This is a genomic window from Gordonia lacunae (genome assembly GCF_002149015.1).
GTDB lineage: Bacteria > Actinomycetota > Actinomycetes > Mycobacteriales > Mycobacteriaceae > Gordonia > Gordonia lacunae.
Map to the genome: position 1 here is coordinate 1 of NZ_NGFO01000028.1, position 57,671 is coordinate 57,671.

The 57,671-nt window shown below is 68.7% G+C and carries 52 protein-coding genes (1 of these 52 running past the window's edge); 29 read left to right on the top strand and 23 right to left on the bottom strand.

Annotated features, from left to right (window positions below; genetic code table 11):
* Positions 1-90 precede the first annotated feature (90 nt).
* The 6 genes from mimD to CA982_RS20370 form a co-directional block, all read right to left on the bottom strand.
* Positions 91-429: a propane 2-monooxygenase effector subunit MimD gene (gene mimD, locus CA982_RS20345; protein WP_172622110.1), complete on the bottom strand. Its 339-nt coding sequence runs from the start codon at positions 427-429 to the stop codon at positions 91-93.
* A gap of 2 nt (positions 430-431) precedes the next feature.
* Positions 432-1,550 (bottom strand): aromatic/alkene monooxygenase hydroxylase subunit beta, encoded by a 1,119-nt coding sequence (locus tag CA982_RS20350; protein ID WP_086537063.1) that lies wholly within the window; start codon positions 1,548-1,550, stop codon positions 432-434.
* Positions 1,551-1,598: 48 nt separating this feature from the next.
* On the bottom strand, positions 1,599-2,639 hold the full coding sequence (locus CA982_RS20355; RefSeq protein ID WP_086537064.1) for a 2Fe-2S iron-sulfur cluster-binding protein: 1,041 nt from the start codon (positions 2,637-2,639) through the stop codon (positions 1,599-1,601).
* A 360-nt stretch (positions 2,640-2,999) separates the two neighbouring features.
* Entirely contained in the window at positions 3,000-4,637 is a 1,638-nt protein-coding gene (locus tag CA982_RS20360) for an aromatic/alkene/methane monooxygenase hydroxylase/oxygenase subunit alpha (protein WP_086537065.1), read from the bottom strand.
* Between the two features lie 161 nt (positions 4,638-4,798).
* Entirely contained in the window at positions 4,799-6,010 is a 1,212-nt protein-coding gene (locus CA982_RS20365) for a helix-turn-helix transcriptional regulator (protein ID WP_086537066.1), read from the bottom strand.
* A gap of 32 nt (positions 6,011-6,042) precedes the next feature.
* Positions 6,043-7,425: an FAD-binding oxidoreductase gene (locus CA982_RS20370; protein WP_086537111.1), complete on the bottom strand. Its 1,383-nt coding sequence runs from the start codon at positions 7,423-7,425 to the stop codon at positions 6,043-6,045.
* Positions 7,426-8,038: 613 nt separating this feature from the next.
* On the opposite strand from CA982_RS20370, the gene CA982_RS20375 reads away from it, so the two are divergent.
* Positions 8,039-9,280, top strand: a complete 1,242-nt coding sequence (locus CA982_RS20375; protein ID WP_086537067.1) for an HNH endonuclease — start codon at positions 8,039-8,041, stop codon at positions 9,278-9,280.
* 437 nt (positions 9,281-9,717) lie between these two features.
* Here CA982_RS20375 and acmB read toward each other — a convergent pair whose 3' ends face one another.
* Positions 9,718-10,923: a methyl acetate hydrolase AcmB gene (gene acmB / locus CA982_RS20380; protein WP_086537068.1), complete on the bottom strand. Its 1,206-nt coding sequence runs from the start codon at positions 10,921-10,923 to the stop codon at positions 9,718-9,720.
* A gap of 14 nt (positions 10,924-10,937) precedes the next feature.
* Positions 10,938-12,134: a pyridoxal phosphate-dependent aminotransferase gene (locus tag CA982_RS20385; protein WP_086537069.1), complete on the bottom strand. Its 1,197-nt coding sequence runs from the start codon at positions 12,132-12,134 to the stop codon at positions 10,938-10,940.
* 83 nt (positions 12,135-12,217) lie between these two features.
* Here CA982_RS20385 and CA982_RS20390 point away from each other — a divergent pair, with 83 nt between their 5' ends.
* The gene (locus CA982_RS20390; protein WP_086537112.1) at positions 12,218-12,691 is read left to right on the top strand and encodes an NUDIX hydrolase; all 474 of its coding nucleotides are present in this window, start codon (positions 12,218-12,220) and stop codon (positions 12,689-12,691) included.
* 101 nt (positions 12,692-12,792) lie between these two features.
* Positions 12,793-12,990, top strand: coding sequence for a hypothetical protein (locus CA982_RS20395; RefSeq protein ID WP_086537070.1), 198 nt, complete (start codon positions 12,793-12,795; stop codon positions 12,988-12,990).
* A 16-nt stretch (positions 12,991-13,006) separates the two neighbouring features.
* Here the strand turns inward: CA982_RS20395 and CA982_RS20400 are convergent, their stop codons facing one another.
* From CA982_RS20400 to CA982_RS20415, 4 genes are all read right to left on the bottom strand, one after another.
* Entirely contained in the window at positions 13,007-14,356 is a 1,350-nt protein-coding gene (locus CA982_RS20400; RefSeq protein ID WP_086537071.1) for a hypothetical protein, read from the bottom strand.
* Positions 14,331-14,591: a hypothetical protein gene (locus CA982_RS20405; RefSeq protein ID WP_086537072.1), complete on the bottom strand. Its 261-nt coding sequence runs from the start codon at positions 14,589-14,591 to the stop codon at positions 14,331-14,333. The genes CA982_RS20400 and CA982_RS20405 overlap by 26 nt, the downstream gene beginning before the upstream one ends.
* Entirely contained in the window at positions 14,588-16,423 is a 1,836-nt protein-coding gene (locus tag CA982_RS20410; protein ID WP_086537073.1) for a hypothetical protein, read from the bottom strand. The genes CA982_RS20405 and CA982_RS20410 overlap by 4 nt, the downstream gene beginning before the upstream one ends.
* Before the next feature lie 279 nt (positions 16,424-16,702).
* Entirely contained in the window at positions 16,703-17,344 is a 642-nt protein-coding gene (locus CA982_RS20415) for a hypothetical protein (RefSeq protein WP_086537074.1), read from the bottom strand.
* Positions 17,345-17,719: 375 nt separating this feature from the next.
* On the opposite strand from CA982_RS20415, the gene CA982_RS20425 reads away from it, so the two are divergent.
* The 6 genes from CA982_RS20425 (at position 17,720) to malQ (ending at position 24,047) form a co-directional block, all read left to right on the top strand.
* Complete coding sequence (locus CA982_RS20425; protein WP_086537076.1) at positions 17,720-18,613, top strand: ParA family protein; 894 nt, start codon at positions 17,720-17,722, stop codon at positions 18,611-18,613.
* 83 nt (positions 18,614-18,696) lie between these two features.
* Positions 18,697-19,140, top strand: coding sequence for a lipoprotein LpqH (locus tag CA982_RS20430; protein WP_086537077.1), 444 nt, complete (start codon positions 18,697-18,699; stop codon positions 19,138-19,140).
* A gap of 180 nt (positions 19,141-19,320) precedes the next feature.
* Complete coding sequence (locus CA982_RS20435) at positions 19,321-19,596, top strand: GlsB/YeaQ/YmgE family stress response membrane protein (RefSeq protein WP_004023462.1); 276 nt, start codon at positions 19,321-19,323, stop codon at positions 19,594-19,596.
* Between the two features lie 162 nt (positions 19,597-19,758).
* The gene (locus tag CA982_RS20440) at positions 19,759-20,412 is read left to right on the top strand and encodes an SDR family oxidoreductase (RefSeq protein ID WP_167383386.1); all 654 of its coding nucleotides are present in this window, start codon (positions 19,759-19,761) and stop codon (positions 20,410-20,412) included.
* Positions 20,393-21,835: an FAD-binding oxidoreductase gene (locus tag CA982_RS20445; protein ID WP_086537079.1), complete on the top strand. Its 1,443-nt coding sequence runs from the start codon at positions 20,393-20,395 to the stop codon at positions 21,833-21,835. Before CA982_RS20440 ends, CA982_RS20445 begins: the two co-directional genes overlap by 20 nt.
* Positions 21,836-21,914: 79 nt before the next feature.
* Positions 21,915-24,047, top strand: coding sequence for a 4-alpha-glucanotransferase (gene malQ, locus CA982_RS20450; protein WP_086537080.1), 2,133 nt, complete (start codon positions 21,915-21,917; stop codon positions 24,045-24,047).
* On the opposite strand, the gene CA982_RS20455 is transcribed toward malQ, so the two are convergent.
* On the bottom strand, positions 24,019-25,236 hold the full coding sequence (locus CA982_RS20455; protein ID WP_086537081.1) for an MFS transporter: 1,218 nt from the start codon (positions 25,234-25,236) through the stop codon (positions 24,019-24,021). The genes malQ and CA982_RS20455 overlap by 29 nt on opposite strands.
* 119 nt (positions 25,237-25,355) lie before the next feature.
* Here CA982_RS20455 and CA982_RS20460 point away from each other — a divergent pair, with 119 nt between their 5' ends.
* Positions 25,356-26,837 carry a flavin-containing monooxygenase gene (locus CA982_RS20460; RefSeq protein ID WP_086537082.1) on the top strand — a complete coding sequence of 494 codons (1,482 nt, stop codon included), beginning with the start codon at positions 25,356-25,358 and terminating at the stop codon, positions 26,835-26,837.
* A gap of 42 nt (positions 26,838-26,879) precedes the next feature.
* On the opposite strand, the gene CA982_RS20465 is transcribed toward CA982_RS20460, so the two are convergent.
* Both CA982_RS20465 and ybaK read right to left on the bottom strand, forming a co-directional pair.
* Positions 26,880-27,650 carry an SOS response-associated peptidase gene (locus CA982_RS20465; RefSeq protein ID WP_086537113.1) on the bottom strand — a complete coding sequence of 257 codons (771 nt, stop codon included), beginning with the start codon at positions 27,648-27,650 and terminating at the stop codon, positions 26,880-26,882.
* A gap of 49 nt (positions 27,651-27,699) precedes the next feature.
* The gene (gene ybaK / locus CA982_RS20470; RefSeq protein WP_086537083.1) at positions 27,700-28,197 is read right to left on the bottom strand and encodes a Cys-tRNA(Pro) deacylase; all 498 of its coding nucleotides are present in this window, start codon (positions 28,195-28,197) and stop codon (positions 27,700-27,702) included.
* A 175-nt stretch (positions 28,198-28,372) separates the two neighbouring features.
* On the opposite strand from ybaK, the gene CA982_RS20475 reads away from it, so the two are divergent.
* Positions 28,373-29,179, top strand: coding sequence for a sigma-70 family RNA polymerase sigma factor (locus CA982_RS20475; RefSeq protein ID WP_086537114.1), 807 nt, complete (start codon positions 28,373-28,375; stop codon positions 29,177-29,179).
* On the top strand, positions 29,176-29,463 hold the full coding sequence (rsrA, locus tag CA982_RS20480) for a mycothiol system anti-sigma-R factor (protein ID WP_004023453.1): 288 nt from the start codon (positions 29,176-29,178) through the stop codon (positions 29,461-29,463). Before CA982_RS20475 ends, rsrA begins: the two co-directional genes overlap by 4 nt.
* 91 nt (positions 29,464-29,554) lie before the next feature.
* On the opposite strand, the gene CA982_RS27210 is transcribed toward rsrA, so the two are convergent.
* The gene (locus tag CA982_RS27210) at positions 29,555-29,629 is read right to left on the bottom strand and encodes a 50S ribosomal protein bL37 (RefSeq protein WP_369758845.1); all 75 of its coding nucleotides are present in this window, start codon (positions 29,627-29,629) and stop codon (positions 29,555-29,557) included.
* A gap of 222 nt (positions 29,630-29,851) precedes the next feature.
* Between CA982_RS27210 and CA982_RS20485 the strand changes: the two genes are divergently transcribed.
* Together CA982_RS20485 and CA982_RS20490 are read left to right on the top strand one after the other, a co-directional pair.
* Entirely contained in the window at positions 29,852-30,067 is a 216-nt protein-coding gene (locus CA982_RS20485; RefSeq protein WP_033206071.1) for a biotin/lipoyl-binding carrier protein, read from the top strand.
* A 42-nt stretch (positions 30,068-30,109) separates the two neighbouring features.
* Positions 30,110-31,615 (top strand): sensor histidine kinase, encoded by a 1,506-nt coding sequence (locus tag CA982_RS20490; RefSeq protein WP_086537084.1) that lies wholly within the window; start codon positions 30,110-30,112, stop codon positions 31,613-31,615.
* 122 nt (positions 31,616-31,737) lie between these two features.
* Here the strand turns inward: CA982_RS20490 and CA982_RS20495 are convergent, their stop codons facing one another.
* Positions 31,738-31,992 (bottom strand): WhiB family transcriptional regulator, encoded by a 255-nt coding sequence (locus tag CA982_RS20495; RefSeq protein WP_004023450.1) that lies wholly within the window; start codon positions 31,990-31,992, stop codon positions 31,738-31,740.
* 413 nt (positions 31,993-32,405) lie between these two features.
* Between CA982_RS20495 and CA982_RS20500 the strand changes: the two genes are divergently transcribed.
* Positions 32,406-33,686 (top strand): MFS transporter, encoded by a 1,281-nt coding sequence (locus tag CA982_RS20500; protein WP_086537085.1) that lies wholly within the window; start codon positions 32,406-32,408, stop codon positions 33,684-33,686.
* Here the strand turns inward: CA982_RS20500 and CA982_RS20505 are convergent.
* Positions 33,623-34,573 carry a diacylglycerol/lipid kinase family protein gene (locus CA982_RS20505; protein ID WP_208618043.1) on the bottom strand — a complete coding sequence of 317 codons (951 nt, stop codon included), beginning with the start codon at positions 34,571-34,573 and terminating at the stop codon, positions 33,623-33,625. The genes CA982_RS20500 and CA982_RS20505 overlap by 64 nt on opposite strands.
* Before the next feature lie 107 nt (positions 34,574-34,680).
* Between CA982_RS20505 and CA982_RS20510 the strand changes: the two genes are divergently transcribed.
* Both CA982_RS20510 and CA982_RS20515 read left to right on the top strand, forming a co-directional pair.
* Positions 34,681-35,112 carry a hypothetical protein gene (locus CA982_RS20510; RefSeq protein ID WP_086537087.1) on the top strand — a complete coding sequence of 144 codons (432 nt, stop codon included), beginning with the start codon at positions 34,681-34,683 and terminating at the stop codon, positions 35,110-35,112.
* A 130-nt stretch (positions 35,113-35,242) separates the two neighbouring features.
* Entirely contained in the window at positions 35,243-36,031 is a 789-nt protein-coding gene (locus CA982_RS20515; protein ID WP_086537088.1) for a ParA family protein, read from the top strand.
* 49 nt (positions 36,032-36,080) lie between these two features.
* On the opposite strand, the gene CA982_RS20520 is transcribed toward CA982_RS20515, so the two are convergent.
* A complete protein-coding gene (locus CA982_RS20520; protein WP_086537089.1) occupies positions 36,081-37,355 on the bottom strand; it encodes an Rv3212 family protein in 1,275 nt (424 codons plus the stop codon).
* A 10-nt stretch (positions 37,356-37,365) separates the two neighbouring features.
* Positions 37,366-39,003 carry a DEAD/DEAH box helicase gene (locus CA982_RS20525; protein ID WP_086537115.1) on the bottom strand — a complete coding sequence of 546 codons (1,638 nt, stop codon included), beginning with the start codon at positions 39,001-39,003 and terminating at the stop codon, positions 37,366-37,368.
* A 288-nt stretch (positions 39,004-39,291) separates the two neighbouring features.
* Here CA982_RS20525 and CA982_RS20530 point away from each other — a divergent pair, with 288 nt between their 5' ends.
* Positions 39,292-40,005 (top strand): ferritin-like fold-containing protein, encoded by a 714-nt coding sequence (locus tag CA982_RS20530; protein WP_086537090.1) that lies wholly within the window; start codon positions 39,292-39,294, stop codon positions 40,003-40,005.
* A gap of 124 nt (positions 40,006-40,129) precedes the next feature.
* Positions 40,130-40,360 (top strand): DUF3107 domain-containing protein, encoded by a 231-nt coding sequence (locus CA982_RS20535; protein ID WP_004023442.1) that lies wholly within the window; start codon positions 40,130-40,132, stop codon positions 40,358-40,360.
* Positions 40,361-40,447: 87 nt separating this feature from the next.
* Here the strand turns inward: CA982_RS20535 and fasR are convergent, their stop codons facing one another.
* Positions 40,448-41,215, bottom strand: coding sequence for an HTH-type transcriptional activator FasR (gene fasR, locus CA982_RS20540; protein WP_086537091.1), 768 nt, complete (start codon positions 41,213-41,215; stop codon positions 40,448-40,450).
* A gap of 66 nt (positions 41,216-41,281) precedes the next feature.
* Between fasR and CA982_RS20545 the strand changes: the two genes are divergently transcribed.
* The 8 genes from CA982_RS20545 to CA982_RS20580 all read left to right on the top strand — a co-directional run bounded on the left by CA982_RS20545 (position 41,282) and on the right by CA982_RS20580 (position 51,287).
* Positions 41,282-42,325, top strand: coding sequence for a DUF3152 domain-containing protein (locus CA982_RS20545; protein WP_086537092.1), 1,044 nt, complete (start codon positions 41,282-41,284; stop codon positions 42,323-42,325).
* A 59-nt stretch (positions 42,326-42,384) separates the two neighbouring features.
* Positions 42,385-43,593 (top strand): adenylyltransferase/sulfurtransferase MoeZ, encoded by a 1,209-nt coding sequence (gene moeZ, locus CA982_RS20550; RefSeq protein WP_010843933.1) that lies wholly within the window; start codon positions 42,385-42,387, stop codon positions 43,591-43,593.
* 85 nt (positions 43,594-43,678) lie between these two features.
* The gene (locus CA982_RS20555; protein WP_004023438.1) at positions 43,679-44,533 is read left to right on the top strand and encodes a TIGR02569 family protein; all 855 of its coding nucleotides are present in this window, start codon (positions 43,679-43,681) and stop codon (positions 44,531-44,533) included.
* A 237-nt stretch (positions 44,534-44,770) separates the two neighbouring features.
* Positions 44,771-46,276, top strand: coding sequence for a nitrate/nitrite transporter (locus CA982_RS20560; protein ID WP_086537093.1), 1,506 nt, complete (start codon positions 44,771-44,773; stop codon positions 46,274-46,276).
* Positions 46,277-46,313: 37 nt separating this feature from the next.
* On the top strand, positions 46,314-48,899 hold the full coding sequence (nirB, locus tag CA982_RS20565; protein WP_086537094.1) for a nitrite reductase large subunit NirB: 2,586 nt from the start codon (positions 46,314-46,316) through the stop codon (positions 48,897-48,899).
* Positions 48,896-49,336 (top strand): nitrite reductase small subunit NirD, encoded by a 441-nt coding sequence (locus CA982_RS20570; RefSeq protein ID WP_086537095.1) that lies wholly within the window; start codon positions 48,896-48,898, stop codon positions 49,334-49,336. Before nirB ends, CA982_RS20570 begins: the two co-directional genes overlap by 4 nt.
* Positions 49,337-49,341: 5 nt before the next feature.
* Positions 49,342-50,526 carry a uroporphyrinogen-III synthase gene (locus CA982_RS20575; RefSeq protein WP_208618046.1) on the top strand — a complete coding sequence of 395 codons (1,185 nt, stop codon included), beginning with the start codon at positions 49,342-49,344 and terminating at the stop codon, positions 50,524-50,526.
* 17 nt (positions 50,527-50,543) lie between these two features.
* On the top strand, positions 50,544-51,287 hold the full coding sequence (locus tag CA982_RS20580) for a sirohydrochlorin chelatase (protein ID WP_086537097.1): 744 nt from the start codon (positions 50,544-50,546) through the stop codon (positions 51,285-51,287).
* On the opposite strand, the gene CA982_RS20585 is transcribed toward CA982_RS20580, so the two are convergent.
* Positions 51,247-51,597, bottom strand: a complete 351-nt coding sequence (locus CA982_RS20585; RefSeq protein ID WP_086537098.1) for an MGMT family protein — start codon at positions 51,595-51,597, stop codon at positions 51,247-51,249. The genes CA982_RS20580 and CA982_RS20585 overlap by 41 nt on opposite strands.
* A 63-nt stretch (positions 51,598-51,660) precedes the next feature.
* Positions 51,661-52,437 carry an alpha/beta fold hydrolase gene (locus CA982_RS20590; protein WP_086537116.1) on the bottom strand — a complete coding sequence of 259 codons (777 nt, stop codon included), beginning with the start codon at positions 52,435-52,437 and terminating at the stop codon, positions 51,661-51,663.
* Positions 52,438-52,551: 114 nt separating this feature from the next.
* Between CA982_RS20590 and CA982_RS20595 the strand changes: the two genes are divergently transcribed.
* Together CA982_RS20595 and CA982_RS20600 are read left to right on the top strand one after the other, a co-directional pair.
* On the top strand, positions 52,552-56,016 hold the full coding sequence (locus CA982_RS20595) for an ATP-dependent helicase (RefSeq protein ID WP_086537099.1): 3,465 nt from the start codon (positions 52,552-52,554) through the stop codon (positions 56,014-56,016).
* Positions 56,009-57,671, top strand: the beginning of a protein-coding gene (locus CA982_RS20600; RefSeq protein WP_086537100.1) for an ATP-dependent helicase. Its footprint extends 1,727 nt past the window's final position; 1,663 of the gene's 3,390 nt are visible here — the first part of the coding sequence; its start codon is at positions 56,009-56,011; its stop codon lies beyond the right edge, outside the window. The genes CA982_RS20595 and CA982_RS20600 overlap by 8 nt, the downstream gene beginning before the upstream one ends.

Sequence of the window (57,671 nt, forward strand, 5' to 3'; positions counted from 1 at the left end):
GGTCGGCGGAGATGGGTTGGTATACGTCGTGACCGCCGGGAACGGTCCGCCGGCGGTCACGACGCAGGCGTGGTGTGAGCTTCGCGGAGTTCAGCTCTGGGCGGTGAGATCGAAACCGATGTACTCGGCGGCGTCCTCCGGGCTGGCGAACAGGAAGGTCCGATCGTCGAGGTGCACCATCCGCCCGTAGTGGGTCGAACTGATCTCCTCGAAGATCGATCCGTCGAAGTCCTGGCCGAGTGCGTCGGTCAGCTCGTCGTAGTCGAACTCGAGCCGGTTCACCCCGTCCACGCGGATCATCGACGGATACTCGGTGAGTTCGACCCCGTCCTTCGAGCCCATGACGTCGGCGACGACCCGGCCGATCGGGGTGTTCATCAGCGTCACGCCGCACATGTTGGAGAACTCGGTCTCCGCGCCGAATTGCATGGTCACTTGGTCAACTCCTCGGGGATGGCGACATCGATGGATGTCAGCAGGTCGGTGAACTTGGCGGTCGCCGCGTCCAGGCTGGTGGCGAAGGTGATCGACTTGTCGGCCGGCTGGGACCAGATCGGTTGCAGCGCACGGGCCGCCTCGAGACACCGGGGCACCCACACGGCGAGCCACTGGGCGAACAGCTCCTTGTTCTGGTCGCCGAATTCCTCGTCGCGCGTGAGGATTCGGAACAGGCTCCGCGTGTAGGCCAGGTCGCGGTCGTAGTCGTGCTCACCGGTGCCGACGATGGTGGGGGTGATGTAGTCGCCGTTGCGGGCGGCGACCTGCATGACCAGCTCCGACCGGAAGAGCGAGCCGACGAGCTGCTCGAAGACGATGTTGGTGGCGAAGAGGAGCTCGCACCAGTCGCCGACCGCCGTCAGCCGTTCGACGACCTCGCGGGTCGGCTGCCACTCCGGTGCCGCCTGCCACACATCCTTGTGTGCCTCGCCGTCGAATTCGCCTTCGGCCTCGGACAGGTCGAGGTTGAACAGTGCGAGATCCTGCGCGAAGCGCATCTTGTGTGCGGCGTTCACCGCCACGGCGGTGTTGATCATGTTGGTCGGTCCGGACCGCTGGATGGAGGTGAACACATGCAGCGCCAACCCGTTCTCGGCATGCATCCAGGCACCCAGGTTGCGCTCGATGAACTTGAGCCACGGGGAATTCCAGGAGTCGTATGCGCGTGCCCGCTTGGCGTTCTGCAGACACAGGTCGACCTGGTGGACGACCGCTGAGTTGTTCCGGTAGATCGTCTGGTCCCACTCCTCGTTCGGGTCGAGGAAGGCGTGCCAGTTGCTCGACTTCGCCGTCGTCCACTCCTGCGGGTAGCCGCCGGGACCGTTGCCGAAGCCGTAGATCCAGCCCTGACTCAGGTGCCGTTCGGGATCGGGCTGTACGTCGACGGTGACGTCCTCGTACATCGTCGCGCGCTTCTTGGCCGGCTGGTAGTAGCTGTACTTGCGGCTCTTGGAACTCGGGAAGTCCTTGGCGCCGGCCTCGGCGTCGGTGAACTCGATGGACGGGAAACTGCGTTCCCGCTGGTTGGGTTTGGGTGCGGTGGGTGCGGACATACTGCGCGCTCCTCGGGGTGTCGGCGGGCTGTCGAAGGTCTGGGTGGGCTAGTCGAATGCCGGGCTGGTGAAACTGTCGTAGAAGATCTGGTCACGGGGCACCGAATGTTGTTCGGCGAGAGCCAACGCCGCGTCGACCATGGGCGGTGGTCCGCAGAAGTACACCTCCGTTCGGGACAGGTCGGATTCGCATCCGTTGACGATGTCGGTGACGTTGCCCTCGGCCACCGAGACGCCTTCGGGAGCGTCGGCGGCGGACTCGGACAAGCATGCGGTGAAGCTGAAGTCGGTGATCTTCTCACCGAGAGAGGCGATCTCGTCGAGACAGAAGAGATCTGCCGCGGTGCGGGCGCCGTAGTAGAAGCGCACCGGACGTTGGATTCCGGCTTCGCTGATGTGCCGGAGGAGGGACAGCAGCGGTGCCATCCCGGCGCCGCCGCCGATGCAGACGAGCGGCAGCACGTGCCCGTTGCGGAGGGTGCACGACCCGTACGGGCCGTTGACCATGATCTCGGTGCCCGGTTCGAGTCCGTTCTCGAGCATGCCGGCGAACACTCCGCCCGGGTACTTCTTGATGAGGAACTCGAGTTTGTCGGGGGTGGATTGGGTGGTGGCGATCGAGAACGACCGCTTCTCCTGCGTTCCGGGGATCGAGAGGTCCACGTACTGGCCGGGTTTGAACTCGAAGGTCGCCGGCTCCACGACGTCCAGACGGAGGGACACGATGTCCTTGGTCATCGGCTCGACCGCCGCGACGCGGGTCCGGACGTCCTGGATCGGTGCGCCGCCGAGCAATTCGTCCTCGTCGAAGTTCAGCAACTCGATGTCGCAGTCGCTGTAGGCGTAGGTGCGGCAGAGCAGGACGTAACCCTCGGCCTCCTCGGCGTCGTTGCACGCGAAGGTCGAGTAGTCGTCCATCTGGACGTCGCCGTCGAGCATGTAGGACTTGCACGCCGAGCACCGGCCCTCCCGGCACCCGTGCATGAGATGGATGCCCTGCCGGAATGCTGCGTCGAGGATGGTCTCGTCCTCGCCCACCTCCATCTCGATGTCGACGGGGGCGAAGTTGATGCGATGTGTGTCGGCCACTGTTTCTCCAGTTCGGACTTCGGGTGCGGGGACCCTTCGTGACGCTCCGCTGCGCTCCGCTCCTCAGGGAGCAGGGGTGACGCTCCCTCCTGCTCCCTGAGGAGGCCGGAGCCTGCGGAGGCCGTCTCGAAGGGTTGTGGCGAGATGAGTCGCCGACCCTTCGTGGCTCGTCGCCAGCGCTCCTCGCACCTCAGGGAGCAGTACTCCTGCGGGACTTTCGGTTTAGGGAGCGGGCGATGGCTTGCGGGACATCTCCCGCTCCCTGAGGAGCGCTCGGAGCTTGCGGAGAGCGCGTTGTCTCCCGCTCCCTGAGGAGCGCTCGTAGCTTGCGGAGAGCGCGTCACGAAGGGTCGGCGCGACTCAGGCCGGGACGGCCCCGTTGGTGTTGGCGCGGTACGCCGCGATGTGGGCGTTCCGTTCCTCGTCGGACATCTCGTTGAGCAGCACGTTCGGGCTGTTGAAGATGTTGCCGCGGACATCGTCGAGCGTCCACATCTTCTTCGGGTCCAGATCGAGGTGCGGCTGCGGGATCAGCGTCTTGCCGTCATCGCGGACGTAACCCAGATCCTGGATGATGTCGGCGAGATCCTTGCCGTGATGCAGTGTCTCCCACTCGCGGAAACCGGTGAGACGACCCATGTTCGGGGTCTCTCGGCCCTCGTACTCGCCCCGGAACGCCACCGCATCGGTCCAGTAGCAGGTCTCCGAGCAGTACGTGCGCCATTGGTTGTCGACCTTCTCGGTGACCATGTCCTCGCGGATGAGGGCAGGCACCATGCAGGTCCAGCACCGGTGCGGGTACTCGTACCCGACCTCTTCGAAGGCGATGGGCTTGTTGCGGCCCGGGTAGGCGAGCCGGTTGTAGTTCTCCCACCACTTGCCGAACTTGTTGTACCAGCCGGGGTACTTGTGCTCGAACCACTCGAAGTCTTTGTCGGTCATGGCGTCGATGCGCCAGTAGTTGACCGGCCAGCCGGTGGCGAAGAAGCGGGCGACCTCGTGCACGTAGTGCTTGTTGGTGATCCGGTTCCACGCCTCCTCGACGAGGTCGTGCGGGATGGTGAGCCCGTACTTCTCCAGCGGCAGAAGGTAACTGCGGTAGTAGTCGTCGTAGATCCAGCGGCGCCACATCTCGGCGTAGCTCTCGCGGTCCTTGCGCCGGTCCTTGGTCCCGTACTCGATGAAGGTGCCGATGGCGGCATCGACGACGCAGTGGTTGTTCCACCATGCGTAGCGCAGGTCGCGCTCGAGCAGGGGACGGTTGCGCTCGTCGGCGAGTGCCATGAGCAGGATCGAGTAGCCGTTGGAGATGTGTCGCGACTCGTCGGACTGGACGGAGTGGAACACGGTCGGCAGCAGGTAGTCGCCGTTGGCGGCGGCCTCGTCGGGCATGGCGACGAAAAGCGTGTTGGTGAACGCTGTTTCGGCGACGACGGTCAGGTAGATGTTGGCCGCGGTGATGGCGTCGCCGGTGATGAAACCCTCGCCGAACTGGCGGCCGATGGTGCCGGCGTAGTTGTTGGCGAACGCCTTCTCGGTGATGTCGAAGCCGGCCGGGTCGATGTAGTTGTTCATGTACAGCTTCTTGAGGTTCATCTGGATCGTCGAGTGACGAACCTCGTCGATCATCTGCACGGCCAGGCCGTTGTGGATCTCGGGGTTGGGGACGGCGTCGATGGCCATCGGCATCGCGCGGGCCGCGGAGATCTCGGGGAACGGGATGATCGACAGGAACAGCTTCTGCCATTCCAGCCAGCGTTCCTGCACCTGGCGGAACATGTTGCCGCGGATGGCGCCGTCCATGGCGCCGTACACGCGGTTGTCCTTTTCTTCCTCCATCGGGAAGTACGACCGCATGATCTGCTTGAGCGGATCCTTCTTGGGGGCCTTCTCGAATGTGTAGTCGGTACCGAACCGGGTGGCCGGGGTAGCGAAGGTGGGCTCCCAGGACAACTCGGTGATCTTCGCATGGGCTTTTGTCAAGCTCTGCCTGCTCAAAGTGCGCCTCCTCGGTGGAGAGCCGGCGGACTGCCGGCCCGCATGGACTGGAGCGACTTCGATACAACCCTGTGACGTGGATTACAAACGTCTCACTGTGAGACGACGACGAACCCGCCGGGTGCAGTGCGCACCGGGCGGGTTCGGAGGGTGGGGGTCTGCTACAGCTCGCCGTCGGCGGCGGCGAACGATCCGGACGGCAACAGCGGGTCGTTGAGACGCTGGGCGTACTGATCGAAGTAGATCCGCGCGATCAGCTCGCGTCTACTGCGGACGCCGGCCTTGTCGAAGATGGATTTCAGGTGGTCCTGGACGGTGTAGGCCGAGACGTGCAGGGCGGTGGCGATGTCTTTGGTCGCCACGCTCTGCAGCACCATCTGGGTGACATCGCGTTCGCGGGCGGTGAGCCCGAACGCCTCGACGACCAGTGGGATGATCTCGGGCGGGCGCGCCTCCTCGATCGTCACCACGACCTCGCCCACCCGGCCGTCGGCCGACGACAGCGGCGATGCGTGGATGACCAGCCACATGCCCGACGCCCCGCGCACCCGAAGACGCGGCGGGACGGACGATTCGCCGGACCCATAGCGTCGCGCGGCACCGATCAGGCCGTAGATGGGGTTCATCACGGCCGCACCGTTCGGACCGGACGCGAGGTCGGCGATGCGTTCCTGGCTGCCGGCGCTCATCTGGACGATCTCGTTGCCGCGGTCGATGATCAGGACCGCCGGGCCGTGACCCGTGGCCGGCGACATGTGCGCGACGCCGCTGTCCTCCGGGCCGGTGCGGGTCGGCCCGCTCGCTCCGCTCCCGGCGCCGGTTGCCACGACACTGCTCAACAACCCCACGCGAACGCCGTAGGCGAGGGTGCGGGAGAGCGAACCGAGGAACGCGACCTCGTCCGCGTCGAACGGTCGGCACCCCGCGCCGCTGCGGAACATCGCGATCCCGGCCCACGCCCGATCTCCGTCCCGCAGCACCAGCCGGGCCTCGTCATGGAAGCAGTACTCGGGAATCATCAACTGCGACATTCGGTTCGACCGCTCGGTGGCGCCCCGGTTGAGCAGGTTGAGCCCGACCGCGTCACGCCTGGCGGCCACCATCTCCCGGTAGGCGGACGGCTCGACCTGCCCGTACTCGAGGAGGCCCCAATCCGGGTCCCGGTGATCCTCGCCGAGGAGCGAACCGTACTTGCGGGCGCTGGTGAGCAGCACGGTGTTGGGGTCGAACGTGCCGATGCAGACCGCGTCGACCGGCACCGCGCGGGTGAGCGAGGCGACGGTTTCGGCGAAGAAGTCGTCGAGACCGAGCCCGGCGTGGGCCACGACCTCGATGTCGCGGCGCACGCGCTCGGCGGTCAGACTCGATGTCATTCGACAATTGTGGGCGTGAGCTGCGCGGATGTCTATCCCACAATAGTGGGGTCAGCCGGTCGGAGGACGCCGGTCGGATCGTGACGCCTGCGGATGGTCTCCAGCCGGGTCCGCTGGTCCGCCGACCACAGTGCGTCGCGCTCGGCCGAGGTCCGTCCGGAGAAGTTCAGCAGGGCTCCGGACGAGTGGGTGGCCAGCGCGTTGTCCACGGCGACGAGATGCTCACCGACCTGGTCGCCCAGGGGGCCCGCGGGCACGCCGATGGCGATGACGGAGAACGCGCCGTCCCGTCCGACGACGGCGTTGGGCACACGCTGCGGCGACCGCAACCGGCCACCGAGGAGTCGGATCTCGACGATCGCCAGCGGGCTCACCACCTGGGGACCGGCGACCGCGAGCAGCGCGTCCACGGCCGACGCCGGGAAACCCTCGAGCAGGCACCCTCGTTCGGCGCTCGGCATCGGCCCGGGCGGGTCCATGTGCACGGCATCGAGTGCGGCGGTCGGCAGGACGTCGATGTTCTCCAGCAGGATGGGTCCGGCGGATCGCATCGGCGCCAGCAGAGCCGCCGCGGTGGCGGGATCCCCGGTGTGCGTGTAGCGCACGTGGACGGCGAGCTGACCCTGTAGGGGCGGGGGCAGATTGGGGTCCGGCGGGAGGCGGAGGATGGCCACCGACGTCCCGGCCTCCTCGGGGAGGGAAGGGGCCCATTCGCGCCATGCGTGCAGGACGTCGCCCGCTGCCGAGCCGGCGAAGAAGATCCCGCCGCCGTAGACCGTGGGCAGATCGAACAGCTCGAACTCGAGTGCGGTGACGATGCCGAAGCCGTCGCGGCCGCCCAGCAGCGCCCAGAACAGGTCCGAGCCCGCGGATGCGTCGACCGTGCGGACGATTCCGTCGGCGGTCACGAGCTCGATCGACCGGACATGGTCGGCGGCGTACCCGAACTGCCGGCCGAGCGGACTCAGGCCGCCACCGAGGGTGTACCCGACGACGCCCACCGATGACGACGAACCGACGAGCCCGGTGAGACCGTGCGGCGCGGTCGCGGCGGCCACATCGCGCCACCGCACACCGGCGCCGACACGTGCGGTCCTGGTGACCGGGTCGACGCTGATCTCGGTCATCCGCGACGTGGTGACCACGACGGTGCCCCGCCCCTCGATGGGGGAACCGTGCCCGGTGGCTCGCGCACTGACGCGCAATCCGTTGGAGCGCGCGTACCGCACGGCGGCGGCGACATCGGCGGCGTTCGTCGCCCCGACGACCACGTCGGCAGCCGGGATCGCCGCGAGATTGAACCCGGACAGTTCGCCGGTATAGCCCTCGTCGGCTGGGATCAGGACGGGGCCGGCGACCGCGGTGAGCAGGGCGTCGAAGTCGGTGGAGTCGAGGGGCTCGGAGGTGATGGACACGATGATTCCTTCGGGGTCGGGACCTGCGGGTGAACAGCGGTGCATGGGATGTGGTGCGCCGGAGTCGGCTGCTCCATGCGACTCAGAGTGGCTGAGTCCCTTTTGTTCCCGCCATCCCTCGAACGCGGGAAATGCGCGCGCCAGACTTCTGGGGCGGTGTGGTCCCAGAAGTCTGGGGGTCGACGCGGTCGGCGGATACCGGCCGCCGCTGGTTGGGTCGGCGTTTGACCCGCCGCTGGTTGAGCCGGTGTTCTGTTCGACCCGCCGCTGGTTGAGCCGGCGTTCGACCCCCCGCTGTTTTGTCGCCGCCCGACCACCCGCTGTTTGTCAGCGCCCGACCCCCGCTGGTTGATCCGGCACCGAGCGAAGCGAGGAGCCGAGTCTCTGAAGACCGACTGGCCGCGGATGCGCCCTGGAGGTGACTCCCCACGAGCTCGAGTGAACACAGAATCACCACTTGTCACCCCGATTCCGAAACGGGTGTGTGACTGAAGTGCATCACTGTTGTCGATCTATGCACAGTCGACGAAATCCACTGCACAGTCAACGATTTGGTGAATCAAAGCTGTGGAAACTCCTCGAAATCGAACGCACGTTCCTGTATCTTGGAGTCATGCCAGAGCTAGCCACTCTCCTCGATCAACTCATCGGGACCAGCCCGCCCGCCGACGACCCCACTGGCAGAGCAACATTCGATGCCTTGAACGTGTTGCGATTGATCCGCAATATCATCGACCACCAGATCGTCACCCACACAGCACAACTCGACGAACTCGGTGTCGCACAGAAGGTCGGCAGCACCACCAAGAAGCTGTTGATCGAGATGGGTCACGCACCCGCCCCGGCCGACCGGATCATGCGAGGCGTCGACGGCTTACCGACGCTGCCCGCTCTGGCTCGTCACGCCGCCGACGGTCGTCTGTCCGCTGAGGTTCTCGATGCGATTGTCCGCGGGATGAATCACATCGAGAAGCGATGCCCAGGTCGACTTTCCGACGACGACAAGGGTTCGTACGAGTTCAAACTCATCGGCCAGGCCCTTTCGGGTTCGACGCCGACAGAGATACGAAAGCACGCCCTCGCGCTCGGCAACACACTCGCGGACGCAGCCGACGCCGGTGTTCCAGCCGCCGACGACTCGTCCCTGAACACGGTCACCGCTCACACCACCGACGCCGGCCGCATCGACATCCGCGCCGACCTCACCCAGACCATCGGCGAGAAATTCCTGGCCATGATCGACGAACGCTCCTGCCCACGACCCGAACCCGACGGCGCCGACGACCGGCGCACCGCCGAACAACGCCGCGCGGATGCGTTCGAGTTGATTCTCGACCAAGCCGCACTGGGCGCCACGATCGACAGCATCGGCAGCCCGCGCACGCAGCTGACGCTGACCATCCCGGCAACGGGCGTGAACCCCGCCGAACTGCCGTGGACCGGATGCGTCAGCCACGCCACCGCAAAACGATTGTCCTGCGACGGATCGCTCACCGAGTTCGTCCTCGACGGCGAAGGCGTTCCGCTGCAGATGGGGCACACCCACCGGTTGTTCCCGACCCACCTACGCAAAGCCGTGATCGTTCGAGACAAATGCTGCGTCAAATGCGGTGCACCACCGTCGCATACGCAAGTCCATCACATCCAGCACTGGGTCGACGGCGGTCCCACCGACCTCGACAACGGCTGCCTGCTCTGCCAACGCTGCCACACCCAGGTCCACCACCACGGCTGGGAGATCGTGATGGGCTTCGACCGGCACCCGTGGCTTGTCCCACCCGCCACCATCGACCCACACCGTCGGCCGTTACCCGCTTACAACCGACGCACCATGCAACTCGACGACGCCGCCTGACCACCGCCGCCAGACAACACTTGGCCAACCACCTACGTCGCGCAGCACCTTCCGCACCCGGCCGCGCCGGGACCGCAGCCGTCCTTTGCCAACTCCATAGTGATGCCCTCTGTACCCCGTTGAGCGATCGGCCCGCACCACCCGCTCCGGGCTACCTCCTTGGCTCAATGCGTCGTCGAGCGCCCTTGGGCGCTGCGACGCGCCGCGGAACGGCTGAAGTGCTCGACCGCGACGGCCAAGGAGCGGACCGACTGCACCGTGGATCGGTGGGGCCGGCATGGCTGGTCACCCAGCTGCCCCGCCGATCACGCGGCCGAGCGTGGTGCCGGTAGGGAACGCCGCGCCATGTCGGCACCGGACCATTGCCCTCGCGATCTCACCGGATAGGACACATGGGTGTTGCGTGAGCGTCACCCAGTGCTGAACGCGCCGCGAGGTCAGTCCGCCAGGGCCCGGTACGTGGCCGTCTCGAAGTCGAGGTATCCGTCGACCGAAGCGGGGTCGAAGAACGGGAAGACCTGCGTCGCCCAGAAGCCGCCGATACGGGTGTGGGGATCGATCCAGAAGTAGAGATTGGCCAGCCCGGCCCACGAGTGGGACCCGGCCGGTCGGCCGGTCGGCGCGTCGGCGTCGTTGACCATGAACGGATACGACCACGATTTCGGCGTGCCGGGGAGGAATTCGACGTCGTGGCTCAACGGAGGGATCACGCCGGGTAACCGCCGAACCGCCAGGTCGCCGATCTGATTGCGCAACGCGACCTCGACGGTGTTCGGCTGCAGGATCTGCTCGCCGCTGTCGGAACGTCCGCCGCGCAACCACATTCGCAGGAACGTCAGATAGTCGGGGACCGTGGACCAGAGGCCCTGTCCGCCCATGTCGATCTCGGGATCGGCGGGCTGTTCCCAACGGTGGTTGGGTACCAGCTCGCCCCGTTTGCGCATGTGCAGGACGGCCCGCCTGTTCCGGGCGTCGTCGGAGAGCGCGAAGCCCGTGTCGGACATGCCGAGTGGTGTGAGGACACGTTCGTCCATCACCTCGCGGAGCCGGCGGCCGGCGACGGCCTCGATGACCTGTCCCGCCCAGTCCACTCCGGAACCGTATTCCCACTGCGTACCGGGATCGAAGAGCAGTGGGGTCCGCAACGATGCGCGGGTCGCCGTGGCAACGGCGGGCACGCCGTGGTCCACAGTCAGTCGACGGTAGGTCTCGTTGAAGAAGTCGTAACCGAAACCGGCCGTGTGCGTGAGCAACTGATGGGTCGTGACATCGGACGCGGCCGGCCGGAGACGCGGCCGGCCGTCGGCGTCGAAGCCCTCGATCACCTGGAGTTCGCCGAGCTCCGGTACGTAGGAGCGCGCCGGTGCGTGCAGGTCGAGGTCCCCGTCCTCGGCGAGCTGCAGCGCGACGGTCGCGGTGACCGCCTTCGTCGCGGAGAACATCGCGAACACCGAGTCGGCGGTCATCGGTCGTGGGTCGTCGAGGGCGCGCACGCCGGCGGCGCCCACAAAGACGGTCTCCTCGTCGGTCGTCACGCCCGCGACCACACCCGGCACCCGTGGATCGCCCTCGGTACGCGCCGCCAGGATCGGGGTCACCTCGTCGGCGAGGCGTTCGGAACGGACTGTGCCCGTGGAGCTCATGTGCTGGTTTCTCCTCATCGAAGTGGGACGTGACCGGCGCCGACGAACGTGCGGAGCCGTTCGATGGCGAGGGTGAGGTCGTCGGTGGATGCGGCGTAGGACAGGCGGACGTATCGGTCCGCGCCCGCGACCCCGAAGTCGTTCCCCGGGGTCATGGCGACGAGGGCTTCGGCGAGCACCCGGTCGCAGAACTCACTCGACGTCAACCCGGTGGAACTGACGTCGAGGTAGACGTAGAACGCGCCGTCGGGGATGACCGGCACCTCGAGACCGATGCCGGCGAGTCCGTCGACGACGAGTTGGCGTCGGCGCGCGAACTCACGGCGGTTGTGTTCGGCGACCGCGAGGGACTCCGGGGTGAAGCAGGCCAGCGCCGCATACTGCGACGGGGTCGGCGGGCATACGTAGAAGTTCTGCGCCAGCCGTTCCAGCACCCCCACGAGCTCGTCGGGGACGATGCACCATCCCAACCGCCACCCCGTCATCCCGAAGTACTTGGAGAAACTGTTGATCACCACCGTCTCCGCGACGCCCGGCGAGTCGGTGGCCAGGACGCTGCGCGGCGGCCGTCCATCCGGGGCGGGGTCGGACAGCCCGAGGTAGATCTCGTCGACGATCGACCATCCGCCACGTGCGGCAGCCAGATCGCACATGGCCACGAGTTCGGCGTAGGGCATCGACGTGCCGGTCGGATTCGAGGGGGTGGCCACGATGACCCCGCGGGTGGCATCCGTCCACGCCTCGTCGACGTCGGCGGTGGTGAGCTGGAACCGGTTGTCGGGGGTGGTCGGCAAGAGCCTGACCTGTGCCCCGAAGGCGTGCGCGAACTGGCGGTTGCACGGATAGGAGGGATCACCGATGAGCACCTCGTCGCCCGGGTCGATCAGCGCCGCGCAGGCCATCAGGAGCGCTGCCGATGCGCCGGCGGTCACCGCAACCCGGGCCGGATCCACCGTCGCCCCGAAGTGGTGGCCGTAGAAGTCCGCGATGGCCTCGCGCAATGCGGGGAGACCGAGGGCGCCGGTGTATGCGAGGGGGTGTCCGGTCGCCTCGCGCGCCGCGGCGAGAACCGCAGGCGGCGGCCCGAAGTCGGGTTCGCCGATGTTCAGCTTCACGACGGGTTGCCCCGCCGCCTCGAGTTCGGCCGCCCGCTTCGCGTACTCCATCGCCTGGAACGGTGCGATCCCGTCGGCGCGTCGGGAGATCCTCATGGGTCACATTGTGCTCGGCGCGGAAATCGTCGTCCGACCCGCACCTCCCGGCGATCGTGGACCCCGCCGGGCAGGATGTGGAGGTGCCCATTCCCGAATTCATCCGCGATCTGCGAAGCCAGGTCGGTCACCGCGAACTCTGGCTGTCCGGCGTCAGCGTCGTCGTCCTCGACGACTCCGGGCGGGTGCTGCTCACCCGGCGCGTCGACAACGGGCAGTGGGCCGTCGTGTCCGGCGTCCTCGAACCGGGGGAGGAGCCGGCGCGGGCCGCCTTGCGCGAGGTGCGGGAGGAGACCGCGGTCACCGCCGAGATCGTGCGGCTGACCAGCATCGACGTCACCCCGCTGATCACCTACCCGAACGGCGACCAGACCCGCTACCTCGACGTCTGCTTCCTCGCGCGGTACGTCGACGGCGATCCGCGGGCGGCCGACGACGAGAACTCCGACGTCGCGTGGTTCGCGCCCGACGCACTGCCCTCCGACCTGACCGACACGTCCGTGCTGCGCATCGAGAAGGCGCTCAGCGGCAACGCCGAGGCATGGTTCGAACGGTAGCGGGTCCGACGGTGGGGGCTCCCTCAGGGAAGTCCCTGAAGTTCGCCCCAGAAGTGCCCTCGACCATCGCTTTTCGGCGTCGACGGGCGCAGACTGGGCGCATGAGCACATCGACGAACACCACCGGCATGACATTCTGGAAAGTCCTGGGCGTCATCGCGGTCGCGCTGATCGCGCTGGCCGTCCTCGGCCCGCTACTCGAGGGACTCTTCTGGATCGCCCTCATCGCACTCGCCCTCTACGGCGGTTACATGTTGTTCCGTTCGAACAAGAAGAGCACCCCGCCGACCACCTACTGACCCCGGCCCGCCGGCCCTATCCGCCGAACAGCAGGTACAAACCGAGGAACGTGTAGAAGACCATCGTCACCATCATGGTGAGCTGCCCGGTCAGCTGATGCTTGCGGGGTAGCAGCCGCAGTGACGCATCGTGTGCCGCGGCGACACCCAGCAGGTGCCCGCCGAGGACGAACGCGACCTTGAGGGTCACGGTGACGGTCGGATGATCCGACATCACATAGACCGGGTGGGCATCGCTGAGCCACAACACATTCCAGCCCCGCCCCAGCGGATCGCCCAGCGCGAGGACGGTCTCCTGGCCCTGCTCGACCAGCGACTGCAGGTAGTGGGCGAGGATGTAACCGATCACGATCGGGACGAGCGAGTGCGCCATCAGGCCCGGCAGGCGGCGCCGGAGATCTGGTTGCACACCACCGACGGCGCGCGCGGCCGTCCAGAACGTCACCGCGACGACGCCGATGAAGACCAGCAGGCCTGCGGTCGAGTAGAGGGTGGCGATCACCTGGCTGTCGCCGGCGCCGTCGGCGACGAGGTCCTGCCACAGTGGGATCGCCGAGAAACTGTCGAATGCGGTGGAGCCGAGCAGGATCGCGAGAACGGTGACAGTCCCCGGGAGCACCGGCAGCGTGGTCAGCGAGTTCATCGGACTCCGTACGATCACGCGCCCCTCGCGGTCCCGGGCGAACGGGGACAGGCGTGATGCGACCGTGCTGTACACCGCGAACGGATCCGCGCGCTCGGTCCAGCGCAACCCGAAGACGACGCCACCGGCGAGGGTGATCACGAGGTAGCAGATCAGCCAGATCCGTACCGACGCCACCGAACCGGGGTCGGGGGAGGCCAGTTCCAGCCAGACGAAGGCGACGAGGCCCAGCGCGGCGGGCCACCACCCCAGCCGTCGCGGATAGTCCGTCAGACCGACGACCCGCGGGCCGGCGATGCCCTGCGCCAGGCGCAGGACGGTCCGGACCGGCGACAGCAGCCGCCACACCGGGCCGAGGAGCGCGGACAGCACGGTCATCCCGACCCAGAGCAGCACGTAGAACGCGCCGGGCAGGGGGTTCTCGTCGGTCTCGGGACCGAAGGCGGCGACGACGAGCCACGCGGTGAGCACCACGGCGAGTCCGCTGATCACACCGCGGACCCAGTGGTTGTCCACGGTTCTCGTCACCCACCTCGGGAGCTCCCGGCCGGCGTCGGGACGTCCGTACCGCGGCGTGCGCCAGGCGAAGGCGATGATCGCGAACGAGATCGTCAACGCCCAGGCACAGCCGATCAACACCGCGGTCAGCGGTACAGGCAGGTACTCCGAACCTCCCAGTCCGTGGGCGAGCAGAGTGTCAGTCGGCCTCGCGGGCGGGGTCATCGGCCTCGTTCCGGGTCGGGGTAGCGGTGGGATCTGGGCGGGTGGGGTGCTCGGCGCCGGTGCCCTCGGTGCCACCCTCGGTCTGGTCCTCGTCGTCCCCGCGCCGACGGTCGAGGACCGCGATCGTGACGATGACGCCCACCAGCAGGAACGCGGGGATCACGGCCGGCAGGGCCAGCACGAGCGGATGCGTCGCGAGGTGGTGGACGGCGGGAGCCGCCGTGGAACCGATCACGGCTGCGGCTGGAGCTCTGGCTCCCGTGCGCCCGAGGTCGCCTCGCGGGCGTTCACCCGGCCGGCCCCCCACGAGAGTGCGGCGATGAGCAGCAGTGAGCACACGAGCACCACCAGGGACGCGGCACCGAACAGCCACGACGGGTAGTCGAAGGTGCGCTCACGCTGCAGGATCGAGATCTCCGCGACGAACGGCTTCGTCGATGTCTGCTGCGCCGGTTCGCCTTCCGCGCCGATCGCGGGATCCGCCGGGAGGTACACCGGTACACCGGCCATGGTGGTCCCGTCCTGCACCCGCAGGATGGTCTTCCACGATCCCGACACCGGCATCGGTTCGGTGGACCGGAATCGGTTGGGGCCCACTCGCTCGAGGCGGTCGATGACGATGCCGCGGTCGTTGTCGATCCCGCCCTGCCAGGACATCAGCGTCACCCATTCGGGGTCGCCGCTGAGTGCGTCGGACGGGTTGAGGAAGACCTCGGCGGTGACGTTCTGCTCGGCGGCCGCGTTGGGGCCCGCGGGGGTCAGGACGATGCGTGCGGTGGTGTCGGCGGGCACCGAGACCCGCAGTCCGTTGGCGACGGCGCCGCCGATCACCAGGACCGAGAGCACGACGGCGGTGACACTGATCCAGCGTCGGGGGAGTCGTTCGCCGACGCTGACGAGGCCGAGCAAGCCGCCGCACACACCGGCGACGACACCCACCGGGATGGCCATGGCCAGCGCCTCGCCCCACATTCCGGTGACCCACGGGAACGGATAGGCCGCGGCGATCCACCACGACTCGATCCAGAGTCCGAGCGTCGCGACGCCCAGACCGGCCACCGCGCCGAAGAGCACCCGGCGTTTGAGGAGGGGGGTCAGCGCGAGCAGTTCGATGACCACGGCCGCGCCCAGGTAGAGCGGGAACACGTTGATCGGTGCGCCCAGGGCCGGCCCGACGACGACGGCGACGACACCACGCAACAGAATCGCGAACACCGCCGCGACGAGGGCCGCGCCCGGCCCCAGGCTGATCCGTGCGGCCACGAGGGCGAATGCGCCGGCACCGGCGATCATCATGGGTTGCAGAACGAGGCGGAACTGCTCGACACCGAAGTCGTACTCGATCTGGAACACCGACATGCCGATGACCAGCCCGCCGAAAGCCAGGCAGCGGACGAGCCACTGACTCCGCCCGTCCTGCGGGGCGTCGGGACCCATGGCGGCCCGCCCCTCGCGGTCCAGGATCACCACTGCGATGAGCGACAGACCCGCGCCGCCGATGAGCATCAGGTGCGTCGGACCCCACAGCGTGACGTCCTGACCGAAGATGCGGTGCCACACGTCGTCGAGCGGGAACCCCAGCAACGCGTAGAAACCGCAGCCGGCCAACAGGATTCCACCGACCGGTGCGTACCAGTGGCGCGTGATCCGGATCGCCGAGCGGCCGGGTTTGTCGAACGGCAGGAACACCGACAGCATGCCGGAGATGAACAGCAGGAACAGGCCCACGAGGATGAAGTAGTGCGCGGGGTTCGCGAGCGGTCCCTCGTCGCGGCCGTCGCCGATGTGCAGGCTCACGTCCCAGAGGAAGCCGAACAGGGCGCAGATGATCGTGCTGGTGAACAGGAAGATCGGCAGGGCTGCCCACGGCGGGCGGTTCACGCGGCGCGCGGCCCACTCGGACAGCGTGGTCAGCCAGGTGATCTTGCGCGTCCGGTGCAGATATCCGATCCAGAGCAGACCGACCGACACGACGGCAGCTACCGCGGACATCAGGAAGACCTGGTCGAGCGCCGCCCCGCCACCTTCGGCGGCGAGATGCAAAGGCGTGACATCGGATGTTGGCATGGTCGAAGTATGCACAACCGCACCCGTGTCCCGGAAGTACATTGCCCAAACCGGTCATCACCCGCGCGGTACGACCCCGTCCGCCCCGTGTCGCGGCGTATCGAGGTCACGGTGATCTCGACGGTCTATCCCCTGTGACGAATGCACGGATTCGGACGGCGTCCGCACCTGTCCGCGATTCATCGGTCCGCGGTCGATACACAGTCGTTCCGGCGCACCGCGCATTTCGGTGACACGCCTCGCCGGTGTGACCGCATGCGGGCGGTCACACCGGATAGGTCATCCGACGGGGAGGCAGGACGACGTCGTGCAGATCTCCGCGGGCAACTGGATCTCGGGGAGCCCGGGGATGTTCGGCAACCCCGGGATGGCCGGCAGGCCGGGGGCGGCCGGGGCGTCGGGTTTCGGCGCCGGGGGTGTTGCCGCCCCGCCCGGCACGGTCACCCGGATCGGCTCGGCGACCGTCGGGGTCGCACCCGTCAGCGGCGGGTTGGTGCCCCAGAACTCCTCGGCGGCCCCGGTGCCCGGGGGCAGGGTGATGTTGGTGCAACCCCAGTAGATGTCATACGCGCCGTCCGGGATCGTCGTCGTCCCGGTGGGGGCGGGCGGTGTGCCTTGAGAAATTCTCAGCGGCAACGACTTCGACGATCCGGCAGTGATGAGCGCGCCCAGTTCCTCGGGGGTCTGGTATCCGAAGACGACGTTGGTCGGGGCTCCGCCGGCCGGGACCCCGACGATCTCGCAGCCGATGCGTTTGGCGGCGTTGTTCGTGACCGTCAGCGTGACGGTGTTGCCGGACACGGACGCCGTTGCGGTGACATCGGTGGGCGCGGCCTGGGCGGCGGGCGTGTGGGCCGCGCCGAAGGCCGCCGCGGCGCACACCGCCAGGCCGGCGGTGACCATGCGGACTCGGATGCTCATGCGTTGTCCTTTCACGTGGGATTCTGCGCGTCGGTATTCGTGAGATATCCTATTTCACCGGGTTTGCGACAATGTTTGTCTTGTCGTTTCTTTTCCGGTCGGGACAGGCCGATATCGCATTCTCCGAAATTGCTGATCAATGCTCTCGCTGCTCATTGTTGCAGATTCGGAAAAATCCCGCAGAATGCGCTCGCGCCGACCGCCGGATCTCGACTGAATTGGGCCGGGTCGACCGAGGTGGGCCGGTCGGGTCGACATCCGAGGGCGGGGCCGGGGTTCGACGGTCCGCTGTTCGGATCGCAACACCCGGTGGCGTCGGCATCGGCTCGGTAATCTGACTCGCGACGCACGACGACCGAGCAGACCGGGGACACCATGCCGACGGTGATCGCGACCATCAGCCTCAAGGGCGGGGTCGGGAAAACCACGCTCACCGGAGGTCTCGCCGACTTCCTCGCCGGTGTCTTCGGCAAGAAGGTCTTGCTCGTCGACCTGGACGCGCAGACGAATCTGACGACCATGATGATCGGCCAGGAGCGATGGCTCGCGTGCAACGCGCGGCGGCAGACGGTCGCGACTCTGTTCGCCGACGTACTCGACGGCACGCGGAACTTCGATCTCGAGAGCAGTGTGCAGCGCGACGTCTCGACCGTGAGCGGACTGACCGGCATCGACCTGCTGCCGTCTTCGCTGGACCTCATCGAACTGGCCGAGGAGCTGAGCGCTCACCGGGTCGCGGCCGACGACCACCTGGCGGCCGTCGAGGTCCTGGGGAATGCCCTGGAGCCGGTCGCCGGGAGATACGACTACATCCTCATCGACTGCCCGCCCAACGTCGGACCGTTCAGTCTGAACGGGCTGGCGATGGCCGGCGGTTACCTGATCCCGACGATCCCCGACGTGCTGTCCACCTATGCGATTCCGCACATCCAGCGGCAGGTCGCCGGTTTCGGTGCCGAATTGGGGCGCGACATCGTCGAGTTGGGGGTCGTGATCACCAAGTACCGTGTCGGGTCAACCCTCCACCAGGACACGGTGCGGCGGCTCCGGCGGGACCCCACGATCCAGAACGTCCTACCCGCCTACGTGCACGAGGCCAACGCGATCGGTGCGGCCGCCGAGTTCGCCTCCTGGCCCAGCGTGCATGCGAAGTACGGCTACCACGGGCACTACGAGCAGTTCCGCGACCTCACTCGTGCGGTCATGGTCGAGGCCGACGCCAAACTCTCCGCGACCTCCAGGAGTTCCCGCGCCCATTCGATCAACTGACGCCGAACCGCAGTTCAGGCGTCTAAATTCATCTCAGCCGCCGACCGGTGGCACCTCGTCGACTCCTCAGGAGACCTCCCATCATGCGCAAAGTGCACATCATTCCGGTTCTCGGCGCCGCGGCACTGGCCGCCGCCCTCACCGCATGCGGTTCCGACGACTCGGCCTCGGGTGGCACCGACGCGGAGGCCACCGTGACCGTCGACGGCAAGGAACTGGAACTGGCGGACAAGACGGTCGGCTGCACCGACGCCGCGGGCAAGGTGACCATCGGGATCGGCTCGGGTGGGGGCTCGGGTATCGGCGTCGTCCTGACCTCGGGTGACTCGCCCGAGGTCGAGTCGGTGGGTCTGGGCTCCCTCGACGGTGTGACGCTCGGCTACCAGAAGGGTGCGGGCGGGGGCAGTGCCGACGTCACCAAGGACGGCGACACCTACACGGTGAAGGGTGAGGCGTCGGGTATCGACCTCGCCAATCCGACCCAACAGGTCACCAAGTCCTACGAGATCAAGGTGACCTGTCCCTGATCGGCTCCCGTCCTTGGTCTCGGTACGGTCACCGGCCCGGTCTCGATGTGTACACATTTTGTCGGGAGGCTGTTTGAACCGCGGTCGGCCTGGGTACGTTCCGCTTTGTAGCGTTTCGAGGGATCTTCGCGATCCCAAACGTCTCGCACAACGGATCAACGACGACCTCAGGAGGAAGACATGCTGGGAATTGGCATCATCGCGTGGATCATCATCGGCGGACTGGCCGGCTGGATCGCCAGCAAGATCATGAAGACCGATGCGCAGCAGGGGATCATCCTCAACATCGTGGTGGGTGTCATCGGCGGCCTCCTCGGCGGCTGGTTGCTGACCCTGTTCGGGGTCGACGTCGAGGGCGGTGGCTGGATCTTCAGCTTCATCACCTGTCTGGCCGGTGCATGCATCCTGCTGTTCCTCGTCAAGCTGGTGACCGGGCGCGGCCGTACCCGCGTCTGAGGTCTCTCGGACCTGCACAGCTCGACTCCGCCCCGGCGCCGCTTCGGCTCCGGGGCGGAGTCGTGTCCGTGGGAGATGGGCCGGCCCTGCGCATGTGCGTACGTTGGAGTGGGTACGAGGACAGGCGACGGCACCAGTGAGCAACCGAAAGTGAGCATCCCAGTGACTCGAGTGGCGATCATCGGCGGACACGGCAAGATCGCACTGCGACTGGCCCGGATACTGACGGCCCGCGGTGACGAGGTGACCTCGATCATCCGCAACCCCGAACACGCCGAGGACGTCGCGGACACCGGCGCCGTGCCCGTGGTCGCCGACGTCGAGACGCTCGACACCACCGGCATCGCGACCGCGATCTCCGGTCACGACGCCGTGGTGTGGACGGCGGGCGCCGGCGGCGGGGATCCGGCACGGACGTACGCCGTCGATCGGGATGCCGCGATCCGGTCCATGGACGCCGCCGTGCGCGCGGGGGTTCGCCGGTACGTGATGGTGTCCTACTTCGGTGCCGGACCCGATCACGGTGTGCCCGAGGACAACTCATTTCACGCCTACGCCGAGGCGAAGGCGGCCGCGGATACGTACCTGAAGTCCACGGAACTCGACTGGACGATCCTCGGGCCCAGCAAGCTGACCGACGAGGACGGCAGCGGCAGCATCACGCTCGGCGGCGACCGGGTCGAGGGTGACGAGGTCAGCCGCGACAATGTCGCCCAGGTCGCGGCGGCCGTCCTCGGCCATCCCGCGTCGGTGCACGAGGTGATCGAGTTCAACGACGGCGGCACCCCGATCCTCGATGCGTTCCCCCGATCCTGAGGACTCCGATTCTCGTCGGGTCGATCCCGGCCCGACCCCTCCGGCGGGCATCGACGACGCTCTGACCGCCCTTCGGCAGATCGTCGGCGAGACGAATGTCCTGACCGACCCCGACGCGATGGCGGGCTTCCTGACCGATTGGACCGGCCGGTACCGCGGTGCGGCCGACGCCGTGGTCCGTCCCCGCACCACCGACGAGGTCTCGCGCGTGGTCGCCGAATGCGCCCGCTCGGGCGTGCGGATCTGCGTGCAGGGCGGCAACACCGGGCTCGTCGGCGGCTCGGTCCCGCCGGCGCGTGACGGGTCGACGAATGCCCTGATCGTGCTGTCGACGGTGCGCATGACCGACATCGGCGACGTCGACACCGTCGGCCGTTGCGTCGGCGCCCAGGCGGGTGCCACCGTCGGAGCCATCGACGACCGGGCGGGGAGGTCCGGTCTGGCGTTCGGCATCGACCTCGCCTCCCGGGCGAGCGCCACAGCGGGCGGGGTCGTCTCGACCAATGCCGGTGGGACGCGGATGATCCGACGGGGCAATGCGAGATCGCAGATCCTGGGGATCGAGGCGGTCCTCGCCGACGGCAGCGTCCTGCGCCGATGGACCTCGCTGGTCAAGGACAACGTCGGATACGACCTCCCGTCTCTCCTCGCCGGGAGCGAAGGAACCCTGGCGGTGATCACCCGCGTCCTGTTCACGCTCGTCGCACCGCCGGCGGTCGCCACGGTCGCGGTCGCGGCGGTCGAACGAGTCGAGAACGCCGTGGAGCTACTCGGCGCGGCATCGTCGGCGGGACTGACCGTCGAGGCAGCCGAACTGATGACCGAAGCCGGTGTCGCGCTGGTGGCAGACCACGGCCATCGGCGACCGACCACGGCGCCGGGGCCGTTCTATGTCCTCGTGGAGCTGTCGGGGACCGGTGACATCGAATCGGCGACAACCGAACTCCTCGGCGCGACCGACGGGGTCATCGACGCCGTGCTCGAACCGGCGCCCGCCCGCGCACTCTGGGCCGGTCGCGAAGGCCACACCGAGGCCATCGCCCGCTCCAGTTCGACGCCGGTCGTCAAACTGGACATCTCGGTGCCCATCCGAGCCCTGCCGGAGGCGTTCGCGGAACTGTCCAGGGTCGGCGTGGATGACCGTTTTCCCTGCCGGCCGATCCTGTTCGGACACATCGGCGACGGCAACATCCACGTCAACCTGCTCGATGTCCCGCCGGAACACGCGACGGAGGTGACCGAGTCCGTGTTCGGGATCGTGACCGCCAACGGTGGCAGTATCAGTGCTGAGCACGGCATCGGGCGCGCGAAGGTGGCGTGGACCCACCTCGGCCGCGACGCCACCGATCTCGCGACCATGCGCACGATCAAGGCGGCACTCGACCCGCGGGGGTTGCTGAATCCGGGGGTGCTGTTCGGGTGAGCACCGCGCCTCTGGAAGGAAGCGGACGGTGCGCACGGCGAGCGTGCCGAAATGCTGCGATCATGCACGGGTGGCTGATGTGAACCTCGATCGGTTGACCGCACTGGCGCACCGCTACGGCGTCGCCACCGACTACGTCGGCTGGGGCGAGAAGCGCCACGACGTCGACCCCGAGACCTTGGTCGCGGTTCTTCGCGCGCTCGAGGTGCCCGCCGGGTCGCCCGAGGAGGTCGAGGAGTCGATCCGCGAGATCGACGAACAGCCATGGCGCGAGTTCGTGCCGGCGGTGACGGTCGTGACCGAGGGCTCCGATGCCAGGTTCGCCGTCCATGTCCCGCACGGGCATCTGGTGAAGGTGTGGATCGTCAGCGAGACCGGCGACGATGTCGCGGCGCCACAACTCGATGTCTGGGTCGAACCGCGGGAGGTCGACGGCGTGCTCGTCGGCCGCGCGACGTTCGCCGTGCCCGATGACCTGCCGGCCGGTTATCACCAGATCAAAGCGCTCGACCTCGACGACTCGTCGGCGTCGAGTGGGCCGCTGATCGTGACACCCCGCCGCCTGCACACCGCGGACCGGTTGGTCGGCCGGAAACGGTGGGGACTCGCCGCGCAGCTGTACTCGATCCGGTCGGCGGACTCATGGGGCGTGGGCGACTTCGCCGATCTCGCCGGGATCTGCGAGGTGGCCGCGAGCGCCTACGGCGCCGACTTCGTCCAGGTCAACCCGCTGCATGCCGCACAGCCGCAGGCGCCGATCGAGGCGTCGCCGTATCTGCCGGTGACGCGGCGCTTCGTCAACCCGCTCTACCTCCGGATCACCGACATCCCCGAACTCGACGGGCTGTCGAAGTCACAGCGGAAGTGGGTCAAGGCGCTGGGCCGCGGCTTCCTCGCCGAGAACACCGCGACCGACAAGATCCGGCGCAACAAGGCCTTCCGCGCCAAGATGGAGGTCCTCGAACTGATCTACGGCGTCCCGCGGACCCCGGCCCGCGCCGGCGCCTACCGCGACTTCCGGCGTCGGGAGGGCAAGGGTCTCAAGCGTTTCGCGACGTGGTGCGCACTCGCCGAGCGTTATGACGCCGACGACCCGCGCTGGCACGGCAAGTTCCTCGACCGCGCGTACCTGAAGAAGAAGCGCCGGAAACTGGCTCGGCGCATCGACTTCTACATGTGGCTGCAGTGGCTCTGCGACGAGCAACTCGCCACGGCCGCGCACACGGCGCGCTCCGCGGGCATGGGGATCGGCGTGATGGCCGATCTCGCGGTGGGTGTCGCCCGGCACAGCGCCGACGCGTGGGCGCTCGGGAACGTGCTCGCCTCGGGGGCGACGGTGGGGGCGCCGCCCGACGGCTTCAACCAGCAGGGGCAGAACTGGGATCAGCCGCCGTGGCATCCGCGACGGCTCGCCGCGGCCGGCTACGAGCCGTACCGCGACATGATCCGTACCGTTCTGCGGCACGCGGGAGGTGTGCGCGTCGACCACATCCTCGGACTGTTCCGGCTCTGGTGGATTCCCGACGGCAGCAGCCCCGCGCAGGGGACCTACGTGCACTACGACAGCGAGGCGCTGATCGGCATCCTGGCGCTCGAGGCGCAACGCGCCGACGCCGTGGTCGTCGGTGAGGACCTCGGGGTCTTCGAACCGTCGGTGCAGGATTCGCTTCGCGACCGGGGAATCCTCGGCACGTCGATCCTGTGGTTCGAGCAGGGACCCGACGCGGCGATCCCACCCGAGGACTACCGCGAGCTGTGTCTGACCTCGGTGACCACGCACGACCTGCCCCCGACCGTCGGATATCTGGCGGGTGACCACATCACGCTGCGCTCGCGGCTCGGTCTGCTCGCCTCCGGTGAGGACGCCGAACGGGAGCGTGATGCGCGTGAGCGTGACGCCGTGCTCGAACTGGCCTACGAGCGTGGCCTGCTGTCCCGGGACACGCCGCTGACGGATCCGAAGGTCGTCGACGCGCTGTATGCGGTGATCGCTCACACCCCGTCGGTGCTGCTGAGCGTTGCCCTCGTGGATGCGGTGGGGGAGCGGCGGATTCAGAACCAGCCGGGTACCGACAGCACCCAGTATCCGAACTGGTGTGTCCCGCTGGCCAATTCGGAGGGCGAGGTCGTGCTCGTCGAGGACCTCGTCAGCAGCGTGCGTTTCCGCCGCCTCGTGTCGGTGCTCAACGAGTCGGGCGTGCCAGGTTCCTGACCGAGACGATGGTCAGAACGAGTGCGATGAGGGCCAGCACGGCGACCCCGATGTTGAAGGCGATCCCGGCGGGCCGCAGGCCCCAGTGCTGCGCGGTGATCCCCTGGCCGACGATGGGGATCGAGATCGCGACGTAGGCGACGACGAAGTAGGTCGAGGTCACCTCGGCCTTTCGGCCCGCCGGGGTCGCCGCGACCACCGACGCCAGTCCCTTGCTGAACGACATACCCTGACCTACACCGCAGATCACCGCTCCGCCGAGCAACGCCGGGGTCGATGCGGCGACGAGCCCGAGGATCGACAGGCCTGTCCCGAGGATGAGGATGGCGCAGCCGGCGATCAGGGCCGGTTCGGTGGGCATCCGGCGCACGACGATCTGGGTGACCGCCGAGGACGCGAACAGTACGAACACCAGGAAACCGGTGAACGCGTGGTCGTCGATGCCGAGGATGTTCGTGACGAAGGACGGCATCACGCCGGTGAAGGTGCCCATCACCGCGAACCCGGCGAAGGCGGCGATCGACGCGCGGACGAAGACGCCGCGGATGTCAGCCGGGACCGAGAGTCGCTGCACGCTCAGCCGCGCGCCCGGCGTGACGTCGACCGTCTCGGGCAGCCGCCAGATGCCGATGAAGACCAGGATCAATAGCGCCAGATCGAGCACGAACGGGGTGTGCAGCGGGGACGGGGCGTACTCGGCGAGGAGTCCGGCGATCAGCGGCCCGAGCCCCAAGCCGCCGATGTTGGCCGCGGTCGCCACGGCCGGAGCGCGTCCCCGCCACGACGCGGGGGCCAGTTCGATGACCGCGGTGGTGGCGGCGCCGGCGTAGATGCCCGCGGACAGACCGGACAGCACCCGGCCCAGCAGCAACTGCCAGACAGGCCCGGCGGTCAGGAAGACGACGGCGCTGATCGCCGAGAGGATCGCGCCGGCGATGAGCATCTTGCGTCGGCCGATGACGTCGGACCAGCGTCCGAATCCGATCAGCGCGGCGATGACGCCGGCCGCATAGACGGCGAAGATCACGGTCGTGGTGGTGACGCCGAAGCCGAGTTCCTCGCCGTAGATCGCGTAGAGCGGTGTGGGCAGCGTGGTGCCCAGCATGATCACCGCGAAGGCGTAGACGGCTGCGGCGAAGGATGCACCGGTCGGGGCGGGGGAGGCGGGAGTACTCGCACGGTCAGACATGGCAGCTGACACGCTACCGCCGCGGCCCGACGGGTCCGGCTCTGGTCCGGTGCTGTGTGCTGAGTTACAGTAACTGTTGGTAACAGTTAAGTTCGCCGAACAGCTAGTGGGGGTGTCGGATGCAACCAGAACTCGACGTCGTGATCGTGGGTGCCGGCTTCGGCGGAATGGGCGCCGCGATCGAACTCAAGCGCCAGGGCTTGGACAACATCGCGATCCTCGAGCGCGAAGACGATCTGGGCGGAACGTGGCACGTGAACCACTACCCCGGACTGGCCGTCGACATCGCCTCGGTCACCTACTCCTATTCGTTCGAGCCCAACCCGTACTGGTCCCGGCTGTTCGCGCCCGGCGCCGAGCTCAAGCGCTACGCCCATCACGTCGCGGACAAATATGACCTGAAGCGGCACATGGAGTTCGGCACGCTCGTCGAGGCCGCGTCGTGGGATCCCGACGATCAGTTGTGGCGCGTCCGCACCGGTGACGGGAGCGAGCGCACCGCCCGCTACCTGGTGACCGCGACGGGATTCCTGTCGCAGCCACACGTCCCGGAGTTCCCCGGGATCAAGAACTTCACGGGCACCATCCTGCACACCGCTGCCTGGAAGGACGGCTTCGACTTCACGGGCAAGAAGGTCGCCGTGATCGGGACCGGTGCCACCGCCGTGCAACTCATTCCGGAGATCGCCGCCCGCGCCGACTCCCTGACCGTCTTCCAGCGCACCGCGATCTGGGTGGTCCCCAAGATCGACTTCGCGATCCCGGCGGTCGTGCAACAGCTGTTCCGACGGATTCCCCTCACGCAACGGGCTGCGCGACTGGTGAATTCGTCGCTGCTGGAGCTGCTGATGGTGTTCGGCGTCCTGCACTTCAAGCAGGTCAAGCCGGGCAACCGGTTGGCCGCCCGACTGGCCAAGGCGCACCTTCGCTCGCAGATCGACGACCCGGAACTGCGCCGCGAGCTCACGCCGGACTACGACTTCGGATGCAAGCGCCCGACCTTCTCCAACACCTACTTCGCCAGCTTCGCCAAGCCGAATGTGACGCTGGAGACCAGCGGCATCGCCCGCCTCGAGGCCGATGCGATCCTCGCGGCCGACGGCACGCGCACCGAGATCGACACCCTCGTCCTCGCCACCGGGTTCAACCTCTGGGACGTGAACTTCCCGGCCTTCGACATCGTCGGCCGCGATGGTCGCAACCTCGGGAAGTTCTGGCGCGAGAACCGGTTCCAGGCCTATGAGGGTGTGACGGTCCCCAAGTTCCCGAATCTTCTGTCCCTCAACAGTCCGTACTCCTACAGCGGGTTGTCGTACTTCACGACCATCGAGGGGCAGATGAAACACATCGCGCGCCTCTTCGGCGAACTCCGCCGCCGCGGCCAACACACCTTCGAGGTCACCGAGGCGGCCAACGATGCCTTCCTCGACGAGGTGACCGACCGGCTGCAGTCCTCGGTCTTCTACAACGGGGACTGTTCGACCTCGCGCAGCTACTACTTCAACCAACACGGCGAGGCGACGCTCCTGCGCCCGGCCTCCACGTTGCGCACCCTGCGCGAGATGAACTCGTTCCCGTTGCGCGACTACGAGTTCAGCTGAACTCCGTCGGGCCGCAGACACCGAGGAGCGAGCCGGCGAGTGTCACAACGGGTTCAGCAGCTCCGGCCCGTTGTTGGCGACGCGGTTCACCAGCGGGGCGACCTCGCGGATCGCGATGGCGTCGACCAGCGATTCGGCCGGCGGGGCGAACAGGTCGTCGGGTGCCCGGCCATCCGGATCGAGCCAGGCATCCCAGTTGTCGTACGGCATGATCAGTGGCATCCGGTCGTGGACGTCGCGCAGCTCGCCGACCGCGTCGGTCGTGAGGATGGAGCAGCTGAGCAGCGGGGCCTGGTCGGGTGCGTCGGGACCGGTCCTGGGATGCCACACCGACCACAGGCCCGCCATGAAGAGGCGGGTTCCGTCCTGTGGGGACATGTAGAACGGGATCTTCGTCGGCTTGCCCTTGCTGTCGGCAGGCCCCTTCTTCCACTCGTACCAGCCGTCCATCGGCACGAGGCAGCGCCGCGACTTGACCGACGACCGGAACGAACTCTTCTCCGCGGCGCTCTCGGCGCGCGCGTTGAACAGCAGCGGCCCTTTCCCGACCTCTTTGGCCCACGGCGGCACCAGGCCCCAGCGCATCGCGCGGATGCGCAGCAACGGATCGTCGTCGGGGTTGTCGGGCGAGTGTCGCTTGACGACGGTCATCACGGTCGTCGTGGGCGCGACGTTGTAGTTCACACCAGGGGACCGGGGCGCCGCATCGAGATCGGCGGCGTCCTCACCCTCCGGCTCGGGTACCTCGTTGACCGCATCGATCTCCGCTGCCAGCTTCGCCGGGTCGGTGGTCACCGCATAGCGTCCGCACATGATGTCCATGCTGCCCTAATGGTGCGCCGCCCGTTCCGACAGCCGACGACTAACCGGCGGCGATGTCGGCGACCACGGCCTCGGTGATCGACACCAGATCGGCCGGGGCCAGTTCGATCTCGAGCCCGCGCTTACCCGCGCTGCACAGCACCTTGTCGAACCCGGTGGCCGAGGAGTCGATCACGGTCGGCAACAGGGTTCGCTGGCCGACCGGGGACACGCCGCCGAGGACATAACCGGTGGTCCGGGTGACGGCCTTGGCGTCGGCCATCGTCGCCTTGGACGCACCGAGCGCGGCCGCCGCCGATTTCAGCGACAGCTTGTCGGGCACCGGGACCACCGCGACCGCGAGACCGGACCGGTCGCCGCCGGAGAGTTCGATGACCAGGGTCTTGAAGATCTGCTCGGCCCGCACGCCGAGGGCCTCGGCGAGTGCGGCGACGGCCTCCGCGCCGTAGGCCTCGGAACGAGGATCGTGCGCGTACCGGTGCACGGAGTGGGCGATGCGAGCGCGTTCGAGTGCGGCGATCGCCGGAGTGGAAGCCATCGTCGGTCACCTCCTGGTGGGGTACTGGGTCGTGGTGGGGACTCGACACGCCGTGGCCGTGGACTGCGTGCCGCGACCAGGACGACGACCCGGGAACAAACCGCCGGTCGTGCTCTGTTGGGACTGTTCGGACAACGGACGTACGCACACGGACACGAAGGAGGTCGGGAGGCAGATGAGTACAGCGGCCGTGATGGAACTCCCGCAGCACGCCGAACCGAGGTCGCTCTCGGTGGGGGACGGGTCGGTAAGCTTGATCGACAACATCTCCGTGATGCCTCCCATCGAAGGGATCGTAGTGTCCGACACAGAAGCATCCGACACAGAGTCGTCCGACACCGGCCGGACCGGGACCGCCAAGGCGCCCCGCCGGGCCGATCCGAACGAGTCGCCGGAGCAGCTGACCGAGCGGTTCGAGCGCGACGCGCTGCCGCTGCTCGACCAGATGTACGGTGCCGCACTGCGGATGACCCGCAATCCCGCCGACGCCGAAGACCTGGTCCAGGAGACCTACATCAAGGCGTTCACCGCTTTCGCCTCGTTCCGGGAGGGCACCAACCTCAAGGCCTGGCTCTACCGGATCCTCACCAACACCTACATCAACGGCTACCGCAAGAAGCAGCGTCAGCCCGCGCAGTACCCGACCGACGAGATCACCGACTGGCAGATCGCCGCGACCGCCGAGCACACCTCGCAGGGGTTGCGGTCGGCGGAGATCGAGGCGCTCGACGCCCTTCCCGACGACGAGATCAAGGCCGCGCTGCAGGAATTGCCGGAGGACTTCCGGATGGCCGTGTACTACGCCGATGTGGAAGGCCTGCCGTACAAGGAGATCGCCGAGATCATGGACACCCCGATCGGTACCGTCATGTCCCGACTGCATCGCGGACGCCGCCAGCTGCGTGAGCTGCTGGCCGACGTGGCGCGTGAGCGCGGGTTCAACCGTTCCGCACGCGTGACGGATGCGGAGGTGGCCCGATGAGCGACGTCGATCCGGAGCTGACCCAGCTCGACTGCTCCGCCGTCATCGCCGACGTCTGGCTCCTGCTCGACAACGAGTGCGACCAGAACGCGCGCGAACGCCTCCAGGGGCATCTCGACTCCTGCCCGTCCTGCCTGGCGCATTACGGCATCGAGCAGCAGCTCAAGGCGCTCGTCAACCGCAAGTGCGGTGGCGATCAGGCCCCGCAGGGGCTGCGCGACCGTCTGCGCATCGAGATCCGCAAGACCGTCATCGTGCACGAGGTCACCGAATCCGAACGCTGACGCGACGAGAACAGGAAAAAGCCCGGGCGGCCTGATGGCCGTGCCCGGGCTTTTTCGTGTGGTCGTTCGCCGATACCGCGATGAGCGGTGATCAGGCGTTGGGGCGCTTGCCGTGGTTGGCAGCGTTCTTCTTACGAGCACGCTTCTTGCGTCCGCGCTTTCCCATGACGCATCTCCTTCATTGCGGGGCGGGCGCCGCCGAAGGCGGGTCCACCGTGTACTGGTTCGCACCGTGTGCTGAGACAACCCTGACATCGGCCGGGGAGGACATCCCGGCTGATCGGGACATCACAGTGTCTCAGGGATTCTCCCATGCGCCAAAAACACCTCCGCCCACGCCCCCGGCACCGAGGCTTCCGGGCACGGCGTCGTGGGCTAATTTGGGTGCATGGCAGAAGACGTGGTGGCAGAGATCGTCGCGAGTGTCCTCGAGGTGCGCGTCGCTGCGGGCGAGCAGATCGAGGTCGGCGACACGCTGGTCCTCCTCGAGTCGATGAAGATGGAGATCCCCGTGCTGGCCGAGGAGCCGGGCACGCTCGCCGAGGTCAAGGTCGAGGTCGGCGATGTCATCCAGGCCGGCGATGTGATCGCCGTCTTCGAGTAGTGACGCGCCCGCGCCGGCCGCTCGACGCTCCCGTGCCCTGAGATGTCGACCCTCTCCGATCTCCTCGCCGAACACACGACGCTGTCCGACTCCGCCGCGGCCCACCTGCAACGGCTCGTCGCCGAATGGCAGCTTCTCGCCGATCTGTCGTTCGCCGACTTCCTGCTGTCGGTGCGGACGGAGTCCGGGGCGGTGGTCACCGTGGCCCAGTGCCGTCCCAACACCGCCTCCACGGTCTTTCCGACCGACGAGGTCGGTCGGGTCATCGACACCGAGGCGCATCCGCAGGTGCTGCGCGCCTTCACCTCCGACCGCGTCCTCCGCGACGAGGACCCGACCTGGTTCGGCGCGACGGCGATGCGGCAGGAAGCCGTCCCGGTCGGCCACGACGGCGAGGTGATCGCCGTGGCGACCCGGGCGGTCGATCTGACCCACCCGCGTCTGCCGTCGCCGCTCGAACTCGCGTACCAGGACTCTGCCGACGACCTGTGCCAGATGGTCGCCGATGGGACATTCCCGCATGAGGAGGGCAATCCTCGCGGGTTGTCGACACCGCGCGCGGGCGACGGTTTCGTGCGTCTGGACGGGCAGGGGATGGTCACCTACACCAGCCCGAATGCGTTGTCGGCCTTCCACCGGATGGGGTGGACCGCCGAACTCAATCACACGCACCTGTCCGACGTGGTCAAACAACTCATCACCGAGCCGTTCGAAGCCGACGACGTGGCGCTGATGCTCGACATCGCGGCCGGCGTGACCGAGATCCCCACCGGCCCCTACCGGGACATCGGGATGCGGGTGGAGGCCGACGCCCGGCGTGCCACGGCCCTGATCCGCGCGGTACCGCTCCGTCCGCGGGGGGACATCACCGGCACCGTGGTCCTGATCCGCGACGTCACCGAGGTCAAGAGGCGTGATCGCGCGCTGATCAGCAAGGACGCCACCATTCGGGAGATCCACCACCGGGTGAAGAACAATCTGCAGTCGGTGTCGGCGCTGCTGCGGCTCCAGGCGCGGCGCACGTCCAACTCCGACGCCCGGGAGGCCCTCAACGAGGCGGTCCGCCGGGTGGCCTCCATCGCGCTCGTCCACGAGCTGTTGTCGGGCAGTGTCGATGAGGAGGTCGACCTCGACGAGGTCGTCGATCGGCTCGTGCCGATCCTGGTCGATGTCGCGTCGGGGGAGGCGAGGGTGGCTGTGCGCCATCGGGATCGGCTGGGTGTGCTGACCGCCGAACTCGCGATGCCGCTGGTGATGGTCCTCACCGAACTCATCCAGAATGCGATCGAACACGGCTTCGACGGGGCGCCGCACGACGACGCCGAGATCGTGGTCGTCGCCGAGCGGGATGTGCGTGGATTGCGAATAGCGGTCCGTGACAACGGTTCCGGATTGCCCGAACAGTTCGACCTGTCGACCTCGGATCACCTCGGCCTGCAGATCGTGAAGACCCTGGTGTCCATCGAACTCGGAGGCGAGCTCGATGTCCGCGCCAATCCGGGCGGCGCGGGAACCGAAGTGGGTGTGTACATTCCACTGCGGTCTTGAGGCACCGGCCGCGAACCCGGTTGGCCGGCAGGGGCTTCGGCCGGACGTGACGAGCGCGAGCACGAAAAAACCCGGCCGGGGCCGGGTTTCTTCGAATCCGGAACAGTGCCGGCCGATGAGGCCTAGACGCTGCTCCGGGTACGCGTACGTGCGGTACGGCGCTTGAGGGCGCGTCGCTCGTCCTCGCTCATGCCGCCCCAGACGCCGGCGTCCTGGCCGGACTCGAGAGCCCACGAGAGGCAGTCGGCGGTGACGGGGCACCGTGCGCAGACGAGCTTCGCGTCGGCGACCTGTGCGATGGCCGGGCCGCTGGTCCCCACGGGGAAGAACAGTTCCGGATCCTCGTCGCGACAGATGGCCTTGTGACGCCAGTCCATTCCTCTACTCCTTCGGGCGCGTTTGCACCACTCGATCGTCGTGCTGGTGATTGTTGGCTGTAACTCTCAGTTCACGCGGCGCACCAAATGTTTCCGCGTTGTTGCTTGTGAATACTTTCACGAATCGAGCCGAAGTCAATGGGTTTGCTTTAACACGTGGGCAACATCACTCGCCCGCCTAGCACTTCGGCAACGGGCCCCTGGAGGGGGGTCCGAGCCGTTTGTCTCACGGCCGTGTAGTAGCCTACCCGTCTCGTGGCGCTGCGTCGACGACTTTCTGCTGGTCGCGACCCCGAGGCCGCCGAAATCGCTCGTGACGTGGCCGGACGCGCGAGGGTATTCTTCACCACATGCGCCGACGATGTTGATCCACACCGCCTGAGCGGACCCACCGCAGGCTGACCGCCGCGGCAGTGGGTGCCGCCCTCTTCGAAGACCTCATCCCGCTCTATCCGCTCTACGCCGTTCTCTTCGCCGACCCCGGGGTTCCGGGCGCCGGCCTCGGGTCCGCCGAGATCTCGGCGCTGTTCGTGATCTGGTCGGCGTCGTCGGTGATCGTCGAGGTCCCCACCGGTGTGCTGGCCGACCGCCTGTCCCGGCGGAAGCTGCTCATCGTCGGTCCGCTCGTCACCGCGTCGGGTTTCGCTCTGTGGACGGTGGCGCCGTCGTTTCTGTCCTTCGCCACCGGATTCGTCCTGTGGGCCCTCGGCGGTTCATTGCGGTCCGGTACCACGCAGGCATTGGTCTTCGACGAGCTCGCCCTTCTCGGCCGCTCGCGGGATTACGCACGCCTGTCCGGACGCATGCGTGCGGCTGCGGCGCTCGGGGTCGTCGGTGGCACCGCCCTGGCCGCGCCGCTGTTCTCGTGGGGCGGTTATGACGCGGTCGGCGTCGCCAGCGTCGTCGCCTGCCTCGTGTGTTCGCTGATGTCGGCGATGCTGTCCGAGACGCGCGCCGGGCGGGACGGTACCGCTGTGGACGACGCCGGCCGGAGCGTGCCCGTCGAGGACGGGACGGAGCCGGATCCGGCCGATGCCGCCCGAACGGACCCGGACACGGACTCGGGGCCGGGCTGGCTCGCGATCGTCCGCAGCGGCCGGCGGTCGCTGCGGACTCAGCCGGTGGCGCGCCGGATGTTGCTGCTGGGTGTGGTTCTGACCTGGGTCGCGGCGCTCGATGAGTATCTCCCACTGCTGATCGGGTCGTTCGTGGCCGATGCCGCGGGTGTCACAGGGGACGGGTCTCCCACAAGCGATCCGGTCGCGGTCGCGCTGCTGATGATCGTGGTGTCGATCGGCGACATCGCCGGCGCGCTCGCCGCGGGCCGGTTCCGGTCGGTCGCCGCGATCGGACCCGCCGTGGGCCTCGGTGCCGTCGTGCTCATCGGAGCGGCGCTGTGGGGACATCCGGCGGCGGCGTTGGGCGTCGCCGCCGCGTTCGGGGTCCTGGGGTGGGCGCGGGTCGTCGCCGACGCCGAACTGCAGGACCGGCTGAGTTCGACGTCGCGCGCCACCGTCACCTCGCTGGCCGGAATGGGTGAGGAGCTGGTCGCGATCCTGGCCTATGCCGGCTGGGCGGCGGGGTCGGCGTGGCTCGGGCCTGCCGGGTTGTTCGCCGTCGCCGCGCTGCCCTACGTCGTGGTCTCGGCGTTGCTGATCGGGGGTGCGATGACGGTCAGGGCCTCGCGGCGATGACGAAACCGTATGTCGCGGAACGCCCCGATGTAGTCGCCGTCCATCTGTACGTCGATCGGCGCCTCGGCGTGGAAGCTCACCTCGTCGACGTCGTCGTCCCGAAAGAGGTGACGCGCCTTGGGATCTGCCTGGGACAGGAGCCTGGTCGCCAACGGGAGGTTGCGGAGCACGCCGGTGGAGGTCGCCACGAACACGCCGAGGCCGGTGTGGAAGCCGGTGTCGGGGTTGGTGCGGATCTCTCGCGGTCCGAGGTAGGTCCAGGGGCTGGTGTTCGAGACGAAACCGAAACGGGCGCCGACGATCCGCTCGCGCCCGGGGATCTCGACGTCGAAGGTGGCCGACGACCCGGACTGTTTCAGGAAGCTGCTGATCGTGGTCCACAGGTAGCGGGCCGGCGTCGCGGCCTTGCCCGCGTGACGCTTGTCCTCCATCGCGTGGATGACCACCGCGTCCATACCCATGCCCGTGTTGAACAGGAACCACCGGTCGTCGGTGTGGCCGAGCCCGATCCGCCGGCTCTGCCCGGCGTCGAGCAGCGAGATGATCTGCTGCGTCGCGAGCAGGGGGTCGGGGTCGATCCCCAGCGTGCGGGCGAAGACGTTGGCGCTGCCGCCGGGAATCACGGCCAATGCCGGACGGCCACGATCGGGGTCGCTGCTCGACGGCGGGTCGAGGAGTCCGTTGGCGGCCTCGTTCACCGATCCGTCGCCGCCGTGCACGATCACGGTGTCGAAGTTCTCGGCGGCAGCGCGTGCGGCGAGTTCGAACGCGTGTCCGCGGTGCGTGGTCAACTCGACGTCGAGGTGAAAGTGCGCGCTCAGGGTGTGCGCCAGCGCGTCGCGGCCAGCGGGACTGGTCGCGGTGGCGAACGGATTGACGATGAGCATGACGCGCACGACACCCGAGGATATGGGGTGGGCCCCGCTCCCGCGTAATCGCGCCCCGTGGGCACACCCGCGGCGGCGCGCGTCAACGCACCAAATATCCTGGGGCGGTGAGCACCGAGAACGGCCGTCCGGAGTCCGACACCGATCCGTCGGTGCCCCCGCGCCAGATCAAGATCGCCGGCGCGGTGACCACGGTCCAGGGGCTGGTCGGGGTTGTGGTCGCGGTGATCCTGGTGGTCCGGGGTCTGGCCGGGCACGAGGAGACGACGATCAGCGGCTACGGCACCGCGGCCTGGTTCGGCATCATCGGCGGAGGCGTACTCGTCGGCGGACTCGCCCTGCTCGCCGGTCGACGCTGGGGTCGCTCGATCGCCATGGTGGCCCAGATCCTGCTGTTGCCGGTGGCGTATTACCTGTTCACGAGCGGATGGCCGGTGTTCGGGGTGCCGCTCGCCCTCGCCGCCCTGGCGGCCCTCGTGATGCTGTTCAGCCCGGCGTCGATTCGCTGGCTCGCCGACGATCTCGAACCCGACCGCTGACCGCCGGGCCGACGGACACCTCTCCCGGGAGGCGGGCCCGGCGAGCCGCACGCCTCGCCGGCGCGCTCCGGGCAGCCGACCCGTGCTCTCATCCGACGATCCCGGGGCGGGCGGTCGTACAGTAGGGCGCATGACGCGCATCCTCGCGATTGCCAACCAGAAGGGTGGGGTCGCCAAGACCACCACGGTGGAGTCTCTCGGGGCCGCCCTCGCCGACCTCGACGTCTCGGTGCTCGTCGTCGACCTCGACCCCCAGGGCTGTCTCACCTTCTCGCTCGGGCACGATCCCGACCAGCTCAGCTCCTCGGTCCACGACGTGCTGCTCGGTGACGAGGAGATCGCCGATGTCCTGCTCGACACCGAGGACAAGGTCACCCTGCTCCCGGCGACCATCGATCTCGCCGGCGCCGAGGCGTTGTTGCTGATGCGGCCGGGTCGGGAGTACGCGCTCAAGCGGGCGCTCGCCGAGGTGAGCGAGGACTTCGACGTCGTCATCGTCGACTGCCCGCCGTCGCTCGGCGTGCTCACCCTGAACGGTCTGACCGCGGCCGACGAGGTCATCGTGCCGCTGCAGTGCGAGACGCTCGCCCATCGCGGCGTCGGGCAGCTGTTGCGCACCGTGCGGGAGGTCCAGCAGATCACCAACCCGAATCTGACGATGCTGGGTGCGGTGGCCACCCTCTTCGATGCCCGCACCACGCACAGTCGCGACGTGCTCGCCGACGTCTCCGATCGTTACGATCTGCCGGTCCTCGACCCGCCTATCCCGCGCACCGTGCGTTTCGCGGAGGCTTCGGCATCCGGAACGTCCGTCATGCGGGGCCGAAAGAACAAGGGCGCCACGGCATATCGCACGCTTGCCGAGAATCTGTGGAAGCACTGGGAGGCCGGCGAGAAGGTCGGCACCTTCGAGGTCTGAGGTCGAAGTCCGACGTCGGGACTCCGAGGTAGGCAGTTCGGGTCGCCGGTCAGCCCGGGCCGAAAGCCTCCACGCGTGGTCCGTGCTGTTCGATCACGACGTCGCCGAGCACACGCAGGCTCACCACCGGCGCGGCCGGTTGCGTCCGTGCCAGCGGGATCGACCGGATCTCCCGTCCGGTCGCCACGTCGCGGACGCTGATCCCCGTCGCGCTCGGCAGCAGGAGCCGGCCCGCCATCACCTGGCCGGGTCCGAGCGTGCCCGGGACCTGGTAGATCGGGTTGAGCGTCTGCGCGTTCAGGACGACTGTGGCCTTGCCGGTCCAGTAGGTGACGACCCCGTCGGAGGAGATCGGGACACTCCCTGCCGGGGGAGTGGCGTCGCCGGCGACGGTGTTGGTCCCGGCCGCGACGCCGTCGGTGTCGAAGCGCCGGATCGCCGGTCCGCTCTCCGCGCCGATCGTCGGGGGTTCGGCCGGCGCGGCCCCACCGTCATAGACGGCGATTCCCGAGGACGACATCGCGATCACCACCGGCGGCGGTCCGCTCACGTCCCCGGTGATGAGGCTCGAGCCGTACTGTTCGACGTTCTCGTCGCTCCCGAGCACCGCCCTGAGGACCGTGAGCCGGTACCCGGGGTCGTCGGTGCAGCGTTCCACGACGGCCACTCGATCGCCGGACACGGTCGAGGAGAACAACTCGCAGTCGGCGCGGTCTGGCGCATCCTCCGGGCGGACCGGGGCCTCGACCCGTCCGTACTCGATGCCGCGGACGAGATTGGAACCCCAGGTCTCCATCCGGCGGGGGCCCTGCGCGACGACGTATCCCGAATCGGTCGCGAGCCGGATCTCGGAATCGGCGTCGCTGGTGCGGGCGCCCCGACGACTGCCGGTGCCCGCGTCCAGCGCGGTCACCTCCGAGCATCCGCGGCTGTTCCGGTACACCGCCAGCGCCAGGTCCGAGCTCGCGGTCCAGGCGGTGCCGACGGTGCACAGATCGAGATCGCGGCTGTACGACCAGAGTTCGCGTCCGGTGGCCGGGTCGTGCCCGACCACCCGTCCGCCGTTGCCGGTGACGACGACCGCGGTACCGATGGCCGGGGCAGCGGTGGCGTCGGAGTCGGCCTGCCAGCGGGCGACGAAGCGCTCCGGCACGGACTGCGCCGGTTGGACGGCAGTGGGTTCGCCCTGGGCCTGCACGCTGGTCGTGTGCCGGACCGGGCTGAGCGCCCAGGCGGTCACACACAGGGCCGCGACGACGACGACGATGGCCGCGGTGACCGCGAGATCGATCGGGCGGCGCCGCTCGGGCCTGACTCGTGCCACGCGGGTCAGGTCAGTCGGCGACGGCCGCTGACGACTCGGCGCTCGCTTCGCTGCCGGATGACGCGGTCTGGTCGCCGGCGGGCGTGCGGTTGGCGCCCCCGCGGCGACGACGGCGGCGGCGCGGCTTCGAGGTGCCGTCACCGGCCGAGGTGCCGTCACCGGCCGGGGTGCCGGCGTCGGCGGGCGCCGCGTCGGCCGAACCGGCGGACTCGGTCGAGGTGGACTCGGTACCGGATGCCACCGATGTCGAGTCGCCGTCGGTCTGTCCGCCCCGGGTGCGCCGGCGGGTGCGGGTCGAGCGCTTGCGCGGCTCCCGATCCTCGCGTGTCGTCCGCTTCTCGTCCGGATCGCGAGCAGGCTTGGGCGCGGCGATGCGACCCGTCTTCGACTCCGGAATCGACATGTCCTCGCGCAGGTTCTCCGACGTCGAGTAGGTCTCCGGCGGGTCCGGGATGCCGAGGTTCAGGGCCTTGTCGATGAGCTCCCAGCGATGCAGTTCGTCCCAGTCGACGAGGGTCACCGCGATTCCCGTACGGCCGGCGCGACCGGTGCGGCCGATGCGGTGCACGTAGGTCTTGTCGTCCTCGGGGCACTGGTAGTTGATGACGTGGGTGACGTCGTCGATGTCGATGCCGCGGGCGGCCACGTCGGTCGCGACCAGCACGTCGATGGTGCCGTCGCGGAATCGGCCGAGAGCCTTCTCGCGGGCGACCTGGCCGAGGTCACCGTGAACGGCGCCGACCTTGAAACCGCGCTCGGCGAGGTCGTCGGCGACCTTCTGCGCGGTGCGCTTGGTGCGGGTGAAAATCATCGTCGCGCCGCGGCCGTCGGCCTGCAGGATGCGGGCGACGAGTTCGGCCTTGTCCAGCGCGTGGGCACGATAGGCGTACTGCTTGGTGCGGTCGTGGACCGCGGAGTCGTTCGCGTTCTCGGCCCGGATGTGGGTCGGCCGGTTCAGGAAGGTTCGGGCCAGGGTGACGATGGGTCCGGGCATGGTCGCCGAGAACAGCATCGTCTGGCGAGGTGTCGGCAGCGCGGACATGATCCGCTCGATGTCGGGCAGGAAGCCGAGGTCGAGCATCTCGTCGGCCTCGTCGAGGACCAGGATCGACACCTTGCCGAGGACGAGGTGGCCCTGCTGGGCGAGGTCGAGGAGCCGGCCCGGGGTGCCGACCACGACGTCGACGCCGGACTGCAGCTCGGCGATCTGGGACTCGTAGGGACGGCCACCATAGATCGAGGTGACCTTCAGCGGACGCTTCTTCCCATCGGCGAGCGTGACCTCGAGCGACGGCGCCGCGACCTGCAGGTCACCGGTCACCTGCACGCACAGCTCGCGCGTGGGCACGATGATCAAGGCGCGGGGGGTGTTGTCCAGCGGGCGGACCCCGGACTCCTCGGCATGGGCGAGGCGATGCAACAGCGGGATGCCGAAGCCGAAGGTCTTGCCCATGCCGGTGCGGGCCTGACCGATGAGATCGTGGCCGTCGAGCGCGAGCGGCAGGGTGAGTTCCTGGATCGCGAAGGTGTGGGTCTTGCCGTCTGCGGCGAGGGCCGAGACGATACGCTCGTCGACGCCGAGTTCGGCGAAGGTGGGCGCGGTGTGGGTGTCGTCGACGATGGTCGTCTGCACGGCGGAATCGCTCATGTGCTGGTGTGTGCCTTTCTGGGCCGGTCTGCGCGCGATGTGTTTCGGTGCGCGCACGAAGATGGCTCGAAAGTGCACGCGCATATGTCGTAGTGGCACCGGGGATGTGACCGGGTATCGCGAGGAACTCGCAGTTCCCGCGAGCGACGCCGTCGTCACATCCACACGCTCGCGCCGGCGAGCACGCGCTCCTCGCGCAGCTCAGCGGGCAAGCGACGGGGGGTCCCGTCGGAGTGCACCGCCGTCGAGTGTACTTGGTGCCCGCCGGCGGCCCGCTACCATCACCTCATGGCGCCTGCACCCGACCCCTCCGAGTCGATCCCGTCACCTGCGACGTCCACCTCGGTGGCGTCGGCCGAGAAGCGGGATTCGGCGATCGGGAAGCTGTTCGCCGTCCTCCTGGCCGGCGAGTTCGCCGCCTTCCACCGGCTGATCGAGGAATCGGCGATGGCCCCGGACGTGCCCAGCCGGATCGCGATCGCCCGGATGGCGGCCTCCGAGGTCGGTCACTTCGACCGCCTCGCCGAGCGGGTGGAGGCGATGACCGGGCTGGGGGCCGCGGAGGCCGTCGAGCGTTACCGCTCGGTGTTCGACCAATACCACCGGGCGACCACGCCGAAGACCTGGTACGAAGCGCTGGTCAAGGCATATGTCGGTGACGGACTCGCGGCCGACTTCTACGCGGAACTCTCCGACATGCTGCCCCCTGACTCGCAGGCCGTGATGGCCGAGGTCATGTCGGAGACCGCCAACTCGCAGTTCGCGCGGGATCAGGTCCGGGCAGCGGTCGAAGCCGACCCGTCGATCAAATCGGCGCTCGTCCTGTGGGGCCGCCGATTGCTCGGCGAGGCCATCACACACGCACAGTGGGTCCTCGCCGCCGAAGAAGAGGTCACCGATCTGCTGTTCGCCGGAGCCAGCTCGCTGACGGGTGTCGCGGGATTCTTCGACGTCGTCGCGGGCAAACACGCCGACCGGATGGCCGACCTCGGACTCGACTGAGCCGCACCTGACCTCCCCGATCGCCGCGGTCGTGTTTCGCTCTCAGCGGAGTGCCTGTCCCGCCGTACCCCGGCTGCACTAGCCTTGTGCGGCAAGCGTTGTTAGACACCGAGGAGGGCGGCACATGGCCGTGGAAGTGAAGATCGGCATCACCGACAGCCCGCGGGAGCTGACCATCGCGTCGACCCTGACCAGCGACAAGGCCTTCGCCGAGGTCGAGGCGGCACTGGGCGGCAAGCAGCAACTGCTGTCCCTCGTGGACGACAAGGGCGCCCGCTACCTCATCCCGGTCACCAAGATCGCCTATGTCGAGGTGGGAGCATCGGAGAACCGCCGCGTCGGGTTCGGTTCCTGACGGGGCCGGAACCGGCCGCGTAGACCGACGAGAAGGGGCCTGGACGCCAGATGGCGTGCAGGCCCCTTCTCGTGTGGTCGAGTGGATTCAGGCGGTGCCGGTCACCTTCGGCCCGCTCGCTTCGCTCCCGGCGCCGGTCACATTCGGCCCGCTCGCTTCGCTCCCGGCGCCGGTCACCTCATGGTTGGCGGCCTCGGGATCGACGACGGTCGCCTGCATGTCGGCCGCGGCAGTCTGGCGCGGGAAGTGGGACAACCCGCCCCACAGGAGCGCGACCGTGGTGTCGACGGCGGTCTGCTTGTCGACCGGTCGCTTGGCCTCCAGCCAGTAGCGGGCGTTGACCTGACTGGCGCCGACGAGACCCGACGCGAGCATGCGCGAACGGTAGGGGTCGAGACCGGAGTCGTGCATCACCAGTCCGTACACCGCGTCGACACACGCCTCGGTGGCACCCTCCACCCGCCGGATGACAGCGGGGTCCGAGGCGTCGGAGGAGAAGATCAGCCGGTAGCCCGAGTTGTCCTGGTCGATGAAATCGAAGAACGCCTGGACCGCCGCACGCACGCGCCGGCGGTTGTCGGTCGTCGTCCGCAGGGCGGTGTTGACGTCGCTGACCAGCTTCTCGGCGTGTGAATCGACGACCGCGATGTACAGGTCGAGCTTGGATGGGAAGTGTTGGTACAGAACGGGTTTGCTCACTCCCGCGTGCACGGCGATCTCATCCATGCCGGCGGCGTGGTAGCCGCGTTCGACGAAGATCTCACTGGCCGCGTCGAGCAACTGCATACGTCGTGCGCTGCGCGGCAGGCGGGTGCTGCGTCCAGGCACGGCGGATGCGTTGGTTGCGGTCGACATGCCCAAGAGAGTACTCGGGGGAGCTTCTTGCGCAGTATCGGTGGTCTGCTGTGAGAAAGTTGACCGGTGAGCCGCACTGAGGACGGTGGCCCCGAGCCCGAACGCGGCCGGGTGCGTGCCAAGGACGTCGGCCCGAGATCGTCGGGACGCCCCAGACCGGACCAGCCGCTTCGAGCGCGCTGGGATCCGACCGACGACAGTGGACGTCCCCGCGTCGACCGCGATGCGCAGCCCGAATACAAGAAGCAGTCGGCGCTGGGCCGGTTCGTCTCGACCTACGGCTGGCGCGCATACGCCATCCCGGTGCTCTCGATCCTGACGATTGCGCTCATCGTCGTCACCGTCCGGGACGGCCGTACCGACGCGCTCGAGCCCGCCGCGGCCGCCAGCCCCGACTCCGCGGCCCGCAACACCGACATCAGCAAGGAGACCCGGCCGATCGGTGCGCCCACCGGCGACATCCAGGCGGCCGCGCTGCCGGCCGGGACGCTGCCCCAGGGTGGCCCGTTCACCGAGCGGGCGCGCAAGACCTTCCGGGTGCTGCGCGGCGGCGGTCCGCCCGTCGGTACCGGCGGTCAGGTGTACACCTACACGGTGGAGGTCGAGAACGGTCTCAACCCGCAGGACTACGGCGGCGATCCGACCTTCGCGAAGATGGTCGACACCACGCTGGCCAACCCGCGCAGCTGGATCGGCGACGGCCGGGTGTCCTTCCGTCGGGTCGACCGCGGCGAGCCCGACCTGCGCGTCACCCTCACCTCCACCGGCACCACCCGCGAGCTGTGCGGCTATCAGATCCGGCTGGAGACCTCGTGCTACTACCCGCCGCAGGCGCGGGTGACGCTGAACGAGGCCCGCTGGGTACGCGGTGCCCTGTCGTATCAGGGCGACGACGTCGCCTACCGCCAGTACCTCGTCAACCACGAGGTCGGGCACGGCATCGGCTACGAATCCCACGAGGCGTGTCGCGAGGACGGCGCGCTCGCGCCGATCATGATGCAGCAGTCCTTCGGCGTCGCGAACTCCGAGATCATGGCCCTCGACCCGCAGATGAAGGCCAACCGCGCCTTCGTGTGCCGGCCCAACCCGTGGCCGTTCCCCACCCGCTGACCCGGGAATGCGGCTGCGAGCCCAGCCGTTGAGTCGGGAGTCCGTAGTCAGCCTGAACAATGGAGGCGTTCGTGTCGTCGCAAGGGTCGCCCACTGGGTCGCTGCCGCCGCTGGTGGAGCCGGCCGCGGAGCTGAGCAACGAAGAGGTGGCCCGCTACAGCCGTCACCTGATCATCCCCGATGTGGGAATGGACGGTCAGAAGCGCCTGAAGAACGCCAAGGTGCTGGTGATCGGCGCCGGCGGCCTGGGTTCGCCGACGCTGCTGTACCTCGCCGCGGCGGGTGTCGGCACGATCGGCATCGTCGAGTTCGACATCGTCGACGAGTCGAACCTGCAGCGCCAGGTCATCCACGGCCAGTCCGACATCGGCCGGCCCAAGGCCGAGAGCGCGCGGGACTCCATCCTGGAGATCAACCCGTTCGTCACCGTCAATCTGCACGACCAGCGACTCGAGCCCGAGGGCGCGATCGAACTCTTCTCGCAGTACGACCTCATCCTCGACGGCACCGACAACTTCGCGACCCGGTATCTGGTGAACGACGCCGCGGTGCTCGCGCACAAGCCCTACGTGTGGGGTTCGATCTACCGATTCGAGGGTCAGGCGTCGGTCTTCTGGGAGGACGCCCCCGACGGTCGCGGGCTCAACTACCGAGATCTCTACCCGCAGGCGCCGCCGCCCGGGATGGTGCCGTCGTGCGCCGAGGGCGGCGTCCTCGGCATCCTGTGTGCCTCGATCGGCTCGATCATGGGCACCGAGGCCATCAAGCTGATCTGCGGGATCGGCGAACCCCTTCTCGGCCGTCTCATGGTGTACGACGCGCTGGACATGACCTACCGGACCATCAAGATCCGCAAGGACCCGGAGGGCGAACGCGTCGCCGGTCTCATCGACTACGACGACTTCTGCGGTGTCGTCTCCTCCGAGGCGTCCGATGCCGCGGCGGGATCGACCCTCACCGCCGTCGAGCTGAAGTCGAAGATCGACGCCGGGGAGAAGCTGGCCATCATCGACGTCCGGGAGCCGGTCGAGTGGGACATCGTCCGCATCGACGGTGCCACGCTGGTGCCCAAGGGCGACATCCTCTCCGGTGAAGGGCTCGCCAAGGTCCCACACGACCGCCCCACGGTCCTGTACTGCAAGACCGGTATCCGTTCCGCGGAGGCGCTCGCCGCGCTCAAACGGGCCGGTTTCGCCGACGCGACGCACCTTCAGGGCGGCGTGACCGCGTGGGCCAATCAGGTCGACAAGACGCTTCCGGTCTACTGATCTCGGTCATCGATCCGGGCTGCGCGCGCGATGACTGCCGCGTGCCTTCCGTGACCGGACAACCGCGCTCGGTAATCTGGCCAACGTGAACACCGTCGAGCCGCCCGAACATGTGTTGAACACATTCGGGCTCACCGCCCACCCGCCCATCGCGATGGGGGAATCGTGGGTCGGCGGGTGGCGCGTCGGCGAGGTCGTGCTGTCCCTGGTTCCCGACCACGCGCGTGCCGCGTGGTCGGCGTCGGTACGGGAGTCACTGTTCGTCGAGGGCATGCGCATCGCGCGTCCCTTCCGTGCCACCGACGGTCGGTACGTGGTCTCGGGGTGGCGTGCGGACACCTACATCGCCGGAACGCCCGAACCCAGGCACGACGAAGTGGTCCTGGTCGCCGACCGCCTCCACGAGGCGACCGCCTCGCTCGAACGGCCCCGGTTCCTGCTGCAGCCGCCGGCTCCGCCGCACACCGATGTCGATGTCTTCACCGCCGCCGACCGCGCCGCGTGGGAGGAGGTGCCGTTGCGCTCGGCCCGTGCCGCGGGGATGGCCGAGCCGACCGCACCGGACGGCGTGCAGAGCGTCGACATGCTGAAAACCCTTGCGAAACTTCGCAAGCCGGTCGATCTGCCGTCTCAGGTCGTGCACGGTGACCTCTTCGGCACGGTCCTGTTCGCGGGCGCCGCCGCCCCCGGCATCACCGACATCGTCCCGTATTGGCGGCCCGCCCCGTGGGCGGCGGCGGTCGCGGTGGTGGACGCCCTCGCCTGGGGCGGTGCCGACACCGAACTCATCCAGCGCTGGTCCGATCAGCCCGAGTGGCCGCAGATGATGCTGCGGGCGACGATGTTCCGGCTGGCCGTCCACGCCCTGCATCCGCGGTCGACCTCGGGCGCACTGCCCGGGTTGCAGCGAGTCGTCGAGCATGTACGTTTACTCGTATAACCGCAGCTCACAGCCCTGACTGACATCTGACAGGGTTCTCACACCGTCGTTGTGACGGAGTGAGGACAACGTGACCATGCGGTCACCTCGCGGAAAATCCGCGCAACACACCCCCTCCACACTTGGTCTCGAGTCGCACGACACCGGTGTCGGCGTCTTCCACGACAGCCACCACTGCACGCAGCCCTGTGCACGGCAGTGACACCACGTAGACCAGCAACCATCGGAGGCGGAGCCTTGGCATTCGCAGATCTCAGAGCACAACTGACACGGGACCACACGATCACCGACTGGGACCCGGAGGACCGGGTCGCCTGGGACAACGGCAACGCCGCGATCGCCAAACGCAACCTGATCTGGTCGGTCATCTGTGAACACGTCGGATTCTCGATCTGGTCCCTGTTCTCGGTGATGGCCCTGTTCATGGGCCCCGAGTACGGCATCAGCACGGACCAGAAGTTCGTCATCGCCGCCACCGCCACCCTGGTCGGTTCCTGTCTGCGCATCCCCTACACCCAGGCCACCGCCAGGTTCGGCGGGCGCAACTGGGCGATCTTCTCCGCCGTCGTGCTGCTCATCCCGACCGGGCTGACGATGATGCTGATGATGAACCCGGGCGAGTTCGGGTTCGGCTGGTTCCTCGCCGTCGCGGCCATCACCGGTTTCGGTGGCGGCAACTTCGCGTCGTCGATGACCAACATCAACGCGTTCTACCCACAGCGGCTCAAGGGCTGGGCGCTCGGACTCAACGCCGGCGGCGGCAACATCGGCGTGCCGGTCGTCCAGGTCATCGGTCTGCTGGTCATCTGGCTCTTCGCCGACCAGCCGGAGATCGTGTGCGCCATCTATCTCGTCGCCCTGGCCGTCGCCGGCATCGGTGCCGCCGTCTACATGGACAACCTGGACCACCAGACGGCCAGCGGCCGGGCGATGATCGACTGCCTCAAGTACCGCGACACGTGGCTGATCTGCCTGCTCTACATCGGCACGTTCGGCTCCTTCATCGGCTTCGGGTTCGCCTTCGGCCAGGTCCTCAACATCAGTTTCACCGCGGCCGGAGTGGCGAAGCCGGCGCTGGCCGCAGCGCAGATCGTCTGGATCGGCCCGCTGCTGGGCTCGGTCATCCGTCCTTACGGCGGCAAGCTGGCCGATCGCGTCGGCGGTGGCAAGGTGACGCTGTACACCTTCATCGCGATGGTCTTCTCCGCGGCGATCCTCGTCGTCGCCGGCACGATCGCCGACAACAACGGCAAGACGATCACCGGCGCCACGTTGACGGCCTTCATCATCGGCTTCATCCTGCTGTTCCTGCTCTCGGGCCTGGCCAACGGGTCGGTGTACAAGATCATTCCGACCATCTGGGAGCACAAGGCACGGACGCAGAGTGGGCTGAACTCGCTCGGGAAGACGAAGTGGTCGCGGAGCATGTCCGGCGCGCTCATCGGGATCGCCGGTGCGGCCGGGGGTCTCGGGGGCGTGGGCATCAACCTGGTGCTGCGGGCCAGCTACCAGACCAACAAGTCGGCGACGATGGCCTTCTGGGTGTTCATGCTCTTCTACGTCCTGGCGGCGGTCGTGACCTGGTGGTTCTACGCCCGGCGTCCGATCGTCCTCGCGGAGACCACCGATCTGTCGGTGGCCGGCACCCCGGAGGGTGAGGCCCGCTCCGGCGACGACGGCGCACCGACCGGTGTCGCATCCGAGGGCACCGACAAGCAGGCAACCAAGGAAGCGCTGGCCTGATCCTCACGGGTCCGGCGAGGCAAGGGAGTCAAGAGCAGTGAACAGCGAAACCGCAACGCGCACAACCAAGACAGTGGTGGTGGTGGGCCACGGCATGGTCGGTCACCGCTTCGTCCAGGCGCTCCGCGAGCGTGACGCGACCGACCGGTGGCGGATCGAGATCGTCAGCGAGGAGATCGACCCGGCGTACGACCGGGTGGGGTTGTCCTCGTATGTCGGTGCCTGGCTGAGGAACTCACTCGCACTCGAGGGCAACACGTACGTCGGTGACGACCATGTGGTGACGCATCTCGGCGAGACCGTCACCGGCATCGACCGCGAGGCACGACGGGTCGTCACCTCGAGTGGTCGCGAGATCGACTACGACGCCGTGGTTCTCGCCACCGGTTCCTACGCCTTCGTCCCGCCGGTTCCCGGGCACGACAACGACCGGTGCTTCGTCTACCGCACCCTCGACGACCTCGACGACATCCGGGCCGCGGCCGAGGCGGCCGGTCCCGGGGCGACGGGCGTGGTCGTCGGCGGCGGCCTGCTCGGACTCGAGGCCGCCAACGCCCTCAAGCTCATGGGGATGACCCCGCATGTGGTGGAGTTCGCCCCGCGTCTGATGCCGATGCAGGTCGACGACGGCGGTGGCGCGATCCTGAAGAACCTGGTGACCGGTCTCGGACTCGAGGTCCACACCGGGGTCGGTACGTCGGAGATCGCCGACGCCGAGGACGGCGGCCTGCGGGTGACGCTGTCCGACGAGTCGACGATCGACGCATCCCTGGTCGTCTTCTCGGCCGGCGTCCGGCCGCGCGATCAGCTGGCCCGCGACGCGGGGCTCGCGGTCGGCGAGCGCGGCGGCGTGCTCGTCGACGCCGGCTGTGTCACCGACGACGAGAACATCTACGCCATCGGCGAGGTCGCCGCCGTCGACGGCCGCTGCTACGGCCTCGTCGCCCCCGGATACTCGACCGCCGAAGTGGTCGCCGACCGTCTGCTCGGCGGCACGTCGGAGTTCCCCGGTGCCGACCTGTCCACGAAGCTGAAGCTCCTCGGCGTCGACGTCGCCAGCTTCGGCGATGCCTTCGGCGCCACCGAGAACGCGCTCGAGATCACCTACCACGACGCCGTCGCCGGCCGGTACGCCAAGATCGTCGTCAGCGACGACGCGACGACGCTCCTCGGCGGGATCCTGGTCGGTGACGCCTCGGCCTACGCCATGCTCAAGCCGATGGTCGGTCGGGAGATCCCGGGTGATCCGGCCGCGCTCATCGCGCCCGAGGGCGGCGCGGCGGTGGGCATGGACGCGCTGCCCGACGACGCCGAGATCTGCTCGTGCAACGGCGTCTCGAAGGGCACGATCTGTTCGGCGATCGCGGCGGGCGCGTGCGAGGTCGCCGACATCAAGAAGGCGACCTGCGCCGGGACGACGTGCGGCGGCTGCCTGCCGAGCGTCAAGCAGCTGCTCGCCGCGTCGGGTGTCGAACTGAGCAAGTCACTGTGCGATCACTTCACCCAGTCGCGCGCCGAGCTGTTCGAGATCGTCGCTGTCACGGGAATACGGACGTTCTCCGAGCTCATCGAGCGCTACGGCACCGGCCTGGGATGCGAGATCTGCAAGCCGACCGTCGCCTCGATCCTGGCGTCGACCTCCAGCGACCACATCCTCGAGGGCGAGCAGGCCGCCCTGCAGGACACCAACGACCACTTCCTGGCGAACATGCAGAAGAACGGGTCGTACTCCGTGGTGCCGCGGATGCCGGGTGGCGAGGTCACCCCCGAGCAGCTGATCGTGATCGGCGAGATCGCTCGCGACTTCGGGTTGTACACCAAGGTCACCGGCGGGCAGCGCATCGACCTGTTCGGTGCGCGGGTCGATCAGCTGCCGGAGATCTGGCGGCGCCTCGTCGACGCGGGCATGGAGTCGGGCCAGGCGTACGGCAAGAGCCTGCGCACCGTGAAGAGCTGCGTCGGCTCGACGTGGTGCCGGTACGGCGTGCAGGACTCGGTCGGCATGGCGGTGCTGCTGGAGAAGCGGTATCGCGGTCTGCGCTCGCCCCACAAGATCAAGTTCGGGGTGTCGGGATGTGCGCGCGAGTGCGCCGAGGCCCGGGGCAAGGACGTCGGCGTAATCGCCACCGAGCACGGTTGGAACCTCTACGTGGGCGGCAACGGCGGCCAGAGCCCGAAGCATGCGGTGCTGCTCGCCAGCGGAGTGGATGACGAGACCCTCGTCGCCTACATTGATCGGTACCTCATGTTCTACATCCGAACCGCCGATCGACTGCAGCGCACAGCGCCGTGGCTGGAGTCGCTCGACGGTGGCCTCGACCATCTGAAGGACGTCGTCTGCGAGGACAGCCTGGGACTCGCTGCCGAACTCGAGGACGCGATGGCCCGCCACGTCGGCGGGTACCAGGACGAGTGGGCGGCGGTACTCGCCGACGAGGACAAGCTCAAGCGGTTCGTCTCGTTCGTGAACGCACCGGATGTCGTCGATCCGACCATCCGGTTCTCCGAGTACGAACGGAAGGCGCCGGTGCTGCTCGACATGCCGTCGGTCCGACCGAATACGGACGCGTCGAGCCCGGAGGCGTCGAGCACCGAACCGGTGAGAGAAGGAGTGCCCACATGACCATCGCGCCAGGGGAGGCCGACACCATGTCCGCAGAGAGCACGTCCATCGGTACCGCTGTTGGGGCGCGCGAGGGGAGTTGGGTGCGCGCCTGTTCCATCGACGACCTGATCGTCGGTCGCGGGGCGGCCGTGCTCGGTCCCGGCGGCGTCCAGGCCGCTCTGTTCCGCCTGCCCGCCGCCGAGTCGGATCGCGAGGCGGCGCCCGGCCGTTCCCGGTTGTACGCCATCGGCAACATCGATCCCTTCGGCCGGGCCGCGGTTCTGTCGCGGGGCCTCACCGGCGATCGCGGGGGAGAGCCCACCGTCGCCTCGCCGCTGGGCAAGCAGGTCTTCGCGCTGCGGACCGGTGTCTGCCTGGACGACGAGACCGTGTCGGTCCCGAGCTACGGAGTACGCGTCGTCAACCGCATCGTCGAGGTGTTCTTCCCGGCGTGAACACCATGACCCCCACCGGTGCAGACCCCGCCGGCTCAGGCCCGCCGGACGCGGATCCGCTACCGCTCGCCGGTTTCACCATCGGCATCACCGCGGCACGGCGTGCCGAAGAATTCGCCGTGCTGCTGGAACGACGCGGTGCCGAGGTGATGCACGCCCCGACCATCCGCATCCTGCCGCTGGTCGACGACACCGAACTCGAGCGGGTGACCGAGGAACTGATCGCCAACCCGCCGGAGGTGATGGTCGCGACGACCGGTATCGGGTTCCGCGGGTGGGTCGAGGCCGCCGACGGCTGGGGCAACGCCGAAGCCGTGCTGCGGGCACTGACCGAGAGCCGGTTGATCGCCCGTGGTCCGAAGGCCAAGGGCGCGATCCGGGCGGCGGGTCTGCGCGAGGAGTGGTCGCCGGAGAGCGAGTCCTCCTCGGAGGTGCTCGACCGGTTGCTGGAAGAGGGCGTCGACGGCGTGCGGATCGCCGTCCAATTGCACGGCGCCACCAGTGAATGGGAACCGCTGCCGGATTTCTGCACGGTGCTGCGCGCCGCCGGCGCCGAGGTGGTGCCCATCCCGGTGTACCGGTGGAACATGCATCCCGACGTGGCGCGCATCGACAAGATGATCGCGGCCGTGCTCCGCGGCGATCTCGACGCGATCACCTTCACCAGTGCACCCGCGGCGGCGTCGATCCTGACCCGCGCCAAGGAGCTGGGCAAGCTGCAACAGTTCATCCACGCGTTGCGGACCGCGGTGCCGGTCATGTGTGTCGGTTCGGTGACCGCCAGTCCGCTGGAGGCGCTGCAGATCCCGACGATCTACCCGCGCCGGTTCCGGCTCGGTGCACTCGCGCGTCTGATCACCGACGAACTGCCACGCCGTAGCCATCTGCTGCGGGTCGCCGGCCACGACACCGCCATCCGCGGACAGGCCGTGGTGGTCGACGGTGAGCTCCGCGAGATGTCGGCGACGAGTCTGCTCCTGCTCAAGCTGCTGGCCCGTAACCCGGGTCGCGTGGTCTCCCGGCAGGAGCTGCTCGCGGGGTTGCCCGGCGACAGCTCCGACACCCATGCGGTCGAGGTCGCCGTCGCGCGACTCCGTGCCGCGCTGGGGGATTCGAAGATGGTGCAGACCGTGGTCAAACGTGGGTACCGACTGGCCGTCGACCTCGAGTACGACGCCGACGACGAGTGAGAAGGAAGCGAGAACACATGCACGACAACCATGTACGGCTTCCGCACGGTGACCGGTTGCAGGGGTACAGCCCGGTCCTGGTCGCGCACGGGACCCGTAATCCGCAGGGGGTCTCGGTGATCGCCCAGATCGCGGAGGCCGTCAGCGAGCGGATCGGACTCACCCGCACCGCGTTCGTCGACGTCCTCGGGCCGACACCGAGTGAGGTCATCGCCGACCTGGATCGTCCCGCCGTCCTGGTCCCGGCGTTCCTCGCCTCGGGATATCACGTCCGCAAAGACCTACCCGAACACGTCGCGGCCGCCGGCCGGGACGACACCGTGGTCACCCGGGCGCTCGGACCCGACCCGGCCATCGCCTCGGTCGCGCGACTCCGCCTGGCCGAAGCGGGGTGGGAACCGGGCGACGCGGTCGTGCTCGCCGCCGCCGGTTCGTCGGACGAGAGTGCCTGTGGTCAGGTGCATCTGGCTGCCCGGCAACTGGAATCGCTCATCGGTGGGCGGGTCGAGGTCGGGTTCATCACGACGGCGACGCCCAGTGTGCCCGACGCCGTGGAGCGGGCCCGGCGTACGGGCCGCCGAGTCGTGATCGCGAGCCACCTCCTCGCCCCGGGGTTGTTCCACCAGCGTCTGGGCACCTACGGTGCGGACGCCGTCGCCGCACCCCTGGGACCGGACCCGCGGATCGTCGACCTGATCGTGACGCGGATGCGCGCGGCGATCAGTCCGTACCGGCGGACCGCCGCGGCCCGTCTGAGGTAGGCAACTCCTCACGAGGCGGCGTCCAGCGGCACTCCCGCAGTCGGATCCGCCCGTCGGTGATCGGAACACCCTCCGCCCGTAGGCGTTCCAGTTGCCGGGTCGCGAGGTGAGCCGCCGGCCGGCCGTCGGCGGGCACCACGCGGTGCCAGGGCAGGTCGGCGGTGTCGGTCCGCATGATCCAGCCGACGATCCGAGGGCTGGACAGTCCGGCTGCCCCCGCCAGGTCACCGTAGGTGCTCACCTGGCCCACCGGGATCGCCGACACCAGTGCGCGGACCCGTTCCACCTGCTCGTCGGTGATGGACGCCATCGGCGCAGACCTCCCATCGTTCTCGTCGGGCCCGTCCCGCCGGGCCGCCGTGACCGATCCGCGCTACAGCAGCGATCGGATCAGGGTGGCGCTGAGCCCGGGTTCGAGGAACGGCACCATGTGCCCGCAGTCGGCGTGGTGGACGGTGACCTCGGCACCGCGTTCACTCGCGCAGGCATCCAGGAAGGCCGGCCGCACGAACGGAGGCTGGACCTGGTCGGCGACCACCACATGGGTCGGTGTGCCGGGCGGCGGAAGAACTGCGGGTCTTGCCATCTCACTCCACGACGCCGCCGCGGCCGGGGCGCTGACCCGCCAGCCGACCCGCCCCCGCGGCCGCGGGACGAGATGCTCGGCGAGCTCGGCCTCCATGAGCGGGTCGGGAACGGCGGCCCAGCCCTCGGCGCGTTTCGCCGAGCGGGCGGCGTCGGCGTCGGCGTAGTCCCAGTTGTCGAGACTGTCGGTGGCCACCTCGAGGGCGAACTCGGGGTCGAGGCCCTGCGCGGGATCGAGCAGCACCAGACCCTTGACCGCGTCCGGGCGGCGGTTGGCCAGGTGCAGGGCCAGTGCGCCGCCGAAGGAGTGACCCACGACGACGACCGGTTGCTCGTCGGCGGGGATGTGGTCGTCGATCACCGCGGACAGCGCCCGCACCTGGTGTTCGATGCTCCATGGCGGGCGCCACGGTGACCGGCCGTGACCGATCAGGTCCGGCGCGACGAGCCGGACACCGGGGAGGTGCTGGGCCAGCGCTGCCCAGCGACGGCCGTGGCCGGTGAGCCCGTGGATGGCGAGAACCGCAGGACCGCTGCCGAAGACATGGGTGTTGAGAGCTGCCACCCGTCCATCCTGCCGTACGGCGCACGGCGGGAACCGATGCAGGTGGCGGACGGGAACCGACGCAGGTGGCGGCGCCTCGCCGAGGGCGTCGGTGGGCCATGATTCGATGGGTGCATGAGTCGGAGACCGGGCGCCCAGACCTCGCGCAGCGCGCTGCGTGCGCGACTGGTCGCGGCGCCCGACTCGACGGATCGGCCGCGGCACTGGCCGCCCTCGGTGGCCGCGGTCATCGAGCCGCCCACCAGCCGCCCGGCCGACGAGGAGCAGGCCTGGCGTCCGGTGCGCGTGCACGGCGGCCCGGGGAGCGGGAAAACGGCGCTGATCGTCGACGCCGCGGTGGCCCGCCTGCTCGACCCGGCCACCGATCCGGAGTCCGTTCTCGTCCTGGCGTCCAGCCGGCGCGCGGCCGTCGCCTTGCGCGAGGAGATCACCCGGCGCGTCCTCTCCGCCGGGTCGAGCGGCCGACGGGTTCTCGGCGGTGCCCTGCGCGAGCCGCTCGTGCGGACCGTGCATTCCTACGCCTTCGCGATCCTGCGCCTGCAGGCCCAGGCCCACAACAATCCGCCGCCACGGCTCATCACGGGTTCCGAACAGGACGTCGTCCTGCGCGAGCTCCTCGCCGGCGACATCGAGGACGGCGCGGGTTACTGGCCGGCTCACCTGCGGCCCGCGCTGGGCACCGACGGTTTCGCCCAGGCGCTGCGCGACCTGATGATGCGCGCCGCCGAGCGCGGCGTGGGTCCCGAAGAGCTTGCCGCGCTCGGCCGTACACACAAGCGGCCGGAGTGGACCGCGGCAGCTCGCGCGTACGCGCAATACGAGCAGAACATGCTGCTGCGCGGGGCGGTCGGTCTCGAGACGCCGGGTGCCTCGGCGCCCGCCGTCGACGCGGCCGAGCTGATCGGGTCGGCGCTGTCGGCGTTCGCCACCGATCCCGACCTCCTGAGCGGCGAGCGCCGCCGCATCCGGCACCTGCTGGTCGACGATGCGCAACATCTCGATCCGCAAGCGGCGCAGCTCATCACGCTGGTCGGGACCGGAACCCTCTCGACGATCATCGCCGCCGACACCGACCAGTCCGTGTTCGGGTTCCGGGGTGCGAGTCCGCGCTTCGCCGACGGGCTGGCCGAACCCGGCAGCCCGCTCGACATCCTGCTCGAGGACGACTTCCGCGCCCGGCCCGAGCTGTCCCGGCTCGGGCGCGCGATCGCCGCCCGGTTGCCCGGCGCCCGCCCGCATCCCTACCCCCAGCCGGTCACCGATGTGGTTGCGGCCGAACCGGAGTCGGAGGTGCCAGGCCCCGCGAACGCGGGTGGCGTGGCCGCTGTACGGGTCTACGGGTCCGCGGCCAAGGAGGCCACCGCCATCGCCGATCTGCTGCGGCGTGCTCATCTCTTCGACGAGGTGCCGTGGTCGCAGATGGCGGTCGTCGTGCGGTCGGTGTCGCTGGCGCTGCCGCCCCTGCGCCGAGCCTTCCGGTCCGCGGGTGTACCCCTGACGACGCCCGCGAGTGACCTGCCGCTGCATCGGCAACGTGCCGTCATCGGTCTGATGCTGGTGCTGCGCGCTGTCGCCGCGCGCGCGGCGGCCCCGACATCGCCGGCCACGCACCCGGCGGACACGCTCACCGTCGACCCACCGGTCCCCGAGCCGTCCTCGACCGACCTCTTCACCACCGAGGACACGCTCACGCTGCTCTCCGGTCCCATCGGCGCGGCCGACCCGGGATCGATGCGCCGGTTACGACGCGGTGTGCGACGCCTCGACGACGCCGACGACCCGGCGGGACAACCGGATTCGCTGACATCGCTGACCCGCGCGATCCGCGACCCCGAGGTCGGCGCGCGCTATCGCCGCCGACTCACCGAGACCGAGGCGGCGCCACTGGCCCGTGTGCTCGACGTCGTCGGCGCGGCCCAACGGGTCCACGACGCGCGGCGCGGGATCGAGGAGACCCTGTGGGCGGCGTGGCAGGCCACCGGGCTCGAGCGACGGTGGGCGGCCTCGGCGGTTCGCGGCGGTCCGGCCGGCGAGCAGGCCGACCGCGACCTCGACGCCGTCATGGCGATGTTCGAGTCCGCCGCCGACTTCACCGACACGCTGCCCGCGGCCGGGCCGGCCGGGTTCGTGCACTACCTGTCCCAGCTACAGATCCCGCGCGATACCCGGACGGCCACCGCGGCAACCGAATCGGTGACGGTGCTCTCCGCGCACGCCGCAGTGGGGCGCGAGTGGGAGGTCGTCGCCGTTGCGGGCGTCCAGGACGGACTGTGGCCGTCGCTGCGCAGCCGTGGCGGCGTTCTGGCCACCGGGCAGCTCGTCGACATCCTCGACGGCATGGACGCCGACGCCGTGGACACCGTCGCCCGCGGGGCGACCGCACTCGCCGACGAGCGCCGGCTGTTCCTCGTCGCCTGTACCCGGGCGCGCAGCCGGCTGCTCGTGACCGCGGTCGAGGACGGCAGCGGCGACGCGTCACCGTCGCGCTTCATCACCGAACTCGCCGACCTGGTGGGCGATGTCGACGATCCGGCCGAGTCGGCCCGCGCCGAGGTCCGGCTCGATCCCGGCGTCGACCGGGTGCTCTCGCTGCCCTCATTGGTCGCGACGCTGCGATCGGCGGTGATCGCCGGAGCCGACGAACCCGACGCGCCCCGGACGAAGGCCGCAGCGCGGCTGCTGGCCGAGCTGGCCGACTCCGACATCCCGGGTGCGCATCCGCGTGACTGGTTCGGGCTCGCCGCACCCAGCACCGACGATCCGCTGTGGACGCCGGAGTCGGGGCCGCTGACCCTCTCGCCGTCGAATGTCGATGCGCTGACCCGTTGTTCGTTGCGGTGGGTTCTCGAACGCAACGGCGGGCGCGACGGCGACGGCACCCCGGCACTGACCGGCAGCCTCGTGCACACGCTGGTCCAGGCGGTCGCCGGGCAACTCGACCCGGCCGAGGTCACCGCTGCCCTCCGCGACATCTGGGAACGTGTCGACACCGGGGCGGGCTGGTACTCGGCCCGCGAGCTCGAGCGCGCCGAGGGCATGCTCGGGCACTTCCGGGAGTGGCTGCGCATCTCGCGCTCCGAACTCGAGGAGGTGGGCGTCGAACTGCCCGTCGACGCGACGATTCCCGCCGACCCCGACTCGGACCCCGACGAGCTCGCGGTCCGCCTGCGCGGACGCGTCGACCGCCTCGAGACCGACGCCGAGGGCAGGCCGGTCGTGGTCGACGTGAAGACCTCCAAGAACCCCATCACGAAAGCCGACGCCGACGAGCACGCCCAGATGGCGGCGTATCAAGTGGCGCTGGCGCACGGCGGGGTACCGGAGTTCGGCGACACCCCGCCCGGCGGCGCGCGACTGGTCTACGTGTCCACCGCTAACCGCAATTCCGGTGCGGCCGAACGGGTTCAGGCGCCGCTCACGCCCGAGTTGCTCGACGAATGGATCGGGGTGGTGCGCCGCGCGGCCCGGGCCAGTATCGGCCCGACGTACAGCGCGACACCCAATCCCGGCTGTGTGCACTGCAACCTCACCACCAGTTGTCCCGCACAGATTCCGGGGAAGGCGGTGACCGATGACTGATCTGCAGGACCGGACCGACCGGCCGATCGTCGGGGCGAAGTCGCTGGCGGCGGCACTGGGACTGCCCGACCCCACGCCCGAGCAGGTCGCGGTGATCGAGGCGCCGATGGAACCGATGCTCGTCGTGGCCGGCGCGGGTGCGGGCAAGACCGAGACGATGGCCTCGCGCGTCGTGTGGCTGGTGGCCAACCAGCTCGTGGCCCCCGACGAGATCCTCGGGCTCACGTTCACGCGCAAAGCCGCCAGTGAACTCGGCGCCCGCATCCGGCGGCGGCTCTCGATGCTCGCCGGGTCGCCCGCGCTGCGCAACTGGGATCCCGACGGCGCGTTGGCCGCCCGCCTGCGCGGTGCCGACCCCGAGGTGAGCACCTACCACGCCTATGCCGGTCGGTTGATCGCCGACTACGGGCTGCTTCTCCCGGTGGAACCGTCGTCGACGCTGCTCACCGAGACCGAACTCTGGCAGCTGGCGTTCTCACTCGTCTCCGCGTGGCCGGGCGAACTGAACACCAAGAAGGTGCCGGCGAGCGTCACCGAGGCGGTCCTCAAGCTGTACGGCGAGATGTCCGAACACCTCGTCGACATCGCCGACCTCGCGCAGGCGGGCTCGACGCTGTACGACCTCGTCGACACCCTCCCGAAGGGTCCCAAGCAGCGCGACAAGCCGACGCAGGCGCTGCTGAAGGTCCAGGAGGTCATCGACGAACGGCGGGAGCTGATCCCGATGGTGATCGCGCTCGGTGAGACGATGCGGGCGCAGTCCGCGCTCGACTTCGGCAGCCAGATGTCGCTCGCGGCACGGCTGGTGGTGTCCAACCCCGAAGTCGTCACCGCCGAACGCACCGCCTTTCGCGCGGTCCTGCTCGACGAGTACCAGGACACCGGTCACTCGCAACGGGTGCTCCTGTCGACGCTGTTCGGCGGGCACGGGCGCGCCCCGGTCGCGGTCACCTCGGTCGGCGATCCCATCCAGTCCATCTACGGGTGGCGGGGCGCTTCGGCGGCCAACCTGCCGCGATTCGCCCGCGACTTCCCGCGTCCCGACGGGACCCCGGCCCGGCGCCTGGAACTCCTCACCAGCTGGCGGAACGCGGCCCAGGGATTGCGGCTGGCCAATCAGATCTCCGAGGAGCTCCGCCGCCGCGGTATCCCGGTCAGCGTGCTGCGGCCCCGTCCCGACGCCCCCCACGGAACGGCGACGATCGCGCTGACCGAGACCGTCGTCGACGAGCGGAACTTCATCGCCGATGCGATCGAGGAACGCTACCGCGCGGCCGAGGCCGCGGACGTGCCGCCGCCGACCACCGCGATCCTGGTGCGCCGCAACGAGGATTCGGCGCCGCTGGCCGCCGAACTCGAGAGCCGGGGCATCCCCACCGAGGTGGTGGGCATCGGCGGGCTGCTGCATGTTCCTGAGATCGAGGACATCGTCGCGACGCTGCGCGTGATGGCCGACCCGATGGCCGGGACCGCGGTGATGCGTCTGCTCACCGGGGCCCGCTGGCGGCTGGGCGCCAAGGACCTGGCCGCGCTCTGGCGCCGGGCCACCACTCTGGCGGCGGAGAGTTTCGCCGAGGCGGGCGGCGTCGTCACCAGCAGGGAGGCGCTCGACGCTGCTCTCGACGCCGTGCTGCCCACCGAGATCGTGGACCGGG

Coding starts and splice junctions, on each gene's coding strand:
- mimD (WP_172622110.1), bottom strand. CDS start 429: ATGCAATTCGGCGCGGAGACCGAGTTCTCCAACATGTGCGGCGTGACG.
- CA982_RS20350 (WP_086537063.1), bottom strand. CDS start 1,550: ATGTCCGCACCCACCGCACCCAAACCCAACCAGCGGGAACGCAGTTTC.
- CA982_RS20365 (WP_086537066.1), bottom strand. CDS start 6,010: ATGACATCGAGTCTGACCGCCGAGCGCGTGCGCCGCGACATCGAGGTC.
- CA982_RS20375 (WP_086537067.1), top strand. CDS start 8,039: ATGCCAGAGCTAGCCACTCTCCTCGATCAACTCATCGGGACCAGCCCG.
- acmB (WP_086537068.1), bottom strand. CDS start 10,923: ATGAGCTCCACGGGCACAGTCCGTTCCGAACGCCTCGCCGACGAGGTG.
- CA982_RS20385 (WP_086537069.1), bottom strand. CDS start 12,134: ATGAGGATCTCCCGACGCGCCGACGGGATCGCACCGTTCCAGGCGATG.
- CA982_RS20395 (WP_086537070.1), top strand. CDS start 12,793: ATGAGCACATCGACGAACACCACCGGCATGACATTCTGGAAAGTCCTG.
- CA982_RS20400 (WP_086537071.1), bottom strand. CDS start 14,356: ATGACCCCGCCCGCGAGGCCGACTGACACTCTGCTCGCCCACGGACTG.
- CA982_RS20410 (WP_086537073.1), bottom strand. CDS start 16,423: ATGCCAACATCCGATGTCACGCCTTTGCATCTCGCCGCCGAAGGTGGC.
- CA982_RS20415 (WP_086537074.1), bottom strand. CDS start 17,344: ATGAGCATCCGAGTCCGCATGGTCACCGCCGGCCTGGCGGTGTGCGCC.
- CA982_RS20425 (WP_086537076.1), top strand. CDS start 17,720: ATGCCGACGGTGATCGCGACCATCAGCCTCAAGGGCGGGGTCGGGAAA.
- CA982_RS20430 (WP_086537077.1), top strand. CDS start 18,697: ATGCGCAAAGTGCACATCATTCCGGTTCTCGGCGCCGCGGCACTGGCC.
- CA982_RS20435 (WP_004023462.1), top strand. CDS start 19,321: ATGCTGGGAATTGGCATCATCGCGTGGATCATCATCGGCGGACTGGCC.
- CA982_RS20445 (WP_086537079.1), top strand. CDS start 20,393: ATGCGTTCCCCCGATCCTGAGGACTCCGATTCTCGTCGGGTCGATCCC.
- CA982_RS20455 (WP_086537081.1), bottom strand. CDS start 25,236: ATGTCTGACCGTGCGAGTACTCCCGCCTCCCCCGCCCCGACCGGTGCA.
- CA982_RS20460 (WP_086537082.1), top strand. CDS start 25,356: ATGCAACCAGAACTCGACGTCGTGATCGTGGGTGCCGGCTTCGGCGGA.
- CA982_RS20465 (WP_086537113.1), bottom strand. CDS start 27,650: ATGTGCGGACGCTATGCGGTGACCACCGACCCGGCGAAGCTGGCAGCG.
- ybaK (WP_086537083.1), bottom strand. CDS start 28,197: ATGGCTTCCACTCCGGCGATCGCCGCACTCGAACGCGCTCGCATCGCC.
- CA982_RS20475 (WP_086537114.1), top strand. CDS start 28,373: ATGAGTACAGCGGCCGTGATGGAACTCCCGCAGCACGCCGAACCGAGG.
- rsrA (WP_004023453.1), top strand. CDS start 29,176: ATGAGCGACGTCGATCCGGAGCTGACCCAGCTCGACTGCTCCGCCGTC.
- CA982_RS20485 (WP_033206071.1), top strand. CDS start 29,852: ATGGCAGAAGACGTGGTGGCAGAGATCGTCGCGAGTGTCCTCGAGGTG.
- CA982_RS20490 (WP_086537084.1), top strand. CDS start 30,110: ATGTCGACCCTCTCCGATCTCCTCGCCGAACACACGACGCTGTCCGAC.
- CA982_RS20495 (WP_004023450.1), bottom strand. CDS start 31,992: ATGGACTGGCGTCACAAGGCCATCTGTCGCGACGAGGATCCGGAACTG.
- CA982_RS20505 (WP_208618043.1), bottom strand. CDS start 34,573: ATGCTCATCGTCAATCCGTTCGCCACCGCGACCAGTCCCGCTGGCCGC.
- CA982_RS20515 (WP_086537088.1), top strand. CDS start 35,243: ATGACGCGCATCCTCGCGATTGCCAACCAGAAGGGTGGGGTCGCCAAG.
- CA982_RS20525 (WP_086537115.1), bottom strand. CDS start 39,003: ATGAGCGATTCCGCCGTGCAGACGACCATCGTCGACGACACCCACACC.
- CA982_RS20530 (WP_086537090.1), top strand. CDS start 39,292: ATGGCGCCTGCACCCGACCCCTCCGAGTCGATCCCGTCACCTGCGACG.
- CA982_RS20535 (WP_004023442.1), top strand. CDS start 40,130: ATGGCCGTGGAAGTGAAGATCGGCATCACCGACAGCCCGCGGGAGCTG.
- fasR (WP_086537091.1), bottom strand. CDS start 41,215: ATGTCGACCGCAACCAACGCATCCGCCGTGCCTGGACGCAGCACCCGC.
- moeZ (WP_010843933.1), top strand. CDS start 42,385: ATGGAGGCGTTCGTGTCGTCGCAAGGGTCGCCCACTGGGTCGCTGCCG.
- CA982_RS20570 (WP_086537095.1), top strand. CDS start 48,896: ATGACCATCGCGCCAGGGGAGGCCGACACCATGTCCGCAGAGAGCACG.
- CA982_RS20575 (WP_208618046.1), top strand. CDS start 49,342: ATGACCCCCACCGGTGCAGACCCCGCCGGCTCAGGCCCGCCGGACGCG.
- CA982_RS20580 (WP_086537097.1), top strand. CDS start 50,544: ATGCACGACAACCATGTACGGCTTCCGCACGGTGACCGGTTGCAGGGG.
- CA982_RS20585 (WP_086537098.1), bottom strand. CDS start 51,597: ATGGCGTCCATCACCGACGAGCAGGTGGAACGGGTCCGCGCACTGGTG.
- CA982_RS20595 (WP_086537099.1), top strand. CDS start 52,552: ATGAGTCGGAGACCGGGCGCCCAGACCTCGCGCAGCGCGCTGCGTGCG.